Source organism: Rhodococcus sp. IEGM 1379, assembly GCF_030056815.1.
In the GTDB taxonomy this organism is placed as follows: Bacteria; Actinomycetota; Actinomycetes; order Mycobacteriales; family Mycobacteriaceae; genus Rhodococcus_F.
In genome coordinates this window covers 1-57,671 of sequence record NZ_JASHKR010000010.1, presented here as the reverse complement: position 1 = coordinate 57,671, position 57,671 = coordinate 1, and the positions used below count along the sequence as shown (strand labels likewise).

Annotated in this window: 41 protein-coding genes and 1 pseudogene (1 of these 42 running past the window's edge); 21 read left to right on the top strand and 21 right to left on the bottom strand. The window is 61.8% G+C overall.

What is annotated here, in order from left to right:
• The 4 genes in view from QM600_RS08595 to QM600_RS08580 are tightly spaced (each overlapping or abutting the next) and all read left to right on the top strand, a layout consistent with a single transcriptional unit that may run on beyond the window.
• A protein-coding gene (locus QM600_RS08595; protein ID WP_283261042.1) for a non-ribosomal peptide synthetase crosses the window boundary here: on the top strand, positions 1-9,702 show its 3' portion. It extends 2,022 nt beyond the left edge of the window; the window shows 9,702 of its 11,724 coding nt (coding positions 2,023-11,724); its start codon lies beyond the left edge, outside the window; its stop codon occupies positions 9,700-9,702.
• Complete coding sequence (locus tag QM600_RS08590; protein WP_283261041.1) at positions 9,699-10,712, top strand: ABC transporter substrate-binding protein; 1,014 nt, start codon at positions 9,699-9,701, stop codon at positions 10,710-10,712. The genes QM600_RS08595 and QM600_RS08590 overlap by 4 nt, the downstream gene beginning before the upstream one ends.
• Complete coding sequence (gene entS, locus QM600_RS08585) at positions 10,709-12,010, top strand: enterobactin transporter EntS (protein WP_283261040.1); 1,302 nt, start codon at positions 10,709-10,711, stop codon at positions 12,008-12,010. The genes QM600_RS08590 and entS overlap by 4 nt, the downstream gene beginning before the upstream one ends.
• The gene (locus QM600_RS08580) at positions 12,007-12,939 is read left to right on the top strand and encodes a siderophore-interacting protein (RefSeq protein WP_283261039.1); all 933 of its coding nucleotides are present in this window, start codon (positions 12,007-12,009) and stop codon (positions 12,937-12,939) included. The genes entS and QM600_RS08580 overlap by 4 nt, the downstream gene beginning before the upstream one ends.
• 209 nt (positions 12,940-13,148) lie before the next feature.
• On the opposite strand, the pseudogene QM600_RS29800 reads toward QM600_RS08580, so the two are convergent.
• The 7 genes and pseudogenes from QM600_RS29800 to QM600_RS08545 form a co-directional block, all read right to left on the bottom strand.
• Positions 13,149-13,808: pseudogene (locus tag QM600_RS29800) on the bottom strand (exonuclease/endonuclease/phosphatase family protein); the annotation flags it as partial.
• Positions 13,805-14,194 carry a hypothetical protein gene (locus tag QM600_RS08570; protein WP_349307246.1) on the bottom strand — a complete coding sequence of 130 codons (390 nt, stop codon included), beginning with the start codon at positions 14,192-14,194 and terminating at the stop codon, positions 13,805-13,807. The gene QM600_RS08570 and the pseudogene QM600_RS29800, both read right to left, overlap by 4 nt.
• A 70-nt stretch (positions 14,195-14,264) precedes the next feature.
• Positions 14,265-15,533 (bottom strand): amidohydrolase, encoded by a 1,269-nt coding sequence (locus QM600_RS08565; protein ID WP_502942918.1) that lies wholly within the window; start codon positions 15,531-15,533, stop codon positions 14,265-14,267.
• Positions 15,534-15,601: 68 nt separating this feature from the next.
• Positions 15,602-18,976 (bottom strand): serine hydrolase, encoded by a 3,375-nt coding sequence (locus QM600_RS08560; protein ID WP_283261037.1) that lies wholly within the window; start codon positions 18,974-18,976, stop codon positions 15,602-15,604.
• 53 nt (positions 18,977-19,029) lie between these two features.
• Positions 19,030-20,640 carry an ABC transporter substrate-binding protein gene (locus tag QM600_RS08555; protein ID WP_283261036.1) on the bottom strand — a complete coding sequence of 537 codons (1,611 nt, stop codon included), beginning with the start codon at positions 20,638-20,640 and terminating at the stop codon, positions 19,030-19,032.
• A 477-nt stretch (positions 20,641-21,117) separates the two neighbouring features.
• Positions 21,118-22,389, bottom strand: coding sequence for an alanine racemase (locus QM600_RS08550; protein WP_283261035.1), 1,272 nt, complete (start codon positions 22,387-22,389; stop codon positions 21,118-21,120).
• A gap of 71 nt (positions 22,390-22,460) precedes the next feature.
• Positions 22,461-23,936: an amidohydrolase family protein gene (locus QM600_RS08545; protein WP_283261034.1), complete on the bottom strand. Its 1,476-nt coding sequence runs from the start codon at positions 23,934-23,936 to the stop codon at positions 22,461-22,463.
• Positions 23,937-24,124: 188 nt separating this feature from the next.
• Here QM600_RS08545 and QM600_RS08540 point away from each other — a divergent pair, with 188 nt between their 5' ends.
• From QM600_RS08540 to QM600_RS08520, 5 genes are all read left to right on the top strand, one after another.
• Complete coding sequence (locus QM600_RS08540) at positions 24,125-24,970, top strand: M55 family metallopeptidase (protein WP_283261033.1); 846 nt, start codon at positions 24,125-24,127, stop codon at positions 24,968-24,970.
• Between the two features lie 225 nt (positions 24,971-25,195).
• Positions 25,196-26,290, top strand: a complete 1,095-nt coding sequence (locus QM600_RS08535; protein ID WP_283261032.1) for a M20 family metallopeptidase — start codon at positions 25,196-25,198, stop codon at positions 26,288-26,290.
• A gap of 68 nt (positions 26,291-26,358) precedes the next feature.
• On the top strand, positions 26,359-27,231 hold the full coding sequence (locus QM600_RS08530; RefSeq protein ID WP_283261031.1) for a GNAT family N-acetyltransferase: 873 nt from the start codon (positions 26,359-26,361) through the stop codon (positions 27,229-27,231).
• Positions 27,228-28,343: an o-succinylbenzoate synthase gene (gene menC, locus QM600_RS08525; protein WP_283261030.1), complete on the top strand. Its 1,116-nt coding sequence runs from the start codon at positions 27,228-27,230 to the stop codon at positions 28,341-28,343. The genes QM600_RS08530 and menC (QM600_RS08525) overlap by 4 nt, the downstream gene beginning before the upstream one ends.
• Before the next feature lie 47 nt (positions 28,344-28,390).
• On the top strand, positions 28,391-30,010 hold the full coding sequence (locus QM600_RS08520; protein ID WP_283261029.1) for a PucR family transcriptional regulator: 1,620 nt from the start codon (positions 28,391-28,393) through the stop codon (positions 30,008-30,010).
• A 72-nt stretch (positions 30,011-30,082) separates the two neighbouring features.
• On the opposite strand, the gene QM600_RS08515 is transcribed toward QM600_RS08520, so the two are convergent.
• Together QM600_RS08515 and QM600_RS08510 are read right to left on the bottom strand one after the other, a co-directional pair.
• Positions 30,083-30,976 carry a serine hydrolase gene (locus QM600_RS08515; RefSeq protein ID WP_283261028.1) on the bottom strand — a complete coding sequence of 298 codons (894 nt, stop codon included), beginning with the start codon at positions 30,974-30,976 and terminating at the stop codon, positions 30,083-30,085.
• A 135-nt stretch (positions 30,977-31,111) separates the two neighbouring features.
• Positions 31,112-32,011, bottom strand: coding sequence for a LysR family transcriptional regulator (locus tag QM600_RS08510; RefSeq protein WP_283261027.1), 900 nt, complete (start codon positions 32,009-32,011; stop codon positions 31,112-31,114).
• Between the two features lie 204 nt (positions 32,012-32,215).
• Between QM600_RS08510 and QM600_RS08505 the strand changes: the two genes are divergently transcribed.
• The 7 genes from QM600_RS08505 to QM600_RS08475 all read left to right on the top strand — a co-directional run bounded on the left by QM600_RS08505 (position 32,216) and on the right by QM600_RS08475 (position 38,288).
• Entirely contained in the window at positions 32,216-32,431 is a 216-nt protein-coding gene (locus QM600_RS08505; RefSeq protein WP_283261026.1) for a hypothetical protein, read from the top strand.
• Positions 32,428-32,571 (top strand): hypothetical protein, encoded by a 144-nt coding sequence (locus QM600_RS08500; protein WP_283261025.1) that lies wholly within the window; start codon positions 32,428-32,430, stop codon positions 32,569-32,571. Before QM600_RS08505 ends, QM600_RS08500 begins: the two co-directional genes overlap by 4 nt.
• A complete protein-coding gene (locus tag QM600_RS08495) occupies positions 32,568-33,995 on the top strand; it encodes an FAD-binding oxidoreductase (protein WP_283261024.1) in 1,428 nt (475 codons plus the stop codon). Before QM600_RS08500 ends, QM600_RS08495 begins: the two co-directional genes overlap by 4 nt.
• Positions 33,992-34,474 (top strand): RidA family protein, encoded by a 483-nt coding sequence (locus QM600_RS08490; protein ID WP_283261023.1) that lies wholly within the window; start codon positions 33,992-33,994, stop codon positions 34,472-34,474. The genes QM600_RS08495 and QM600_RS08490 overlap by 4 nt, the downstream gene beginning before the upstream one ends.
• A gap of 274 nt (positions 34,475-34,748) precedes the next feature.
• Complete coding sequence (locus tag QM600_RS08485) at positions 34,749-36,143, top strand: serine hydrolase domain-containing protein (protein ID WP_283261022.1); 1,395 nt, start codon at positions 34,749-34,751, stop codon at positions 36,141-36,143.
• Positions 36,144-36,240: 97 nt separating this feature from the next.
• Positions 36,241-37,320, top strand: coding sequence for a dipeptidase (locus QM600_RS08480; RefSeq protein ID WP_283261021.1), 1,080 nt, complete (start codon positions 36,241-36,243; stop codon positions 37,318-37,320).
• A gap of 32 nt (positions 37,321-37,352) precedes the next feature.
• On the top strand, positions 37,353-38,288 hold the full coding sequence (locus QM600_RS08475; protein ID WP_283261020.1) for an alpha/beta fold hydrolase: 936 nt from the start codon (positions 37,353-37,355) through the stop codon (positions 38,286-38,288).
• 75 nt (positions 38,289-38,363) lie between these two features.
• Here QM600_RS08475 and menC (QM600_RS08470) read toward each other — a convergent pair whose 3' ends face one another.
• From menC (QM600_RS08470) to QM600_RS08445, 6 genes are all read right to left on the bottom strand, one after another.
• Positions 38,364-39,497 (bottom strand): o-succinylbenzoate synthase, encoded by a 1,134-nt coding sequence (menC, locus tag QM600_RS08470; protein WP_283261019.1) that lies wholly within the window; start codon positions 39,495-39,497, stop codon positions 38,364-38,366.
• On the bottom strand, positions 39,487-40,308 hold the full coding sequence (locus tag QM600_RS08465; protein WP_283261018.1) for a GNAT family N-acetyltransferase: 822 nt from the start codon (positions 40,306-40,308) through the stop codon (positions 39,487-39,489). Before QM600_RS08465 ends, menC (QM600_RS08470) begins: the two co-directional genes overlap by 11 nt.
• 117 nt (positions 40,309-40,425) lie before the next feature.
• On the bottom strand, positions 40,426-41,217 hold the full coding sequence (locus QM600_RS08460; protein WP_283261017.1) for an ABC transporter ATP-binding protein: 792 nt from the start codon (positions 41,215-41,217) through the stop codon (positions 40,426-40,428).
• On the bottom strand, positions 41,214-43,118 hold the full coding sequence (locus tag QM600_RS08455; protein WP_283261016.1) for a dipeptide/oligopeptide/nickel ABC transporter permease/ATP-binding protein: 1,905 nt from the start codon (positions 43,116-43,118) through the stop codon (positions 41,214-41,216). The genes QM600_RS08460 and QM600_RS08455 overlap by 4 nt, the downstream gene beginning before the upstream one ends.
• A 1-nt stretch (position 43,119) precedes the next feature.
• Complete coding sequence (locus tag QM600_RS08450) at positions 43,120-44,133, bottom strand: ABC transporter permease (RefSeq protein ID WP_283261015.1); 1,014 nt, start codon at positions 44,131-44,133, stop codon at positions 43,120-43,122.
• A gap of 44 nt (positions 44,134-44,177) precedes the next feature.
• On the bottom strand, positions 44,178-45,782 hold the full coding sequence (locus QM600_RS08445) for an ABC transporter substrate-binding protein (protein WP_283261014.1): 1,605 nt from the start codon (positions 45,780-45,782) through the stop codon (positions 44,178-44,180).
• Positions 45,783-46,090: 308 nt separating this feature from the next.
• On the opposite strand from QM600_RS08445, the gene QM600_RS08440 reads away from it, so the two are divergent.
• Both QM600_RS08440 and QM600_RS08435 read left to right on the top strand, forming a co-directional pair.
• On the top strand, positions 46,091-47,497 hold the full coding sequence (locus QM600_RS08440) for a serine hydrolase (RefSeq protein WP_283261013.1): 1,407 nt from the start codon (positions 46,091-46,093) through the stop codon (positions 47,495-47,497).
• A 280-nt stretch (positions 47,498-47,777) separates the two neighbouring features.
• Positions 47,778-49,217, top strand: a complete 1,440-nt coding sequence (locus QM600_RS08435; protein WP_283261012.1) for a serine hydrolase domain-containing protein — start codon at positions 47,778-47,780, stop codon at positions 49,215-49,217.
• A 155-nt stretch (positions 49,218-49,372) separates the two neighbouring features.
• On the opposite strand, the gene QM600_RS29795 is transcribed toward QM600_RS08435, so the two are convergent.
• Positions 49,373-49,570, bottom strand: coding sequence for a serine hydrolase (locus tag QM600_RS29795; RefSeq protein WP_283261011.1), 198 nt, complete (start codon positions 49,568-49,570; stop codon positions 49,373-49,375).
• A 524-nt stretch (positions 49,571-50,094) separates the two neighbouring features.
• On the opposite strand from QM600_RS29795, the gene QM600_RS08425 reads away from it, so the two are divergent.
• The 3 genes from QM600_RS08425 (at position 50,095) to QM600_RS08415 (ending at position 52,322) form a co-directional block, all read left to right on the top strand.
• A complete protein-coding gene (locus QM600_RS08425) occupies positions 50,095-50,331 on the top strand; it encodes an RGCVC family protein (protein WP_283261010.1) in 237 nt (78 codons plus the stop codon).
• 66 nt (positions 50,332-50,397) lie between these two features.
• Entirely contained in the window at positions 50,398-51,021 is a 624-nt protein-coding gene (locus QM600_RS08420) for a TetR/AcrR family transcriptional regulator (protein ID WP_283261009.1), read from the top strand.
• A 44-nt stretch (positions 51,022-51,065) separates the two neighbouring features.
• Positions 51,066-52,322 (top strand): DUF1214 domain-containing protein, encoded by a 1,257-nt coding sequence (locus QM600_RS08415; RefSeq protein WP_283261008.1) that lies wholly within the window; start codon positions 51,066-51,068, stop codon positions 52,320-52,322.
• Between the two features lie 64 nt (positions 52,323-52,386).
• On the opposite strand, the gene QM600_RS08410 is transcribed toward QM600_RS08415, so the two are convergent.
• From QM600_RS08410 to QM600_RS08390, 5 genes are all read right to left on the bottom strand, one after another.
• On the bottom strand, positions 52,387-53,016 hold the full coding sequence (locus QM600_RS08410) for a class I SAM-dependent methyltransferase (RefSeq protein WP_283261007.1): 630 nt from the start codon (positions 53,014-53,016) through the stop codon (positions 52,387-52,389).
• Positions 53,017-53,052: 36 nt separating this feature from the next.
• On the bottom strand, positions 53,053-53,730 hold the full coding sequence (locus QM600_RS08405; protein ID WP_283261006.1) for a lysoplasmalogenase: 678 nt from the start codon (positions 53,728-53,730) through the stop codon (positions 53,053-53,055).
• A gap of 32 nt (positions 53,731-53,762) precedes the next feature.
• Positions 53,763-55,337, bottom strand: coding sequence for an NADH-quinone oxidoreductase subunit NuoN (gene nuoN, locus QM600_RS08400; protein WP_283261005.1), 1,575 nt, complete (start codon positions 55,335-55,337; stop codon positions 53,763-53,765).
• Positions 55,334-56,950: an NADH-quinone oxidoreductase subunit M gene (locus QM600_RS08395; RefSeq protein ID WP_283261004.1), complete on the bottom strand. Its 1,617-nt coding sequence runs from the start codon at positions 56,948-56,950 to the stop codon at positions 55,334-55,336. Before QM600_RS08395 ends, nuoN begins: the two co-directional genes overlap by 4 nt.
• A partial coding sequence (locus QM600_RS08390; protein ID WP_502942914.1) for a proton-conducting transporter membrane subunit occupies positions 56,947-57,671 on the bottom strand: 725 nt, incomplete at its 5' end. The genes QM600_RS08395 and QM600_RS08390, both read right to left, overlap by 4 nt.

Sequence of the window (57,671 nt, the reverse complement as noted above, 5' to 3'; positions counted from 1 at the left end):
CACACAGCCTCCTTTGCCTTCGATGCCTCTCTCGACCAGCTGCTGTGGCTGCTGTGCGGTCACCGAGTTCACGTGTATGACGAGGAACTCCAGAAGGATGCTGCCGCACTGGTTTCCGCGTTCGCACGTGACAGGATCGATGTTGTTGACACAACCCCGTCGATGGCTGCGGCGTTGGTCGACAACGGATTGCTGACCGGGCCACAGCGTCTGGCGCTGTTGGTGGTCGGCGGCGAAGCTGCGCCTCCGGCGCTGTGGGACGCGATCATCGAAGCGGGCGTGCCGGCGCAGAACCTGTACGGGCCTACGGAAACCACGGTCGACGCCATTGCGACGGCCGTCGAGGGCGAGCGACCCCGAATTGGCTACCCACTGGCAGGAACTCGCGCTTACCTCCTGGACAGTGCTCTGAAGCCGGTTGCCGACGGCGAGCGAGGCGAGCTCTATCTGGCCGGACCACAGCTGGCCCGGGGATACCTCGGCCGGGCTGGCGCCACTACCGAACGATTTGTTGCCGACCCCTTCGGAGCTCCGGGCGACCGCATGTACCGCGCGGGCGACGTGGCACGTTGGGTTCCAGGTTGTGGATACGAGTTCATCGGTCGCAGCGACAAGCAGGTGAAAATCCGTGGCCATCGCGTCGAATTGAGCGAGGTCGAAGCAGTTCTCGGGTCTGTGCCGGGCATCGGGGCTGCGGCTGCACTGATTTGGACCGAGGGTGGACGCCCGACCTTGGTCGGTTACGTCGTCCCTGCTGCCGGGGTAACCCTGCAGTCGCAGGAAGAATTGCGCCGCGATCTCGCCAGTCGGGTTCCGGATCATCTGGTTCCGTCTGCACTTGTTGTTCTGGACGAACTTCCGGTGACGGTCAACGGAAAGCTCGACCGTGCGGCGCTGCCGGCGCCGGTCGCCGAATCGGAAGGTCGGGCTGCTTCCACACCACGCGAGCTGATCCTTTGTGATGTTGTTGCCGAGGTTCTGGGACGGGATCGCGTTGGTACCGACGAGGATTTCTTCGGACTCGGCGGGGACAGCATCACCGCCATCAGCATCAGCAGTCGCTTGCGTGTGCGCGGATTGATCATCGCGCCGAAAGAACTTCTTGCTCAGCGTGATCTGGGAACCATCGCGGCGGGGGCGCGTGATGTGGCCGACGAAAAATCATCCACGGTTGCAGTGGTCGACGTGGCTACCGGTTCCGTTGTTGCACCGCCGATCGTTCGCGCTCTGACCGACAAGAATCTCACCGACGATTCCATCGCGGGATATGCCCAATGGACTGCGGTACGTATCGACGAAGTGCTTACCCGGGGCGACGTGCAGTCCGGGGTGCAGGCCATCCTCGATCGACACGACGCCTTGCGGCTATTGCTGCGCCGCGGAACCGGTAGCAGCGCAACCGAGGTGATCGTTCGAGAGTCGGGTGCCGTGCGAGCGGACGGACTCGTCTCAGAAATCTCCGGGTACACGGATGCCGACCAGATCTGTCGTACTGCCGAAGCCGCGGCGGATGAACTTGATCCGCGAGCGGGCAACCTACTCCGGGTCATTGTGGTGCGTACCGAATCAGATCAACCCGATCAGTTGATCGTCGTTGCGCACCATCTGATCGTCGACGGGGTTTCCTGGCGGATCCTGCTTCCCGATCTCCACGAAGCGACCGACGCTGCACGCGAACGCAGGTCGGCCAAGCTGGGTACCGCGGGAAGTTCATGGCGTCGATACGCGGGGCTCCTGGCGGACTTCGGCACTTCGGGCAGCCTGCGATCCGAACTCGATTACTGGACTTCGGCGTCCGCTTCCATCGATGATGCGCCGATCGGCGGGCGTCGTCTCGACCCTGCCATCGACATGGTCGACACCGCGTCGCGCACGACGACTGTTGCGTCCGCCGAAGTGACGGAAGCATTGTTGACGACTCTCCCCGCGGCCTACCGGGCACGGGCCGACGAGATACTGCTCGCCGGCCTGATGTTGGCGCTGCGCTCCTGGCAGCACAGTCGCGGACAGGTGTTGGGTGACTCGCAGAGCGTGACCGTCGAAGGCCACGGCCGCGACCCGCTTACCAGCGAGAGCGACTTCGCCGGAACAATCGGATGGTTCACCAGCGAATTCCCGGTTCGAGTTCCTACCGGTGCAATTTCGACCGCGGCCCAACTCGCCGACGCGCTCAGTGGCGGTTCGGCCGCTGGGCATCTCCTTCGCGGTGTCAAGGAATCCAAGCGAGCAGTTCCCGGTGGCGGGGTCGGCTACGGAGTGCTGCGCTATCTGGATCCCGTTGCTGCACCCGAGCTTTCCGGATCGCACACTCCCGAACTCTTGCTCAACTACCTCGGACGCTTCCCGTCCTTGCCCGGAACCGGATGGCGACTGCCCGAGCACGACGCGTTCTCGGTGGTCGAGCCGGCGACGAAGGTGATGTCGGAAGTGCTGGCGCTCAACGCATTTGTCCGCGAAGACGGTGCGCCCCAGTTGTCTGTCGAATGGACCGCGGCCGGCGGTGTGCTCGACGCCGCGACCATTACGCAGTTGCAGGAACAGTGGGATCAGGCGCTGGCTGCGCTCACTGCCCACGCTGCTCTCTTCTCCGGCGGATTGACGCCGTCGGACTGCTCGGCAGAGTGGGTGGATCAGGACGGCATCAACGAACTCGAGTTGATCCACGGTCCGCTCGCGGATGTTCTTCCGCTGTCACCACTCCAGGAAGGGCTGCTGTTCCACGCAATTCGAGACGGCGCCGCAGATGTATACACCCTGACCGCGCGTTTCGATCTGGGCGGGCCGCTGGACGAAGCGCGGTTGGCTGACGCATTCGAGACCGTGATCGACCGGCATCCGAACTTGCGCGCTGCCTTCCATTACGAGCAGTTCGCCCGCCCGGTACAGGCGATTCCGCGTGCTGCGAAGGTAGCTTGGCGCTCGGTGGACCTGACGTGCGTACCGGCGGCTGCAGCACTTCGTTCGGCGGATCGACTGGAAGACGAGGCCGCAGGGCACGTCTTCGACGTGAGCAGGCCGCCGTTGTTGCGTGCTCTCCTGATTCGTCTGCCCGGCGACGTGCATCGGCTGATTCTCAATGCGCATCACCTGCTCACAGACGGTTGGTCGACTCCGATTGTCTTGCGTGAGTTGATGAACGTCTACCACGACGGCGACGTAACTCTGCAGACGCCGACGCCGTACCGCGATTACCTGGCATGGATTGCCGACCGTGATCGAGACATTCAAGAGGCGGCGTGGAGTGAGCGTTTGCGTGGCCTGACTTCCCCGACACTCGTTGCCAGCGAGAAACCGGCACGCGGCGTGGCAGTGAGTGTTCCGGTGCCGCTGCCGAAGTCTGATGAGAAAGCGCTGATCGACCTCGGACGTATGCGCGGGTTGACCATCAACACACTGGTCCAAGGGGTATGGGCAGCAGTGCTGGCTGAGGTGACAGGGCAGTGGGACGTCGTCTTCGGCGCTACCGTGTCCGGTCGACCTGCCGATCTGTCCGGGGTGGAAGGAATGGTCGGGCTGTTCAGCAACACGATTCCGGCCCGCCTGCACATAACGGCGGACGAGCCACTTCTGGAACAATTCGCCGGGCTGCAGAGCGCACAGTTCGATATTCAAGACGTGGAGCACACGAGTCTGGCCGAGATCGAACGCATAGCCGGCATCGGGCAGTTGTTCGACACCTTGCTGATTTTCGAGAACTTCCCGAACTCCGGTGCGGGTCAGCCTGATTCGCACACACTGCGCGTCAACGGATTTACGAATCATGGTCTCACGCATTACCCGGTGACTCTGATGGCGCCGCCGAGCACGGGTCTGGACCTCGTGCTGTACCACGATCCCGCGGCGGTTTCCGGCATGATGGCCCAGCGCATTGTCGCCAGGCTCGGTCAGATCCTCACCGGGCTACTGACCGCGCCGATGGCGCCTGCGTCCGAGGTTCTGACGGTTGTTCCGGTGGCTCGAACCGTTGCAGCCCTGCCTGCGCCGATTGCTTCTCCGGGTATTGCACCAGCTGACGCGGACCCTGCGGTCCTCGAGGCAGTGTGTCGTTGTGCGGTAACGGTGCTGGAACTTCCCAGCGTGCATCCGGACGAGAATTTCTTTGCGCTCGGCGGGCATTCTTTGACTGCGATGCGATTGGTGGGAAGTCTGCGCAAGCTGGGCATCCGCGTCGTCGTCTCCGATGTCTTCGATACTCCGACACCGCGCGGACTCGCTGCTGCGGCACAGATCGACTACTCGAAGTTCGCGGTCGGGGACGTCGTAACAACGTCTGCCTCCGTCGTGGATGAGTTGGAGTCGGTACGTCTTGCCGCCGCTCCGGGCGATCTCGATCACGAGCAGTACTGGGTCAAGGCTCTCGCAGGCTTGCCGCTCGAACTGGACCTTCCCTACGACCGACCGCGAGGTACGGCGTACCGCGCGCACACATACATCCGGCAATTGAGCATTGGGATCGATCACGAGAGGATACTGATCGCGGCCGTTGCAACCACTCTCAACGCATTCGGTGGCGGCCGCGACATCGCACTCGGCCTCGTCGACAACAACACCGAGAACGTGATTCGGATAAATCTGAACGGCAGGCCTACCTTCGGTGAGATTGTGGCTCGGGTCGGAGATGCAGTTTCGGGAGCGTTGTCGCATGGCGACGTGACGCTCGATCGCATCGCGGACCTCCTGGACCGGCCCCGCGCCAGTTTGTTTGCCGCCCGAGTCGGTCATCTGGCCGACGACCACGTCGACCTCGAATTTGTCTATACCGGAACTGAACTTCGGCTGACGGTCAACGCCGAGTTGTTCGACGCCGTCACCGCGGATGCAATGCTCGACGGCGTGAAGTCGGTGCTTGATGGGGGCGCCGATGTTGTCGTCTCGGACCTTCTCTTTGCGGAGGGTGAACCGCGTTTTGATCCACCACGGCGTGAGGTGGCGCCGGCGGGAATTTCGCTGCTATTTGCACGGCAGGTCGAGCGCATCCCCAACGCAACTGCAGTTGTTTCCGGCAGTTCTACGCTCACCTACCGGGAGCTGTCCGCCCGCGTGGACGAGGTGGCACGAGAACTCGTCGCTGCCGGTGCCGGGCCCGAAAAGGTAGTGGCGGTCGCGTTGGACCGGACGGCGGATCTGGTGGCCGGACTGCTGGCAGTTCTACGCATCGGAGCGGTCTATCTGCCCCTCGATGTCGACTACCCGGCCGAACGCCTCGAGTTCATGATCGAGGACGCGGCACCGGTGTGTGTTCTCACGAGTACTGATGTCGCCGGACAACTTCCGCCCGCTGCGCCGGCGATGGTTCTGGTAGACGGTGAACTCGCTGCGCCGGGCGTTGTGCTTCCCGCACCACGACCCGCTGGTGAACACCTCGCCTACGTTATTCACACCTCAGGGTCGACAGGACGACCCAAGGGCGTGATGGTCTCCACGGCAAACCTCGCGGCATTCACGGACACTGTCATCGAGGACCGCTGGATCAGGCCTGGTGATCGCATTGTTGCTGTGACGACGGTGTCGTTCGACATTGCGGCGTTGGAATTGCTGTGCCCCCTGGCCGCCGGCGCAACTATCGTTCTTGCCGATCGCCGGACGGTCCGAGATCCGGATGCGTTGCTGGAGTTGATTACCGGCAGCGGGGCGACCGTCATGCAGGCAACACCGTCGCTGTGGCGAGTGATGTCAGAACACGAAAATGTGCAACAACTCGGTCAGGTCCGAGCGTTGGTGGGCGGAGAAGCGCTCCCGCAGGATCTGGCTGACAATCTCGTGCAGTTCAGCTCGGCTGTGCGAAACGTCTACGGGCCCACCGAAGCAACCGTGTGGGCGACGTCAGCTGTGCTGGCACTCGGTGCTCGGGTCACAATCGGGCGACCGTGGAGCGATGTTCACGTGCGAGTTCTGGACGACGACCTGCGCGAGGTTCCGGAAGGTGTTGCCGGCGAGCTGTATCTGGGTGGCACCCAGGTTGTGCGCGGATACCTGAACCGGCCGGATCTCACGGTCGCGCGGTTCGTGGCTGATCCGAGTGTGCCGGGCGCACGCCTGTATCGCACGGGTGACCTGGTGCGACGCCGCCTGGGAGTGCTCCACTTCTTGCGCCGCGCAGATGATCAGGTCAAGGTTCGTGGTTTCCGCATCGAACTCGGTGAGGTTGAAGGTGCGCTGAACGCGGTGAGCGGCGTGTCCCGTGCCGCGGCCACCGTCCGGGTGGACGCGGCCGGAACGGGCAGTCTGCACGGATACGTGGTTCCTGGCGGAGGCTCGGTCCTCGATTCGGTGCTGGTCCGCAAGGAAGTTGCCCTTCTCCTGCCCGAGCACATGGTGCCGCAGACGATCACGGTTCTGGACTCACTTCCGTTGACGCTCAACGGAAAGATCGACCGTAAGGCACTGCCGGAATCTGCGCCGGATCAGATTCGCCGTCCGTTGGTGACAGTGGACGCCGATCGTCGGGCAAGTCTCGATTCCCTCAGTCCGGACTGGCAGGACGTCTTGCCTCTGGGACCATTGCAGGAGGGCATGTACTTCCAGTCGGTACTCGACGGGGCAAGTGGTACCGACGCATATCACATGCAGCCACGGTTCGAGTTTTCCGCGGACGCCGCGGTGGATGCGTCCGCATTGCGCGCGGCAGGCGATGCACTGTTGCGTCGCTACCCGAATCTGCGCGCAGGATTCACACACGCCGGCTTCGATGCGCCGGTCCAGTTCGTTCCGCAAGCTGCCGCGATGCCGTTCCGCGAAGTGGATCTCACCGGTGTTGCCACTGATGAACTGGATTCTGTGGTCCAGACTTTGGACGAGGCAGAGTTCGGCACACTCTTCGATTTGAGTGCTCCGCCGCTCATCCGGATGGTCCTGGTGTGGCTACCGGGTGGGGGAGCGCACCTCGTCTTTACACAGCATCACCTGCTGACCGATGGTTGGTCACAGACATTGATGTATTCGGAACTGTTTGCACTGTACGAGTTCGCGCGTTCGCAGGGCACCGATCCGGTTCGCCTGGACACAGCGCTGGATGAACCCGCCGATTTCCGTGACCACCTGCGATGGCTCGCAGAAACAGATCGCGCGGAGGCGTTGTCGGCATGGAAGAATTATCTGGCAGACCTCGAGCAGCCGACGCTCCTGGGCGGTATCGGCTCCGGCGGAAGCGCGCCGCTTCCGGTATTCACCCGAGTTCTGTTGGAACCGAGCACTACCCACGCTGTTCGGGACCTTGCCCGCCGTAGCGGCGTAACACTGTCCACCGTTGTCTCCGCTGCCTGGGGCTTGGCATTGCGCGCGGTGACGGGCCGCGACGACGTCGTTTTCGGTTCGACGGTGTCCGGACGCTCACCTGATGTGGACGGCGCCGATCGGATGGTGGGATTGGCGCTCAACACCATTCCGGTGCGTGTTCAGGTGCGGCCCGGGGAGAGGATTCCGGAACTGCTCGGTCGCCTGTTCCGTGAACAAGGGTCCATGCTCGAACATCACCATCTCGGTCTCGGCGATGTTCAGCGCGCCGCAGGGTTTGCGGCGCTGTTCGACACGCTCTACGTCTTCCGCAATACCCCGCGTGATGAACAGGGACGTCGGAACACGTTCGAGCGCAGCGGAATCGTGGATTTCGATGCAGTGGACGGTACTCACTACGCGCTTACATTGGATGTTGATCCCGCAGTTCGAGAGCACGGAATTGGTGACGCCTCGATGTCGCTCGTACTGGAGAACCGGCCCGATCTGGTTCCCGCCGACGTTGCACGGGACCTGCTGGCCAGAACCGTCGCGATCCTCGAACTGATCGCGAGTTCCGATGTGACGGTTGCCGATACCGCTGTTCCGCTTTCGGGCACCCCCGTCGAGTTCGCGCCGCCTCGTGTCCGGATGCCACTTCCCAGCGAGCCCGGCGGCAGCGTCGACGCGCTACTGCGGGAGCGAGCGCTGGCGACACCGGACGCGACCGCGCTTGTTTTCGGCGACGTCACACTGAGCGCCGCAGAGATGAACACTCGTGTTGATCGGTTGGCACGGATCCTGGCTTGGGCGGGTGCAGGTCCGTCCAGCGTTGTGGCGCTGGCTCTTCCGCGTACTGCAGACCATGTTGTCGCGATCTTTGCCGTCATGCGGACCGGAGCCGCATACCTTCCGCTGGACCTGGCACATCCGCCGGCGCGATTGCGCGAGTTGATCGAGGACAGCAATGCGGCGCTGGCGATCACGACCGATGAGCAGCGTGATGTTGTTACCCCGGAAGGATATCCGTGCGTAGTCATCGACACGCCGGGTGTGTCGGACGTGCTCGACGGGCGAGTCGACGCACCGGTTGTCTCCGAGTCAGCGGTCGGTGGACCGACGACGGCGGATCAACCTGCGTACGTCATCTACACGTCCGGTAGTACCGGCAAACCCAAGGGCGTTGTGGTGGGTCACCGCGGCTTGACCACGATGTATCACAACCACAAGGCCGAAATTTTTACTCCCACCGAGAAGAAGGCCGGACGTCTGCGCATTGCGCATACGGTGTCGTTCTCGTTCGATATGTCCTGGGAAGAACTGTTCTGGCTGCTTGCCGGCCATGAAGTTCACGTGATCGACGAGCAGGCCCGCTTGGATCCGGGGTCGCTGGTCAAGCACTACCGTGACGTCGGCATCGACGTGGTGAACGTGACGCCGTCGTATGCACGGGAATTGATGGCAGCGGGTCTCCTGGACGGTGAACGAACCCCAGCGCTGGTCATGCTCGGCGGAGAAGCCGTGCCCGCGGAATTGTGGTCACGATTGCGCGATCAGGAGGGCGTCGACGGCTACGACTTGTACGGACCGACCGAGTTCACGATCAATGCGATGGGGTCGCCCGTGCAGGGAAGCGCCACGCCGTGCCTCGGCCGACCAGTGCGTAATGCTTATGCGCGAGTGCTTGATTCGGGTCTGCGTGAAGTTCCCGTTGGAGCAGCGGGGGAGTTGTACTTGTCCGGTGACGGCACGGCTCTGGGTTATCTTCACCGAACCGCGCTGACGTCCTCGGTGTTTGTCGCCGATCCGCACGTACTGGGTGGGCGCATGTATCGAACGGGCGACATGGTTCTGCGGCGCCGGGACGGTGAACTCGAATACCGGGGCCGCGCAGATCATCAGGTGAAGATTCGAGGGATTCGAATCGAGTTGGGTGAAGTGGAAGCAGCGCTCACCGCGTGCCCCGGAGTGCTTCGCGCGGCGGCAACGGTTCGCAGCGAGAACGGTACGGCGCCACGTCTGATCGGATATGTGATTCCCGAAGCCGGTTGTGCGCCTGGTGATCTTCGGCCGTACTTGCGCGAACGTGTTCCGGCGCATCTGGTTCCGTCCGATATCGTCACGGTGGACTCGATCCCGTTGACCCCGAACGGAAAACTGGACCGGGCGGCATTGCCGGCGCCCCCGCCGCGCGAGGCGGCACGGGCGCCGCGCACAGACGCCGAAAGGCAACTGTGCCAGGTCTTTGCGCGCGTTCTCGGCGTCGAAACCGTGAACCCGGAGGAGAGCTTCTTTGATCTCGGTGGCGATTCGCTACGGGCGATGCACTTGGTCGGCGAGGTCGAACACGACCTCGCGATCACCGTCGGCGTCGGGATATTGATGGCGCATCCGACAGTTGCCGAACTTGCGACACATCTTGCTTTGTCGCCGCACACAGACCACACAGTGGGAAACACAGTGAGAAACACAATGGGAGATAAAAAATGAAGTCCACACCACCGTTCGCGACACGGAGTAGGCGACGTCCCGCCGCTATCGCGGGACTGATGATCGTCGCACTCATGGCGATGGTCGGGTGCAGCAGTGCGTCGTCGGACGAACCTGCCAAGGCAGATGAGCCCACGACGCGCGTAGTCCAAACTGACAAGGGAGCCGTCACCGTGCCGGCTTCCGCTGAGCGCATCGTGGTGCTCAGCGGCGGACTCGCCGGTTACCTCTACGCTCTCGACGCTCCGGTGGTTGCCACCGATACCCGTGTCCTCGGCGTGACCAACCTCGAGGGTGGATTCCCGCCGGCATGGTCGGATGCAGCCAAGAAACAGGGCACCACGGAACTTCCCGCTGGTGAGCAGCTCAGCGTCGAGGCCGTTGCCGCAGCCAACCCTGACCTGATCATCGGTGGTGGACAGGGTGTTACTTCTGTCCAGGCCGAGGAACTTTACGACAAGCTCACAGCTATTGCACCGACAGTTCTGGTCCCGCGGACCGTCGCGGCTTGGGACAAGCAGCTCGAGATCGTCGCAGACGCAGCGGGCCGTTCCGATCAGGTTCCCGCCCTCATGGCCGCCTACGATGCCAAGGTCAAAGACGTCAAGGGCAAGATCAAGATTCCGGCCGGAAACGTCGTCTACATCCTCTCGCTTGCCAACAACAAGCCGTACCTCGTGCCGCCGACGGCAGCCCTGCCCGCCATGCTCAGCGAGCTCGGGTTTGTTGCCGACGACGTCATGACCAAGGCTGGTAACCCGCAGCTCTTCGGTTCGGGTGACTCGTTCGAGGTCAGCCCGGAACTGCTGTCGCAGGTTGCCGACGCGCCTGTCGCGTTTGTCATTCCGGTGTCCGGACGTCCGATGGCGGAACTTGCTGCAGATCCGCTGTACTCGCAGTTGCCGTCCTTCAAGGCCGGTACGACGTTCGAGCTCCCCGCCACCAGCTACCGTCCTGACTACGACGGCGCAATGGCGACTCTCGACCTGATCGGTCAGACCTTCGGATGACCCGACTCGGTGGGCTGGTGATCGATGTTTCACCATTGCGGACCAGCCGTCCCTTCCGGTACGCCTTTTCCGCACGATTGATCTCGCTGCTCGGGATCGGCCTGCTCGTCGTAGCAGTTCCCGCGCAGACGTACCAGCTCACCAAGTCAACCTTGCAGGTTGCCGGAGTTTCCACCGCGATGGCTGTCGCGATGTTCTTCGGTAGCCTGTTCGGCGGTGTGCTCGCCGATCGATACGATCGGCGACGCACCATCCAATTGGCCCGCAGCGCTGCGGGTCTCGGATTTATCATTCTCGGATGCAATGCGCTACTGACGCATCCGTCGATGTGGGTCATCTACGTCGCAGCGGCGATCGACGGATTGGCCGGCGGTATCAGTAGTTCGGCGCTGATGGCATTGATGCCGACGTTGTTGCCGCGCAACAAGATGGCGGCAGCCGGCGCACTGGTGGCGCTGACCACCGATATCGGGACGATGATCGCGCCGGCTGTCGCCGGCGTGATCATCGCTGCCGGAGGCATTCCTTTTACGTACTTCGTAGCCGCAGCGGCCACGGCCGGAACTGTCACGTTGTTCCAGGCAGTCGGCCCGGCCCCGGCGCCGGGAACTGATCATGAGAGCCCAATTCGAGCTCTTGTATCAGGGGTGAAGTTTGCGGGCAGCCATACCGTCATTCGGGGGATCCTGATCAGCGGACTGTTGGTCATGTTCGTCAGTGGGCCGATGGTGCTACTTCCGGCTTTTGTCGATCAGGTGCTCGGCGGCGGGCCCACGATGCTGGGTCTGCTCTACGCAGCGCCTGCGGTGGGCGCTGTTATCGGGTCGTTGACCAGTGGATGGACCGGACGTGTTCACCGCAACGGTGCGGCCATGCTGATTTCGGTCGCCTTCATGCCGGTCGGGCTTATAGTTCTCGGGGCGTCGGGTGCTGCGGTTCTCGCATTCCTGGGTCTCGCAGGCTTCGGGCTCGGACGAGCGCTCAACGATATTCTGAGATTTGCGGTACTCCAACAGAACACACCCGACGAACTTCGCGGCCGAGTGTCGAGTCTGTGGATGGTGCAAGCCGTCACAGGTACTGCCATCGGGTCGATGGCAGCCGGATTCCTCGGGCAGTGGCTGGAACCGGGAACTGCACTGTTGGCCTTGGGTATTGCCGGTTCGGCTCTGGGGTTGGTGCTTCTCGGGACGCTCGGTTCGGTACGGCGGGCAACGTCGGAAGTTGTCGAAGTGGATCTTCGTGAAAGTCCGGAGCCGGTAGGCACGGCACAGCAGGAAAAGGAAGGCAGTTCATGAACCGAGGAGATCACCTCGCGACCATCGCCGAAGTTCGGGCCGGCGCCAGCGGCGTAAAAGTGCCGTACCCCATCGGTATTCGCGAACTCGAAGTTGTTCGCAGTGCCATGGTCGGTTCCGGGTTGCTGCGCCTGACGTTGGTTGGCCCTGAATTGGCGGGCTTCGAATCGCACGCCCCCGACGAGCACGTACGGCTGGTGTACCCGGATGCCGACGGCACCGTACGTTTGCCGCAGCGTGATGGCAACGGTCTGAAGTGGCCTCGCCCACTTCCCATTTCACGTGAATACACCGTACGGAGGTACGACGCCGACCTGGGGGAGTTGGACCTCGACTTCGCGCTCCACTCCGGCGGGTTCGCCTCTGACTGGGCCATTGCGGCAACTCCCGGAACCCGGGTTCACGTGGCGGGTCCGCCTGGTGGCGTCGTCGTTCCGTGGACGTACGACCGCTACCTACTGGCCGGCGACATCACCGCGTTGCCTGCTATTGCTCGTTGGTTGGAGATGCTTCCGGAAGCCTCCGTGGGATGGGCGTTTATCGAGGTCACCGATGCGTCGCAGCAGATCGAACTGGCCGCTCCCGAGGGCGTCGAGGTTCGGTGGTTGCACCGCGGCGACGTTCCGGCTGGGCATTCCGACCTGCTCGAGCGTGCAGTTCGAACGGTGTCCGTGCCGGAAGGCGAGCGCATCTACGCCTGGGTGTCGGGTGAGGCCACGAGCCTCAAGTCGATCCGACGGTTCGTACGCGACGAGCTCGGATTGAGCGCCGGTGACCACTTGATCACCGGCTACTGGAAGCGAGGAGTTGCTGACTTCGACGAGGACGACGACGAGCCCATTCCTTCCGCCCCGATTGGCCCAGTGTCGTTGCCGGACACACAGGTTCCGGTGCAAGACCAGGCGAAGTCGACCGCAATCGGGAAATGATCGGACAGGGGCATGCTGTCCTCGGTGGCGAATTCGGTGTGGGCGTTGCGATATCCGGTCGCCCCGAGGGTGACGTGATCGCCACTACGGTAGAAGACTTTGTCCACGGTTTCGCAGTCGACGGTCGGTGCGGTCTCGTCGCAAAGTAGTGCGGGCTCGCCCTTCGCTGGGGGCTGGCCGTCCCTGACCAGATCCACCCACACATCACGCAGGCCGTTTGCCGCGGCGAATTCGGCGATGGAGTCCCCGGATCGGGTGTACCGACTATTGGTGTCTCCCATGACGACGACGGCGTTGCCGGCGGGCCGCGCGGCGATGAAGCGGGTGAGTTGGTCCAGGTTGTTTGCGCGGGCCGTCATGTCCGGGGAGTCGGATCCGGCGTCGGTGTGCAGGTTGTAGACGTCGATGATCACATCGTCTGCCGGGTGGATCCGGGTGAACGTGAAGCCCTTGGGCGTCAAGCAGTCACCGCTGCCGATCCAGCAAGCCTCCCAGCTCACTCGCGTCGGACCCTCGAGCGGGAGCATGGACAAGGTATTCAGGCCGCTGCCGAACCCGGCCCCGCCGCTGGTCGGTGTTCGGTACGGGTGCCCGGCGGCAGCGTAGAGAAAGGCGTGGTAATTGAAATCCTCTTGCACGTTCACCACGTCGTAGGGCCCCAGCCTCGCCCCGATGGTGGTGGTGCTCGACGGCCGGTCTGTTTTTGCGCTCGACAGTACTGCCGGCAGGCCGGCGATGTTGTATGTCAGTGCACGGAAGGTGCCCGACTCGGCGGCTGTGTCCGCGGCAATCGCGTCGTGCGGCGCAGGGACGGCGGCATCCGCGGATGTGGGAACACCCACGAGTGACCACAGGAGCAGCACCGTCATCCACCGGAGTCGCTGTCCACTCCGAGAGGTTGCCTGGCGCCATGCTGGAGTCCGGGTCGTCGTGTCTGTGAGCACGCACCCAAAATAGCTCGTCGAAACATATCTCGAGCCGTATTCGTCATCATGGTGAAACGTGCTTCCAGCGTCGGCTTTTTACGTTGAAGCGTTGCAACGTCTGAAGTAGGCGGTGCGTCGCAGAAGCTTCCGTAGAAGTGGGGCCCGCGGAGGTCACAGGCTCCTATCGAAGCTGCGGCGACATTGACGGTGACGGTGAGCGTCAGATCAGGATTGACACCGTGAGCAGCTTCGAGAATGAACGTATAAGTACCTGCAGCGGTCGGTGTTCCGGACAACACATCGTCTGTGAAGATCATACCCGTCGGCAACTTCGTCGGGTCCTTCGATAGGCAGCCGTCGAAGGTCCCTACTTCGGGACCGCCGCCACGACATGCACATTCACGATCCCAGCCATTCTCGCGCCGCCACAATTAAAGCTTCGATCCCTCGGTCGAGTGTCGGGTCGATCACCGGGGCGAAGTGCGGCGAGTGATTCGACGCGATCTCCTGCTCGGCGGTTCCGGCAGCCACTGCGGCCGCAAACTCGCGCGCGTCCGTACCGCCCAGTATCCAGTACACGAGCGGGGCCCCGGCCGCGGTGGCGAGCTCGCCGACATCCTCGCTGCCACTCACCTGTCCCGGGTCGTAGACCGCATCGGAGCCGAATGCCGCTCGAAAGGCGCTATTGGTGCGTTCGGTGGCGGCGGGTTCGTTCACGGTCACCGGGATAGATTCCGCGAATTCGATGAGGGGTTCACGTTCGGCGCCGGATGCGACTGCTTCGGCTCGGACGATGCGGTCGATCGCCGAGAGTATGCGCGTGCGCACCGTCTGTGAGTACGCACGGACGCTCAAACCCAGCGTCGCGGTGGCCGCGATGATGTTGTTCTTGTTGCCCGCGTGGATTTGTCCGACCGTGACGACGGCGGTTTCCTGGGGCGCGATCTCCCGCGCTACGACGCTCTGGAGGCGCAGCACGATTGCGGCGGCGATTACTACGGGGTCGATGGTCGTCTCCGGTCGGGAGCCGTGCCCGCCGCGCCCGAAGACGGTGATGTCGATACTGTCCTCGGAGGCGAACGCGGCACCCGGGCGGACGCCGACACAGCCGGCCGGGGCAGGGCCGACGTGCTGCCCGAGAACTACATCCGGGCGGGGGACGCGGTCGTAGAGGCCGTCGGCGATCATCGCGCGGGCTCCGGCGCCTACCTCTTCGGCCGGTTGGAACAGTGCGATCAGTGTTCCGTTCCACTGTGAGCGGGTCGCGGCGAGGTGTTCGGCCGCACCGATCAGGCAGGTTACGTGGACGTCGTGGCCGCAGGCATGCATCACCGGCACTTCGGCTCCGTCGGGGCCGATGCCGGTGGCTGTGCTTGCGTAGTCGAGGCCGGTCTCTTCTTTCACGGGCAGTGCGTCCATGTCCGCACGTAGCAGCACGGTCGGGCCGTGGCCGTTGCGCAGCACACCGACCACCCCGGTACGTCCCACACCGCTGAGTACGTCGAATCCCGCCGCTCGTAGGTGATCGGCGGCGATGCCGGCGGTGCGTGTTTCGGCGAAGGACAGTTCGGGGTTTCGGTGCAGATCCTGGTAGAGCGCGCGAATGTTCGTGGGCAGGGTGTTGTCGGCGGCGGCAGTCATCCAATTATCTTGCAACTGTTCTTGCATCTTTAATTCCTTGAGTTCGGTGGCGTTCGGTGTTGCGGCGTTCGTGTACCGCAATGTGGGTGTATCGGTCATCGGCGGGCATCTACCCGTGGTAGGAACCGGAATCCGACGTACACGCCGCCGCGATGCGGCCGCACCGTCGTCCAACCGGCGGCGCCGGGCTGGCGGGTGGTCCAGGTGCCTGGTATCTGCGACGGTACGAGAGTGACTACCGATTCGGTCTTCTTGGGGGCCGAATCATCTTCCTCTGGATTCGGGGCGACCTCGCCGAGATCGGTGATCACGGCTTCGTCCGCCGATTCGCCACGACGGAACTCGATTGCGATTCCGCCCGAACTGTACTTGCCCAGAACCGAATCCGGAATCGACTCCGCGCTCGAGGGGTGCGGGGCAAGGGCCTGCGGGGGTTTGAGTCCTACCAATTCCGTTGCGGCCTCGGTGAAGAGATCACGATATAGTCCGTCAGCTTTGCCACCGGTGGTCAGCAGTGCGATGGCGACATTGTGGCGGGGGAAGACACGCAGATATGCGTGCTGTCCGATGGTGCTGCCATCGTGCCCGAAAGTCTCTTCACCCGAACAGTTTTCGTGGAACCATCCCAAACCCCAGCCGGACTTGTCTGGGAACAGCTCACTGAGATCGATTTCGGGTGTACGCATCGCGACGGCCGATTCTTCCGACACGATCCGCACGCCGTCGACGCTCCGGCCCTCGAGGAGTCCGAGTTCGGCGAAGGTGAGCAGATCCCCGATGCTGGCTGTGATGCAGCCGGCCGGCCCCATCGAGCGGGTGATCGGCCAGACGGGCATCACAACCGAGTTCGCGGTATGGCCCGCTGCCGCAGAGTATCTCGGAATATCACCGGTCAGGGTGACCGTGTGCTCGAGACCTAGCGGATCGATGATCCGCTCCTTGAGGATATCGTCCCAGATGCCGCCGCGGAGAACCTCGACGATGCGAGCTGCGAGGACAAACGCGGAGTTCGAATACGCGAAACCGTCCTCGAATGGATGAACCTGACGGAATTCGCGGAGGCCCCCTACGTAGCGTTCGACGACGTCGTCGCCACGGCCCTTGTCGATGAAGCGATCGCCGTCGATTCCGTTGCGGTGGTTCAGAAGAGCATGAACCGTGACGCGTGCGGCCGTTTCCTCGTCTTCCAGTGCGAAGTCCGGCAGGATCGACCGGACCGTGGCATCGAGATCGAGCAGGCCATCGTCGACCAGCTGCACGACGAGCATGGTCGTCCACACCTTGGTGATGGATCCGATCTGGAACAGCGATTCGGTGGAGACCTTCACCTCGGTGTTCGCATTGACCACGCCGGAAGCCACCGTCGTTCGAGTGATCTCCCGCCCCTCGGAATCGAGTGTGAGGATACCGAATTGAGCGCCGGTGACACCGTAGCGTTCACTCAGTACGTCCAGTGAGCGCTTCCAGACGTCGGCTCCGGCAGACGCGTTGGCCAGGCCGGCCGTCGGCAGCTCCGCGGCGGTGTAGCGCTCTACCCATTCAATCAGCCGCGTGCTGTAATCGATTCGGTGTGCGATCGAACCGTTGGCCAGGAAACCGTGGCTTGCGCCGGGGTACGCCACCAGTCGGGCGGGCACATGCTGCTGGCGCAGTGCTGCGAACCAGGCCTCGGCCTGACCGAGCGGGCACCGTTCGTCGGACTTGCCGTGCAAGATCAGCGTCGGAGTCACCACGTTCTTCACAGCGGCGATGGGAGAAACAGTCAGGAGCTTGGCCGCGTTTTCGCGGACCGTCGTGCCGGTGGCGAGTGATGCCAGGTGCGGACCGAAATCGCCGACTCCGGCCAAGGCGCCGAAATCGCAGATCAGCCCGCCGGCTACGGCTGCGGCGAAACGATCGGTCTGTGAGGTGAGGTGGCAGGTGCTGTAGCCGCCATAGCTGTATCCGGCGATGGCGAGGCGGTCGGCGTCGGCAAGACCTTCTGCGATCAGCGCATCGAGCGGCTCGAGGAAGTCGGCTTGATCCGAAGTTCCCCAGGCGCCCTTGAGGGCGTACATGAAGTCCTCGCCGTATCCGTCCGATCCGCGGGGGTTGAGGGTGAGAATGCGCCAACCCTGTGCTGCGAGAACCTGGTGGGCGGGGTGATATGCGTCGGCAACTCCAGTCCAGGCGTTGTGGGGACCGCCGTGGATGTCGAGCAGAAGTGGTGAAGCGCCGTCGGTTTCGGGGGAGGACAGCAGCCAACCGTGTACGGTGCGGCCGTCGGAGATCGGGAATTCGCGTTCCTCGGCGGCAAACAATGTCACCTCGGGGAGCGCTTCTGCCGTGAGGTTCGTCAGCGTGGTGACGGCACCGCTGTCGAGGTCGACGAGTGCGACCTCACCGAATGACTGCTGCGTGGTGACGATGACGGAGGCCACGCGAGCGTTACTGGCAACGGAGAGCGCAGAGACAACTTCGTTGGGGTTGGCAACGAGGGGTCGAGTAGTGCCGGTTTCGATGTCGATCGCGTGCAGATGCGTCCATCCGCGATCGCGGAGACAGAAGACGATTTCGTCGCGGGTGTTCGAAAGTGCTGGTGTGCCACCGGGGTAGCCCGGTGCACCGGGCATGACGTTGCGATCGAGATGAGCGGTCAGAGTGACGTCGACAGGTGTCTCGGTTGAGTCGGGAACGGACAGTCGGATCAGGTCTGCGGATCCGACGCGGATCTCGGCTGTGCCGATCGCGATGACCGAATCGCCGCTCGGGTGCCACAATGTGGAGCCTTGCACGCCGGTGGCGTGACCGAGTCGCTGCGGTGGGACTGCCGGGTCGTCGACGAGGATTCGGTAGGCACTGAACGTGAGGGTCAGATCGCTGTCCGGCTCCAGATTTGCCGTGAAGGAAAGAGCCTGGCCGTCGGGAGACCAAGACGGTACGTCTGTGTTCCAGTCGCCGTCGGTGAGACGTCGAACTGCCTTCGACTCGAGATCGACGATGTGCAGGTGACGCCGGTACGTGCCGAGCCAACCGGCACCGTCCACCTTGTATCCGAGTCGGTCGGTGACGATGGGAGCGTTCGGATCGGTGGAGTCCGAGCGTGAGACCACTGCGGCGAATGCAATCGCGCTTCCATCGGGGTTCCAGACCGGTGTACCTGCGCCGAGGGGGAGTGATACTGCGGTGGTGAGGGTATCGGCCTCGCCACCGCTTATCTGGATGAGATGGAGCTGCGCGGAATCGCCGACCTTCCGAAGGAAGGCGATCGAGGTGCCGTCCGGCGAGAACCGGGGAGCGGAATCAGCGGGTCCCGAAGTGAGTCGACGGGGTTCGTTTTCGCGAGAGACCACCCACAGCGATGTCGTCGCCATTCCCACAACTGTTTCCGAGCGGACGAAGACGACGAGGGTGCCGTCGGGTGAAATTGCGGTTTCAGAGGGCGTGACCACGCGATGCAGGTCGTCGAGAAAAAATGGACGGGTGCTCATGTAGTTCCTTCGAATCGGAGAGTATTTTCAGACGTAAAGCTTTGTCTTCCGGACTATTTCAGAACACGGATGCCTGGCCCCGCCAGGGCGCCGCCAATCGGCGCGTACAAGGCCGTTGCGCCATTGAAGAACATGTAGCTCGGCGACGTGGATACCGGAATGACGTCAGAAGACGTGAACAGCGCCTGTTCCGCTTCCTTCCATACCGTGCAGGATTCCCGGCCGGGAAGAACCGAGGCCTTCGCGACCAGTTCGGTGTACTTCGGATTGTCGATCGATGCGAAGTTGACACCTGCCGGCGGAGTTGGGCCGGAGAAGTACGGAACGAAGATGCTGGGGGTGTCGCTCTGGACGGTCAGTCCGATCGAGATCGACCACGAGGTCAGATCCTTCGCCGCGAACGTGTTGGAGATGTTGAAGTTGTTGTCGCCGCCGCGCAACTCCACCTTCGCCCCGAGTTCTTGCCACTGCTTCATTGCGTATTCGGCTGCGGCAGAGGTGGTATCGCGGAAGTTGGCGAAGATGACGGTCAGTTGCAGACCTTGACCGTCCTTGGTCAGAACACCGTCCGATCCGGGCTTCCAGCCGGCGTCGCCGAGAGTCTTCTTCGCTGCAGCCATGTCGAACTTCGGAACTGCACCGGCGACGCTGTCGAAGTCACACGCCCTCGGATCGACCACTGCCAATGCCGTAGCTCGTGAACCCTTGCTGCCGGTGTTGATGTCCGTGTAATCGTCGAGATCGATTGCCTGCACGAGTGCTGTGCGCACCGCCTCGTCCTTGGTGGGGACTGCCGCATTGTGGTTGAAGATGAACTGCCCGCTCAAGGTATTGGACGTCATCGATTCCAGGCCGGCAGCCTCCACGCGTTCGATATCCGCACCGGCGACCGGCGCCGCGTTGACAGTTCCTGTGACGACCAGGTTCGCTGTCGTCGCGGCGTCGGTCACTACCTTGATCGTGACGGTCTTGGGTACTCCGAGCGTGTCGGAGGTCGTTTCACCGTTCGGTCCCCAGTTGTATCCGTCGCGGCGCTCGAGCGTGACGTGGTCGTTGGCCACTACGTCGGTGACCTTGAACAGGCCGGTTCCATTGCTGCCGTTGCGGACACTCGACGGGTCGTCGAGCGCTGCCTTACAGGCGAGTTTGAGCGCTCCGATGCGCTCGAGGAGGAATGGTGCTGGCTCTGCGGTCTTGACCGTGAGCTCGTCCCCGTCAGCAGTAGCTACTGCTGATTCGGGGACGGACGCTCCCAGCCATGGCGAGCCGTTCTTCTTGTCGACGACCCAGTTGATGTTGTCCGCCGCAGTCTGAGCGGTGAAGGTCGTGCCGTCCTCGCACGCGATCCCCTTCTTGAGGGTGAAACTCAGCGAAGTTCCGTTGTCGCTCCATTTTTCGGCCAGATACTCGCCTGCTGCACGAGTCTTGGGGTTGATTGCCAACAGGGAGTCGTTGGTATAGCTGTTGATCGCTTGCGTGGAGTTCAGGTTGGTGATCAGGGGGTGAAGGTTGCCTGGGTCAGTGTTCACGATCGTAGTGAAAGCGCCGTCCTTGGCGTAGTCGCCGGAAGGCTTGCCACCAGAATCAGCCGTGCTTCCACACGAGGTGATAGTGAGAATGCCGATCGTGACCAGTGCTGCGGTGGGAGCTGAGCGAACTTTCATCTGATGCACCTTTTGATCGAAGGAAGTCGTTGATCAATGTTGTGCGAGAGACGTGGCCCAGGTCTCGTTGAAATGGCTCACAGTGAGCGCCCGAATCTGTCCGATCGTCACTATCAGTGGTCGAGGCGCCGACCGATAAACTTGCCTCGGAGCCGCCCGCCGCGTGAAGCCTCCGGAGCACCGCCTTCGGATCCGACTCTCGATAGAACCGCACTGCGCGCTCACGCAGCTCCGGCGAATACCTCCCACGATGATGTCCTTCGTGGGTCTCCACGATCAATCCTGATTCGGAAATATCCGGGGAAACGGGGAAGTTCAGGTTCAGCTGGTAAGTCTTGTCCGAAGTGTTCACAGCGATGGACGAATGAGCGTGATCGAGATGACGGCAGCCAGGGCGGGAACCGGACCGAGGGCGGTTGTCGATTGCAGGTTGCGCAGGCGAGCTGCCATGTGAAGCGTGGGACGACTTGCCGTTGGTCAGAAGAATGTGTGAACCAATCCAACGGCGCGATAATCCTCATCGACCTCGGGAATCAGGGACCACTTGTCGAAAGTGGTGCACGGGTGAGAGATTCCGCAGCCCAGCAGATCACCGACCCGCACGTCGAATCCTGCCGGCACATCGATGTACGCGTGCTGGTCGTTGAGGGCAGTGATCGTTAGTTCCCGCGATGGATGATTGGAGCCGTCTCGCCGTCGCCACAAAACTTTGGGGAAGCCCGCGTCAGAGCCAACGTCACGACGACCGAAGCCCAGGATCGCCCGGCCTGGCTCCGGGAGGGAGAGCACAACACCCCAGACCTCAGCGGCTGCCCGTAACGTTATCGGACCATCCGCCCAGGGGGAGGTATCGGCGTAAAGGCCGTGGTCGTGGGTGATGTAGCAGCCACTGCGCAGTACGACGCGCACGCCGTTGTCTGCTGCCCAACTACCGGCGAACTCGCGGACTACCAGATCGTGAAATGCGCTGCCGCCGAAGGTAACCAGTGGGAGCGGGGCTTTCGTGGAGTTGTTCTCGAACAGGTTCTCCGCGAGGCAGAGTTCTGTGAACACTCGTGCGGTTGCGAGATACGAATCAACAGAGATGCGACGGTCAGCCACCGAAGCGCCCGGCATCATGCCCTCGAAACCTTCGACTCCGGTGAGGACGAGCGACGGTGCCTGTGACGCCGCGCGGGCAACGTCGAGGGCTTGGTCGAGAGTGCGCGCGCCGGCGCGACCGCTGCCGTAGCCGAGTTCGACGAGTACTCGAATTCTGCTGCTCGGTGAGACTTTCGCGATCAACCGCTCCATGAGCTGGATGCTCTCGATCGAGTCGACCAAGGTGGCGACGAAGAATCCGGGATCTGCGGACTGCACATCGCAAATCCATCGAATTCCCGCTGGGTCGAGTACTTGGCTCGCGATGACGATGGTGTCGACGCCGAACTCGCGGAGAATTCGAGCCTGCGCGACAGTTGCCGCGGTCATTCCCCACGCGCCGGCGGCGAGTTGTCGACGAACCAACTCCGGACTCATCGTGGTCTTGGCGTGAGGTGCCAGGTCTACATCGTGGTCGGCACAGAACTGTGCCATGACGTCCAGATTGTGTGAGATCGCTTCATGATTGAGCGTCATCACTGGGAGCGGGAGGCCGCCGTCGAGAGCGGAGATCCCCAGCGCTTCGAGGTCGGAACTGAGCAGACCTTGGAGGTCGGCTCCGAAGGCTTTGTGCTGCCAACCGATTGGTGGGTTCGTATTGTCGGTCATACCGTCGATTGTGCCTTTGACTGCTGGTGAAGTGTTCATGAGTGGGAGACTTTCTGTCAGTGCTTGTGCGGTCACGAGCGGCGAATTGGTCGACCTGGCAGTGCATCCTCGACGAGGATGCCTCCATCTACGACGGGTACTCCGCCGACCAGTACCCGGCTGATTCCACTGGAAGGCCGAGTGCCGTCAACGTAAGTGGCGTTGTCGGTAATTCTCTCAGGGTCGAAAACGACAATGTCGGCGTCGCTACCGGGGCTGATGCGACCCTTGGACGACATTGCGGGTACTGACTCCTCCAGAATCTGTGCGGGGATCAATGAGCAGCGAGCGATGACGTCCGACAGCGACAGTAGTTGGCGCTCGCGGTACAGCGTGCGGATTGCCCGTGCGTAGGTACCTGCGCCGCGAGGATGGCCGAGTGCAGTCGGGGGTAGTGGCCATTGCAGTGCATCGGCCGGGGTGCGTCCGGGCCAGGTCAGTGGCATCGCGTCGCTGGCTATTGCAGCACGATCGAAAGTCATTGCCCGTTCGAGGATCTCGCGTGTGGGAGTGTCGTTCTCGTCGAGGAATTCGACAAGAACCAAGGCGCCGGGGTCGGTGGCACGGAGATGCTCCAACTGCTTGCGGTTCTCGATGCGTTCCCCAGTGGGAACGAAGGTGAGCGATCGCGTCGTCAGATTCATCAGGTGCAGCTTGTCCGGATCGAGAAAGGCAGCTCCGACTGCAGTCGACCCGGAACCGTACGGATACGCCTCGGTGGTGACACGTGAGCCTGCTTCCTGAACCTGCGCCACCACCGCCAGAGCATGGTCGACGTGCGACCCCGAGGTGCTGCTGACATGGCAGTAGTGCATGTGCGCTCCGGTTTCGGCTGCAGCACGGACGATTTCGACGGCACCGTCCACCGGGCTCGACGGATCCATCGAAATGAGCGGGCGCGCATGGGTATAGGTAGGAACACCGGCTCGGGCTGCGAGATCCGCCACTTGCAGGTATTCCATAGGGTCGGACTTCGGGGCGTACCCGACCACGACTCCGATGCCGAGAGCGCCTGCGGCAAGATCATTTTCAAGGAGTTCAAGAATGTGTGCACGTTGGGACGCAGTGGGCTCGCCCTGCCAGCTCGGCGCACCGAGATGGTGTAGGAGAGTTCTGATGTCGCCGTCGGGATCGGCACCCGAGAGTTCGATCATCCGTGCGTGTGCCCATGATGTCGCGTAGCCGTAGTTGATCGGGCGTCCTTCGGAAGATGCTCGCGCGTAAGCCTTTGCGACAGGAATGACGCCGGCTTCCAGTTCGAGGGCCGTCGTGACGCCGTCCATCGCCTGCAGCCGTTGCTCGGCGATTTCCTGTCCGTGGCTGTGCATATCGATGAATCCGGGGCAGATCACCTGACCCTTCACATCGATCGTCCGGCGGGCTTCGATCGCGTCGTGGCCCCAAGCGGAAACTGTGCCGTCGGTGATCGCGATGTTACGAACCTCGTCGGTGCCCGATGCCGGATCGACCACGCGGCCGCCGGTGAACACGATGTCGTGGACCTGCATAAGCGTTGCACTCCTGTCGTCGGTCGATAGTGTCCCGATGGTTTCACGGGTGCAGTTCCGAATTCTGGTGTGAACTTCCCAAATGGAGGCGTGCTCACCGTTCGGCAGAACAAGAATCTGACGCGCAGGAGTGTGAAGGTGAGGTGGATCGACCAACACGGCTGGTTCAGATTCGATGGAGGGCACGAATGCACGTCTATATTTCGGTGGACATGGAGGGTATCGCGGGTATCGCGACTCTCGATCAGACGGTTCGCGGTGGTGGCGGGTATCCGCGGGCGCAGGCGCTCATGACCGCCGAGACCAATGCTGCAATTGCCGGCGCGTTCGACAGCGGCGCGACGAGCGTCCTGGTCAACGACAGTCATGGAACGATGGACAACCTGATTCATGCTGATCTGGATCCTCGGGCTCGGGTGATTTTCGGTTCTCCGAAGTTGCAATGCATGGCCGAGGGTTTGACGTCGGATCACGACATTGCACTTTTTGTGGGCTATCACGCGCCTGCGGGTGGACCCGGCGTCCTGGCTCACACGTTCTCGAGTTTGTTCGCTGACGTTCGACTCGACGGTAAGTCTGTGTCCGAGACCGACATCAACACTTTGTACGCAGCGACGCAGGGTGTTCCGGTAGGTCTGGTGACCGGCGACGACATCATTTGCGGCCTGGTGGATGCAGCTTCGCCGACGACGGAGACCGTGGAGGTTAAGAAGGCGCATGGATGGTCGGCCGCAAACTCGCTGCCTCCGTCGCTCGCGTGCGAATACATCAGGGCAGGAGCGGAACGTGCGGTGCGCAAGGCCGACACGCTGAAGCCAGTAGCGCTCCGCGACGAATGGACGCTCGAGATCGTTCACCCCACGACTACGGCTGCCGAGCTCGCGGAGGCTGTTCCCGGTTCGAGGAGAACCGCGGACCGTACTATCGCGCACACACTGGGCAGTGTCGACGACATACTCGGTTTGATCACGGTCAACTCACGATTGGCCTCAGTCGGGGTCAACACGATTGTGACGGTTGCCAATCGAACCTAGTTTCGGCGTTCGCTACGAACGCACGAATGCCGCCAGTGCACCTTGCCGGCGGCATTCGTCGTCTAGCGGAGCAAAACAGTCCCGGACGACCTAACGCCAGTTTGTGAATTGGTGGCGGACGACGAATTCGAGTCGGAAGGACGGTAGTCCTGGACAAGATCAGCAGGGGTCGGTTCGGCCAAGCTTGACGGAAGTAGTCGACGACGGTGACAGGAGTACCTGAGAGTGGACAAGAAGACAATGGTGGCGGACCTGGCGGCTCTGGTAACCGCCGAGTCGCCCAGTTCCGATCTCAGAGCAGTCGACGCCTGCGCGGACGTGGTGGCCGAAATCGGCGAGCGCCATCTCGGGAGCGCACCGGAACGCATTCGCATCGGCGGACGTCAGCACTTACGCTGGTCGTTCGGCGAAGAGCCGAAGGTAATGCTCCTGGGGCATTTCGACACAGTGTGGCCGCTCGGAACACTCGCAGAACTGCCGTGGTCGGTCACCGACAACATCGCCACCGGACCCGGAGTCTTCGACATGAAGGCAGGCATCGTCCAGCTCTTTCATGCGCTCGCATCTCTCCCGTCGCTCGACGGGGTGGTCGTGCTCCTCAATTCCGACGAGGAGATCGGCTCCCCGGCCTCGCGCGCACTGATCGAGGAGCAAGCGCGTCAGGTCGACGCGGTACTGGTCCTCGAAGCCGCTGCCGACGGCGCGGTAAAGACAGCGCGCAAGGGCATGTCGCTGTACTGCGTCGACATCGAGGGACGCGCTGCGCACGCGGGACTGGAACCGGAGCGAGGCGTGAATGCTGTCGTGGAACTCGCGCATCAGATTCAGGCGGTAGTGGAACTCGCGGATCCTGTGGCGGGAACATCGGTGGTCCCCTCGGTGATCAGCGGCGGAACCACAACCAATACCGTTGCAGCGCAAGCGCAACTGTGGTGTGACGTGCGAGTGTGGTCGGCGACGGAACAGGAACGCATCGATCATTCGATCCGCGCGCTGACACCGGTACTGGCCGGAAGCCGAATTTCGGTCACCGGGGGACCCAATCGCGGGCCACTCGAGGCAGCGTCATCGGAGAAGCTGTACTTTCTCGCTCACCAGGTCAGCAGCGAGAGCGGACTGGGGATGCTGCGCGACTGCGCTGTCGGCGGGGCCTCGGACGGGAACTTCACCGCTGCAGTCGGAACCCCGACGTTGGACGGCCTCGGCGCCGTCGGGGGTGGAGCGCATGCAACTACAGAACACGTAGAGATAGATCAGATGATCCCGCGTGCCACGTTGCTGGCCGGTCTGGTGACCCGAATCTTGGAGGGAGGACTGTGACGATGACGTCGCCGAAGGATTTCCGACGTAAGACTATTCAACCATTCGGAGCCGTTTCGCCTTTACCGATGCGTCAAGCGATCGGCCAAGCCGATCAGGCCGCTCTGCTTGCGTGTGTGACTATCGAACCCGTCACCGGGCATGCCGAGTTGGAACAGGTATTCGGCCTGTTCGAGAAGGTATGGCAGCCTGAGAGCGGACATCCGCCCGTGCACCGCGACATGATGAAAGCTCTCTCGCACTCCGGTAACTACGTCGCGGGCGCTTTTCGTGGTGGAGACCTGATCGGTGGCTCGGTCGCATTCTTCGAGGAACCACAGCACCGTTCGTTGCACTCTCACATCACGGGGATCCTCCCGACAGTGCAGAACGGACACATCGGCCTGGCGTTGAAACTGTTCCAGCGAGCGTGGGCACTGGAACGGGGAATTCTTCACGTGCGGTGGACTTTTGATCCGCTCGTCGCGCGCAATGCCTATTTCAACGTCTCGAAACTCGGGGCGTTCCCGATCCAGTATCTACCGCATTTCTACGCGCCGATGAACGACAGTCTCAATGGGGGCGCCGACAGCGACCGGTTGCTGATCGACTGGGAAATCGGTAGTAGCAAGGTCTCCGACGTCGTCGCCGGTTCGGGCGAGATTCCGACTCCCGAATCTTTGGGGGCAAGCGAACTACTGTCCATCTCGGAAGCCGGCCTGCCCGTGTCGAAGTCGACCAAGAATCGATTTGTCACCGTGGCTACGCCGAATGACGTGTACGCACTACGCAAGTCAGACCCAGCGGCGGCAAACGATTGGAGACTGGCTGTCCGTGAAGCTCTCGGCGGCGTACTCGCCGAGAGCGGGGTGGTTGTCGCCGTCACCCGGACAGGGAAGTACGTCCTCGATCGTGCGCCGGGAACAACATTCGTCAAGACAACAGGGGAGGTTGCGTCGTGAAGATTGAGGGAATCGAATTACGCAGGGCAGCAATGCCGTTGAAGGCTCCGTTTCGAACCTCGTTCGGCACGGAGACGGCCAAGGACGTGCTGTTCGTCAAGGTCGTGACCTCGGAGTCGGAGGGCTGGGGCGAGTGTGTCGCGATGTCCGAGCCTCGCTACTGCTCCGAATACCCGGACGGCGCCGCCGAAGTCCTTCGCAAGTTCCTGATTCCGTCTCTGCGCGAGCTCACCGATCCCGACGTGCACGCACTGAGCGCGGCGATAGGAGAGTTCGCCGGACACCCCATGGCCAAGGCCGCACTGGAAACCGCGTTTCTCGACGCCGAGCTGCGCGCCGGCGGGACGAGCCTGTCGTCGTATCTCGGCGCAGTCGTCGATCGAGTACCTGCCGGTGTCTCGGTGGGTATCAAGAATTCGATCGACGAACTTCTCGAGGAGGTAGGCGGTTTCCTTGACGCCGGATACCTGCGCATCAAACTGAAGATCGAGCCAGGCTGGGACATCGAGCCGGTTCGCGCGGTCCGCGAGCGGTTCGGTGATGACGTGCTTCTCCAAGTTGACGCGAATACGGCGTACACCTTGGCTGACGCGCGTCATCTTCAGCGGCTCGACGACTTCGACCTCCTGCTGATCGAGCAGCCGCTTTCCGAAGAGGAACTTCGCGGACATGCTCGGTTGGCCGAGATGATGCGGACGCCAGTCTGCCTCGACGAGTCCATCACCTCCGCCAAGGTCACTGCCGACGCGCTTGCTATCGGTGCGTGCAGCGTGGTGAACATCAAACCGGGACGTGTCGGCGGTTATCTCGAATCGCGTCGTATCCACGACGTCTGCCAGGCCAACGGAATCGCCGTCTGGTGCGGAGGAATGCTCGAGACCGGCATCGGCAGGGCCGCGAACGTGGCTCTTGCCGCACTTCCGGGATTTGTCCTGCCAGGCGATACGTCGGCTTCCGATCGTTACTTCGCCGAAGACATCACCGAGCCGTTCGTACTCGACAACGGTTATGTGAAGGTTCCGGACGGCCCCGGTATCGGCGTCGAACCGATCCCTGAACTGCTTGATTCAATTACCACTTCCGTCGAATGGATCGGCATGGATCGGCTTTGACGAATCACTATGACAGACTTCGTTCACAGGACGAAGGAGTGATAGACGTGAGCACCGTGCGACCTCGCATCAGTTTGGTGCGGCTTCTCGAAGACGTGGGAACTACGGTGCTGAACCCGGTTGTCGGTGATCCGCAGTCGATGGACGAGGTTGCGTCGGTAGTCATTCACGATCCCGATGACGATTCGCCGTCCACATCAGACTCGATGGTATTGCTTGTCGGGATCAGTGGCGGTGAACGTATCGCGGAATCCGTCGTCGATCTGGCCGAGCGTGGTGTAGCGGTGGTGGTCGCGCGTGTCAGCTCTGACCTGAGCTCGGCGGACCGGGAGGCCATCGAATCCTCGGGTGTCGTCGTGTTGGCGCTGGCCAGAGGAGTCTCGTGGGTTCAGCTGACAAGCCTGCTTCATTCGGTGTTGGCAGCTCGTAACGAAGTCGGCCACATCCATTCTCGCGGAGGTGGCCCGGCAGGGGATCTGTTTGCGTTCGCCAACGCCGTCAGCGCACTCCTGGACGCGCCGATCACGATCGAAGACAGAAGCTCACGGGTCATTGCGTTCTCCGGCCGGCAGGAGGAAGGCGACGGTCCGCGTATCGCGACCGTTCTGGAACGGCAGGTCCCTGACCAGTACATTCGAGTGCTCGAAGAGGCGGGGGTATTCGACCGGCTCTATCGCAGCGACGATCCAGTGTGGGTGCCTGCCGAGGTCATCGGTACCAAAATGGGACGTATCGCAGTGTCCATTCGAGCCGGCGACGAGTTCCTCGGCTCCATGTGGGTGGCACTCGCCGCGCCGCTGTCAGAGGACCGAACGCGCGCGTTGCGCGATTCGACCGGGATGATCGCGTTGCAGATGTTGCGGTTGCGCGGCGGCGCCGACGCCGAGCGGCGACTGCGCGCCGACCTGATCGCGACCCTACTCGACGGAGGATCCGGTGCGGTCGACGCGATGAATCGGCTTGGCCTCGGCGCCAGTCCCGCACTCGTAATGGCCTTGGGCCGAAGGTCTTTCGAGGGATCCTCGAAACCGGATGACGCCGCCCAGGTCGTGCGATTGACTGACGCTCTGGCGATGCACCTCGGCGCGGTCCACTCGCAGTCGGCGGCTGCCGTGGTCAACGGAACCGGCTACGCGGTGCTGTCCGTTCGCGGGAATACCCCGGCAGAAGCCGAGCTGCAGGCGTTTCGTGTGGCCTCGGATTTCCTGGACCGCACCGGAGCGTCAGGCGACACCATCATCGGGATCGGCCGGGTCGTGACCAGGCCGGCTCAGTTGAGCAGATCGAAGCGCGATGCCGAGCACGCACTCGAAGTGTTGTTGGCGGGACGAGCGTCGGGCAGTGTCGCCACCTTCAGCAGTGTCCACGTTGACGCCATTCTGTTGGAGATCGCGTCGGAGGTCGCAGCCGAAGGGTTTTCGGACCTCGGGCCGATCGAGGCGATCGCCCGTCACGACACTGCTCATGCGACCTCGTTCGTCGACACCCTCGACGCGTGGCTCAATGCCTTCGGCGATGTCGGTGACGCGGCAGCCTCATTGCATGTGCATCCCAACACATTTCGCTACCGGCTCAGTAAGTTGAAGGGCATGGCGGCATTGGATCTCGACGATCCGAACGTGCGCTTCCGTCTTATGGTGCATCTTCGTCTGCGCGGTCCGCGCTAGCTTTCGAGCCGAAAAGTACGGGTCGTGCTGATCTCTCAGCGCGACCCGCATTTTTTGTCAGCTACTAACGTGTCAGCCCTTGCGGAGTGCTTCGATTGCGATGCGGCCGACGGTTCCGATCGAGGCGTCGATCTTCGGGGCACGGTGGGTGAGCTCGTGGGACTTGGTGAAGACGCCAACGGCGTAACGCTTGCCGTCCGGGTACGTCACGACACCGGCTTCGTTTCGTACCAGCCCCAGGGTTCCGGTCTTGGCGGCGACAGTGACCTCGTCGGGGAAACCGGAGGACAGCCGGTGCGGCCACACCTGCTTGCTCATGATCGTTCGGACCTCTTCGCAGGCCGAAGCCGGCCCGGCTTCGTCCCGCCAGATTGCAGCCAGCAACATGGTGATCTCACGAGGAGTGCTGGAGTTGGAGCGGGCCGGATCCATGACGGAAATTGTCCGGAGAACTTCGATGGGGGGCATTTCCAGCAAGGTGCCCTTGTCGACTCCGAGATCTTCGTAGACCGTCTTGAACAGGCCGCGGCAGTCGCGAACCAAGTTGGTCTTCTCCAAACCGAGCCCACGCAGCGTCGCGACGATGTTCTCGACTCCGAGACGGTTGTACAAGAAATCGGTGGCGGCGTTGTCGCTGAAGCTCATCATGAGTAGAGCGAGATCTCGCCAACTGGCGGTGACGTCGTCGGCGCAGCCGCCGATACCGATGCCGCCGGAGCGGAACTCGGCGGTGACAGTGGCGTGCTCAGTCGGATCCAGCGTGCCTGCTGCCACGGCGCGGGCATATTCGAGCACGACGGGAATCTTGAAAACGGATGCGAGGATGACACCTTCGTCAGCGCCGTAGCCGAACTCTTCGCCGGAATCGATGTCGCGTGCGTGTACGAATGCATCGGTCTTCGCCTCGGTCAATACAGCAGCGATCTCCTGCTGCGCGCTCTCAACGTACGTGGCAGTTTCGGTCATTCGAGGGGCCCTTTCGTCGGTTTCCGTTGATCTGAGGATAGTGAGTTCGCGAGGGCTGGTCTTGTATGAATCGACGAAGGTTGGTGCCTGGTTCTGTGGTGGCCTACGGACTGACTGCCATCGAATGAGAATGTGTCATCTCACCAGAAGTGACGGGTCGACCACTTCGTCCACTACTTCGAGGAAAAGCCGGAGCGCGAGGTTCGGATTGTCTGTTCGGAACGCGAGTCCGACCGTCAGATACATTGGGGGACAATTGATCTCGCACATCTGTACCCCAGGAACCCGATAGGTCGCGGCACGGCCGGCGGGCATCGGCGCTACCCCGACGCCGGCCGCTACTGCGTGCAGTACCTGCTCGTCATCGGCCTCGCGGCGGACCACGTTCGGTGCCCGTGTGGGCCAGAACATCTCGACGATGGCGTCGTACATGCCAGGGCCGTTCGCCCGGGGCCAGAACACCACCGGCTCGTTGGCAATCTGCGCCAAGTCGACTACCTCGAGTGTGGAGAATGGGTGCCCGGACGGTACCGCGAGCAGGAGTCGCTCGCGATCCAGAATCCGAACGGTCAGCTTCGACTGGTCGACAGGTGGCCGCACCACCGCGATGTCCACGGCCCCATCGGTAGCAAGCGCCGTGTTCCGGGCAGTGTAGCCGCGGTGTTCAGTGATCGCGACCTTCGGATACCGTGCGCGAAACTCGTTGACGGCCAACGCAACTGCCCCGCCTGCCCATGACCGTGTGTGGGCGATGCGCAGTTCGCCCTCGGACCCGAGCGCTGAGGCTCGGATCCGTTCGATGGCCCGGTCGGCTGATTCGAGCAGGAATTTGGCTTCACGAACTGCGACGATTCCGGGCTCTGTCAGGCTGATCCGGGGCCCTCGCCGATCGAAGAGCACTACGCCGATCTCACGTTCGAGCACTTTGATCTGCTGGCTCAGCGCAGATTGTGCAACATGCAACTCGGCGGCCGCACGCGTGAAGTTCAGGTGGTCCGCGACTGCCACCAGGTATCGCGCCCGCTGCAGGTTCACGCTGCAACTATAAGTGAAGACGATCGAATCAGCGGAAATGTGACTTGGACTGCGTGCGTGCGCCGAGGCATGCTCAAGGCTGATCCCTACGGTCGGTTGATCGATCATCCTCAAAAACATGCTCATCAGCGGACAGTGCCTGCTGGCCCCGTCGGCGCTGATGTACCTGCTGATCATGTCCATCGAGACACATTAGGAAATATCATGAACTACGACTTCGCGATTGCCGGGGGAACGGTCATCGACGGAACCGGATCTCCACGACGAACCGCGGACGTGGCCATCGTCGGGGATCGGATCGCGGAGATCGGTCCGTGGCCGTTCCTGGACACCGAGACCGTCGACGCAGCCCTTGATGTGCTTGCTGCACATCAAGGTTCGGTGAGCATCGTCAACTACGCGCTGAGCGAGGATGGGTGACCGACCGTGGCATTCTCGCGCCTTCCGCGGCTGCCGACGTGGCGATCCTCGATCCCGACACCATCGAGGACACGTCTACCTTCGACGCACCCTGGCAGCTCGCCCGTGGCGGGCGACTCCTAGAGAGGAACACACCGTGACCACGCGCACCACGACGCTTGTCGACGAACTCGCCCGCATCGTCGGGCCGGCAAACGTCTTGACAGATCGCGACACGGTCGCGGGATATGTGACCGACTGGACAGGGCACTGGCGCGGCGCCACCACCGCTGTGGTCAGGCCTGCCGATACTCGACAGGTCTCCGCGGTCTTGGCCTGTTGTCATCGCGCCGGCGTCGCTGTCGTGCCGCAGGGCGGCAACACCGGTCTTGTCGGTGGGTCGGTTCCGATGCGAGGTGAGGTGGTGCTCAGCACGACCCGCCTCGCCGCCATCGAGGAGATCGACCCGGTCGGTCGCACGCTGGCGGCCGGCGCAGGCGTCACCGTCGCGCAGGCGCAGCAGGCGGTCCGCGAACACGGGTTGGATCTCGGTGTCGACCTGGCCTCGCGTGATTCTGCGACGCTCGGAGGGATCGTCTCCACTAACGCGGGCGGCGTGCGAATGATCAAGTACGGCAACACTCGATCACGGCTGCTCGGCGTCGAAGCGGTTCTCTCCGACGGTCGGGTGCTCACAAGATGGAAGGCCTTGACCAAGGACAATGTCGGCTACGACCTGCCGGGTCTGCTGACCGGCGCCGAGGGCACTCTCGCTGTCGTCACCCGAGTCCTGATGCGTCTGGTGATTCCGGCCGCTCGGACACAGGTTGTGATGATCGGTGTCGACTCGGTGGGTGCAGGCCTGGAGTTGATCCACAGGCTCGAGCGCGCGGGACTAACCCTCGAAGCTGCCGAGCTGATGACTCGCGCTGGTATCGGTCTGGTCCGGAAGCATCGGCAGTTGCGGCTGCCGCTCGACGCGGATGCGCCGTTCTACGTACTCGTCGAGGTCTCCGGGCCTACGGACGCGCAGTCGCTCCTGCTCGGAGTGCTCGCGGACGCCAACGGCATGTTGCTCGACGCCGTCGTCGAGACTGGGCCGGCAACAAAGCTTTGGCAGTACCGTGAGAGCCACACCGAATCGGTCAGTGCCGAATCATCCACCCCGCCAGTGAAGTTGGACATCGCGACACCGCTGCGAGAAGTAGAACCCTTCCTCGAAGCCTTGACCGCAGGACTTGCCATCGATTTCCCCAGCATCTACCCGATCTGCTTCGGGCACATCGCCGACGGCAACATTCATGTCAATCTGCTCGACGTCGCGGGCGACCAACGAGATGCCGTCACCGACTTCGTGCTTCGCTTGGTTACCCGACATGACGGCAGCATCAGTGCCGAGCACGGAGTGGGCCGTGCGAAGGCTCGCTGGATCACACTCGGTCGGAGCGACGTGGACCTCGACCTGATGGCCTCGATCCGTACCGCGCTCGATCCGACAGGCATGCTCAATCCGCACATCCTCCCGGGATCATCTGACTCCGAGGGTAATTCAGCGAAACAGCTCGAACGAAAGGTAGCCCGATGACCGGCACAACGACCTGGACCGACCGTATGCGAGATCTCCGCCTGACCTTGCCGCCGGTCGCGACACCTGCGGGCGCGTACGTGCCGGCTGTGCAGACCGGGACCCTGGTTTTTACATCGGGGCAGCTACCACTAGTGGACGGCGTCAGCACCTGTACCGGCAAGCTGGGGGAGAACGTTTCGGTCGAGGACGCCGTCGCGGCGGCGCGACTGTGTGCACTCAACGGCCTCGCTGCGGTCGACATGCTCGTCGGCCTCGATCGGGTCGTCCGTGTCGTCAAGGTCGTCGGATTTGTCGCGTCCGGCGCTGGGTTCACACTGCAACCGCAGGTCATCAACGGAGCGTCCGACCTGCTCAGTGAAGTTTTCGGTGATGCCGGTCAGCACGCACGTTCCGCGGTCGGGCTGGCCGAACTGCCTCGAGGTTGCGCCGTCGAGGTCGAGTTCGTCTTCGAAATTGACGTCGACGGACTCTCATAGCTGGTTGCACGACGGCGGGCTCGGCAGGGTGTCTTCGAGTGTCGCTGACATCAGGCTCGTCGAATCGAACCATTTTCGGGTGCAAGTTCAGTGCAATCGACCAGGACGTAATTGCAACCACGCTGAGATCATCGACTGATGGTATTACCTTCCGCCAGGTCTCACTCCCTGGCGAGTGAGACCTGGCGTAGCCGGACCGATTCTGCGAGACGTCTTGCATCACAAGGTGGATCGCATCCACGCCATTGACTTCGTGATCGAAGGAGTTCGACCAGTGACCGAATTGCCCAAAGACCTACTTGTCGCGCCGAAATGGCAGGCACGCCTCGACGAACTGGCTGAGAAGCATTCGGTGCCGGGCGCCCAGGTGGGTGTGATCGCCCTGGGCGAAGACGGAACTGCGGATATCCGCGTGATCACCACCGGACTGACCAGCTTGACCACCCGCGTCGACGTCGATGCCGACACACTGTTCCAGTACGGATCGGCAAGCAAGATCTGGACGACAACTCTGATCATGCAGCTCGTCGACGAGGGCAAGCTGACGCTGGACACCCTCGTGGTGGAAGTTCTTCCGGAGTTCACGATCGCGGACCTGTCGAATACGAAGGAAATCACGATCCGCCAGTTGCTGACGCACACCAGCGGCATCGACGGAGACCTGTTCAACGACACCGGCGACGGTGACGACTGCGTCGAGAAGTACGTCGACGAACTTGCAACGGCGATCAGCGTCACCAAGCCTGGCGGGCACCTCAGCTACAGCAACGCCGGTTTCGCAGTGGCCGGCCGCGTCGTCGAGGTCCTTCGTGAGATGACGTGGGACGAGGCGTTGGCCGAATACCTCTGGAAGCCAATCGGATTGACGCACATCATCACCAAGGCCAAGGACGCCCCGCTGTTCCGCACCGCCGTCGGCCACGTGGCCAACCCCGATCGGACGTCACCAGAGACGGTGATTCCGACGAAGCAGTGGATGCTCCCACGCGGTATCGGACCGGCGGGCATCATCATTGGTTCCGTCAGCTCTCTGCTGACGTTCGGTGCTGCACACATGCGTGACGGCCTGGCGTTGACGGGCGAGCGCATCCTGTCCGAAGAATCCGCGCGCCTCATGCGCGCCCCGCAATTCGACCTGACAGCGGTGTCGAGCGTCGACCAGGCCTGGGGTCTGGGCTGGATTCTGTCTGACTGGGGCGGAGTCACGTCCGCGCAGCACGGCGGTGCGACGATCGGCCAGATCACCCGATTCCACACGTTCCCCGAGCTCGGCCTGGCCATGGCGGTCGTCACGAATTCGCGTGGCGGTGGAGCCCTCGCTCACGACATCGAGAAAGAGATCGCCCAGGAGTTCGGTCTCATTCTGCCCGAGCCGAAGTCCGAATCGGATGCTGCCGACATAGATTTGTCGCCCATTCTCGGAACGTATGAATCGACAACCGTGCGAATCGAACTCACGCGTGCCGACGACGATGGATTCCACATCCAGAACTTCGCCAAGGTTGAAATCGACGGTGAGCCCCCGTCGCCGCCGACCAAGGTCGTACCGTTGTCTGCTTCCCGGTTTGCGATCAGCAATGAGAGTGCCTCGGGTGAGATGGCTCATCTCACGATCGATGGTGAGGAATATCTTTACATGACAAGACTTTTCAAGAAGATCTCGGAATAGCTGCGGCGAGATGATTCTCTCCGTTCACTGAATCTCGGGCAGGTTGAGGGCGATGAGGGCCCTCGACCTGCCCCCACTACTTTCTCGAGGAAAAATCATGCTGAAACCGCTCGCTCCCTTTCCGGATGTAAATCACCCGGCAGCCCTGGATGCTTATGGCCTCGCGCCGGTCATCGACGGTCACAACGATCTTGCGTGGACGGCTCGCGAGACCGCGGGCTACTCAGTGGAAAATCTCGAGAAGGATTCCGACTTCCAAACCGATATCGAGAAACTCGGGCGTGGGGGTGTCGGTGCGCAGTTTTGGTCGGTCTATGCCCCGTGCGACATGACCGAGGCCGAGGCGGTTCAGTACACACTCGAACAGATCGACTACGTGTATCGGATGATCGAGCGGTATCCGGATACATTCGAATTCGCGCGAACCGGTGACGACGTGCGTCGTATCTGGAGCGAGGGCCGCATCGCGTCCTTGCTCGGTGCGGAGGGTGGTCACAGCATCGGCAGTTCTCTGGGCGTCTTGAGAATGATGGCGCGCCTTGGCCTTCGGTACATGACTCTCACGCACAACGGCAACACCGGTTGGGCAGACTCCGCGACGGATACGCGAGTACACGGCGGTCTCACCGACTTCGGCCGGGAGATCGTGCGCGAAATGAACCGGTTGGGTGTGCTCGTAGATCTGTCGCACGTCTCGACGGAGACGATGCGCGACGCCATCGAGACGTCGTCGGCGCCGGTGATCTTCAGTCATTCATCCTGTTCGGAGTTGTGTGGCCACCCACGCAACGTTCCCGACGAGGTCATGCGACTTCTCGTGGCCAACGGCGGGGTCATCATGATCGCGTTTGTGCCCATGTTCCTTTCTGTCGAGTACAACGATTGGTTCAAGGGCGGACGGGTCGGCCCTCGGCCGGCGATGACGGTGGACCATCTCGCCGATCACGTCGAGCATGCCCGGGACGTCGCGGGCATCGACCACATCGGACTCGGTAGCGACTACGACGGATTCGACGACTTTCCGGACGGTATGCAGGACGTATCTGGTTTCGCGGTGTTGATCGACCGACTGGCCGAACGTGGTTGGTGTGCGGAAGACTTGGCAAAGCTCATGGGCAACAACGTGTTGCGTGTGCTCGACGAGACCAGCGTGGCCTCGATATCGAGCCTTTCCTAGATGTATCGACGACCGAGAAGATGAGGATGAAAATGAAGAAGATTCGAACTGTTGCACTGAAAGCTCTTGCTTCGGTATCCGTTGTTTTGGTTGTCCTGGTTTCCATTGCGTTCGTGATCAACATCGGTTCCAGCAAGGCGAGCGTCCCGACCGGGGAAGCGGGCAATCAGTTCGTGTCCGTCGACGGAAAGAACATGAGCGTCTCGATCCGCGGCAATGGCGATCAGACCGTCGTGCTGCTACCCGGGTTCGGAACGTCCTCACCGATTCTCGACTTCAAACCGCTGATCGACGAACTGGCGCCTGACTATCGGGTCGTTACGATCGAGCCCTTCGGCTACGGATACAGCGACGCAACGGACAAGGGCCGGACGACCGAGAACATCGTCGAAGAGATACATGCGACTGTGGAGTCTCTGGGGATCGATCAGTACATCCTCATGGGTCACTCCGTCACCGGAATCTATGCGCTGGACTACACCGAGAAGTACCGCGACGAAGTCACCGCTTTCGTGGGAATCGACAGCAGTGTCCCGGGGCAGCCGAACATGGACACGAAGTTTCCGATCGGAGTATTCAGAGTTGCAAAGCAATTGGGCTTCTCCGACGTTCTGGCCAAGCTCGCGGGTAACGACGAAACAGATGCGTACCTCGATGACGCGGAGAAGGAAGAAATGAGCCGTCTGGTCGCGAAGAACAACTTCAGCGACACGTACCTCAACGAGATGGACCATCTCTCCAGCAACTTCGCTGCGTCGATCGGCAAGACGTTCCCCGTCGATCTTCCGATTCTGTTGTTTGCTGTACAGAATTCGAAGGTCGAGGGTTGGACAGCGCTGCACGAAGGGCAGGCAGCATCCGTCGATCATGGTGAGTTGGTGCTGCTCGAGGGGGACCACTACCTGCACCACACCAAATCGAAGGAGATCGTCGAACACTTCACGACGTTCATGGACGAACTGAACTAGGCTCACCCACCGACACGAACTGAAACAGCCACCTCCACTGGATGACAGTTGAGGTGGCTGTTTCAGTTGTGGAACTTAGAGAATCTCGGTTCCGACGGTGAAGCGCTCCATGACGTCCTCGCGCGGCGTCACGCCGAAACCGGGGCCCTGCGGCACCGCGATGTGGCCGTCTTCGATGACGAACGGCTCGGTGATGTCTTCCTTGTAGAAGCGGTCCGAGGCCGAGATGTCGCCGGGCAGTGTGAATCCGTCCAGGGCAGCGAGAGCGGTGTTGGCTGCGCGGCCGATACCGGTCTCGAGCATTCCCCCGCACCACACCGCAATACCGTGTGCGGAGGCGAGATCATGGATGCGCTTGGCTTCCAGGTATCCGCCGACACGACTCGGCTTGATGTTGATTACCGAAGCGGCGCCGAGCGTGATCGCGTCGGCGGCATCCTTGGCCGACTCGACTGACTCGTCGAGGCAGATCGGAGTCGACAGGGTCTGCGCGAGCTTGGCGTGCTGCACCAGATCGTCCTCAGCAAGCGGCTGCTCGATGAGCAGCAGCGCGAATTCGTCCAGCCGGCGCAGTAATTGGGTATCGACGAGGGTGTACGCGGCATTCGCGTCGACCTGCAGCGGCACGTCGTAGCCGAATTCCTTGCGCACGGCTTCGACGGGAGCGATGTCCCAGCCCGGCTTGATCTTCAGCTTGATTCGCACGTAACCCTGCGAAAGATAATTGCCGACGGTCTCAAGCAACTGCGGAATGCTGTCCTGAATGCCGACGGACACACCGGACGGGACGCGGGTGCGGGTCGCGCCGAGGTAACGGGCGAATGACTGTCCGCGAGCACGCAGTTCGGCGTCGAGGATCGCCATTTCGATGGATGACTTGGACATCTGGTGACCGATGATGCCGTGGAGCACGCTACCGACCGTCTCGGCGGACAGTGGCTGGTTCGTCTGCGACTTACGAAGAGTGGGAACGAGGTACTCGCGCAGCATCGTTCGTGCCCCGGCCGTGTACTCCGAGTTGTAGTAAGGATCGCTCAGCGAACCGCACTCGCCCCATCCGACAGTTTCGACCGGACCGTTGGGGCCCTCCGTCGTGCCGGTCACTTTCAGGACGAGGGTGTTGCGTTCGAGTTGGGTGCTGAAGGACGTGGTGAAGGGGGAGACGAGAGGGATGCGCAGTTCGCGCAATTCGACGGACTCAATATGCATGGACTTGCTCTTCTCCGGTAATCTCGCAGATTTTAGTGAACGTGTAATAGCCGCTGGGGTCGAATCCGGTCGATTGCCATACTTTCGAGGCAATGAGTGGCTCGAGGTGCTCGCGAAGTGCGTGTCGCCAGGCGAAAGCAGAGGCGCGGTCGATTGTTCTCAGATGCTCTATGTCCCGGGGTATTCCCACTGCGATGTCGGTGCAGTCAGACGGGATCGGGACCATCCGAGGCATACCGTCTTCGGCGGGTTGGAGTATTTTGAATCTATCATCCAGGGCCACAGTGGAACTCGGAGACACTTCGGCGTTGAGGTCCCAACTCACCAGCATACGATCGCTGGCATCGCCGGCATTGATACCGTCTGCCATCGATCCGTAGAAATCCGGATTGTATTCGGCAGGTTCAGCACCGAGGCGCTGGATGTTGAAGTAGGCATTTCGTGCGACGAGTGGGTCGAAAGTCCAACGGATCGTTCTGACGCCGCGCTCGATGCACCAGTCTCGCTGGTGATGCTTGAGTTCACGGCCGATTCCCTTGCCGGCGTGCCCCGGGAGAACTCCGGCAATGTGTGAGTGCAGAACTTCGCCGAGAGGTTCGACGAAGAATCCGACGCACCCGCCGATCATTTCGCCGTCGGAAAAGGCTCCCACTACGTAGTGACCACCGTGATGAAGCGCAACGAGCATCGCCGTGCCGAAATGCGCCGGTCCGGGACTAGTCGCCCAGATCTCGTCGAAAACTGCAGAGAGATCGGCTATTTCGCGGGTATCGACCAGTTCTCGAAACTCAACCGCACTACCTCTCGACACGAATGTCCCCTTCAGTCGTGATCGAACGAATAACGCCCGCAACCGATGTCGGACTCGGAGCGATTGCGGACACGAGAGTATGCTCGCCGAACGGCGAATCGAGGGTTGTCAGCTTTGTCATCGGAACATCGGCTCTCCGAATTGCGGAATCGCGGACAACAGCTTGGCCGTGTACGCCTCACGAGGAGAATCGATCACGTCGAGAATCGTCCCGTGCTCGATGATCTCGCCGCCGAGCATGACTGCGACGTGGTCACAGACGTAGCGGATCACCGCGAGATTGTGACTGACGAACAGAACCGTCAGACCCAGCTGTTTCTGTAGATCCACCAGGAGATTCAGGACTGCGCCCTGCACGGACACGTCCAGTGCAGAGGTGATCTCGTCGGCGAGCAACACGGACGGCGCAGCGGCGAGTGCCCGGGCCAGCGCGACGCGCTGACGCTGACCGCCGGACAGCGAACCTGGGTAGTCGTGGGCCTTCTCGGTGGGGAGTTGGACCGTGGCGAGTAACCGGGCCACCTCGGTGTCTCGCGCCGAACGGCTGCGCTTGGTCTTGTCGCGGCGTTCGGTGGAGCGCAGCGCCTCGGCCAGTGACTGGCCGATGGTCATGCGAGGGTCCAGGCAGGAGTACGGATCCTGGAACACCATTTGGATGGTATGGCGCAGACGGGCGGTGGCACCTCGAGCGTGAGCCACGTCGACACCGTCGAGGAGAATCTGCCCGGAACTCGGCTCAGCCAGACCGACCGTTGCTCGTGCCAGAGTGGACTTTCCGGAGCCTGATTCACCGACCAGACCGACTATCGATCCCGACGGGATGTGGAGGTTGATGTTCTTGACGGCATGGAATCGTTTGGTTCCGTTTCCGAGATGGACGTTGACGTCGCGAAATTCCAGCCCGCTCATCGGATCTCCTCTGCAGCTGCAACCAGCTCTTCCAACTCGGCATCTACGGTGCTCGGCATAGTGCCGAGGCTCTCGACCTGCCAGACTTCGTCGACGGTGGCGAGCGGCTTGTCGCGGTCGGTGGTCATGGTGGGGACCGCGGCGATCAGCGCGCGGGTGTACGGGTGCTGTGAGCGGCCGGCGACCAGATCGTTCACGGCGATGTCCTCGACGATGTTTCCGGCGAACATGACCAGGACGCGCGTGCACATTCCGGTGATGACGGCCATGTCGTGCGAGATGAGAAGGATTGCGGCACCGGTCTCTTCGCGAACCTCGTGCAGCAGTCCCAGAACCTCACGCTGGACGGTGACGTCGAGTGCGGTGGTGGGTTCGTCCGCGATGATCAGTGCAGGCTTGCCCATCAGACCCATGGCGATCATGGCACGCTGACGCATACCGCCGGAGAACTCGTGTGGGTACTGCTTCGCACGGTGAGGAGCGTCGGGGATCTTCACTGCGGTGAGACGGTCGACGGCAGCCTTCTTTGCTTCCGCCTTGCTCATTCCCTCGTGCAGCCAGCCGATCTCGGCGACCTGGTACCCGACCTTGAGGGACGGGTTCATCGAGGACATGGGGTCCTGGAACACCATGGACATGCGCGTTCCGAGTTGGCGGGCGATCTTGCGTGCGGCAGAACCTTCCGGCCGCTTTCCGTCCTTCATCAGGACCGTGCCGTCGAATTCGATCAGGCCTGCGTCGACGACCGTCGGGTGATCGGTCAGCTGCGAGATCGCCATGCAGCTGAGTGACTTTCCGGAACCGGATTCGCCGACGATACCGACAGTTTCACCGCGGTGGACAGTGAAGCTGATGTTGTCGACAGGTCGACGCCAGACGTTGCCCGCCGGAACTGCGACGGACATGTTGCGGACGGTGAGAACAGCGTTGTCGTCCACCGGAGTCGATTGCGTAGCACCCTCGGACAGAGCCGACTTAGGCTCGCTCGTGGCCTTGTTGATCGGGTTCCATTTGGGGAGCTTGCTGCTGATGGGGCTGCGAACACCCGCGCCGCGGGCGATGGCCTCGCCGACCAACGTGAAGGTCAGGCCGGAGAGTACGACGGCGATGCCGGGTGCCAGTGCGGTGGCGGGGTTGACGAAGATCTTCGACAGACCTTCGTTGAGCATGCGACCCCAGTCGAAGGCCGGCGGCTGGATGCCCAGGCCGAGGAACGACAGGCCGGCGAAGACGACGAGTCCGCTGCCGACGGAGATGCTGGCGTTGACGATGAGTGGTTCGCGGATGTTGGGAAGGATGTGCCGGAACAGCAAGCCGGGCTTGGTGACTCCGAGGATGCGTGCAGCGTCGATGAAGTCGCGGCCGTTCACCGAAGAGGACAGTGCGTAGGTCAGTCGGGCGAACGGTGAGGCCATGGCGAGACCGATCGCTATTACGGCACTGCCGGAGCCCTGTCCGAGCACGACGAGCAGGAAGATCGCCAGGAGCAATCCGGGGAAGGCGATGGCGAAGTTGAGGAAGGCCACGACGAACCGACCGATCCGGCGGGGAGCGAGCAGCGGGAGTGTTCCGAGGAACAGGCCCAACGCGACACCGAGGCCCACGGCGCTCAGTGCCATGAGGACGGACAACCGTGCCGCGGTCATGGTGCGGGCGAAGACATCTCGTCCACCGGCATCGGTGCCGAAGATGTGTTCGGAACTCGGACCCTGGGAGAGCGCCTTGGGGTTGCCGACGACAGCGGCGTCGCCCCAGATGATCGGTCCGAAGATCACCAGTGCGATCAGGGCTGTCAGAAAGGTGAGAGCCAGCATTCCCAGGGGAGTGCGGAAAGTCTGGACCGGCCAGTGCCGACGAGGAGGCGTCGTGGCGGCCGTTTCGACCGTAGGTGAGGTGCTCAACTCAGTTCTCCCGGATGGTGGATCGTGGGTCGATCAGAGCGAGCACCACGTCGACGATGAAATTGATGAGGAGGACGATGCTGCCGTAGATCACGACCAGTGTCTGGGCGAGTGGATAGTCCTTCTCGGTGATGGCCTTGACCAAGGCCAATCCCATTCCCGGCCAAGCGAAAATGCTTTCGATGAGCACGGTTCCGGCGATGAGGCCACCCAACAGGAGACCGGCCAGCGTCAGCGTGGAGGTCAGGAGGTTGGGCATTGCGTGACGAAAGTACATGCGCGCCGCGGACATCCGCTTGGCGCGTGCCGTTCGGATGTAGTCCATGTCGAGCACGCTGAGAGCCTCGGCGCGCACGATGCGCGACATGGAAGCAATGGTGCCGATGGACATGGCGGCAACCGGGAGGATGTAGCTTTCCGGTCCACCTCGTCCAGCGACCGGAAGGATCGGGAACGTGACGGCGAACAGGTAGACCAATGCCGTACCGAACATGAACTCCGGAATGACAGCGATGGTGCCCGACGTTGCGGTGTAACCGATCTCGACTCCGCGCCTACGGCCACCTCGGGTCAGCGCCGCGAAGATGAGCCCGATCGGGATACCGATGACCAGCACGGTGATGACCGTGAGGAAGGCCAGTTCGAGCGTGGCGGGCAACCGGGACTCGATCACCTCGAGGACCGGAGTCCTCAAGGTGATCGAGTCACCCGGATTGCCACTGAGCAGACCACCGATGAAGCGGAAGTACTGCTGGTACAGCGGAAGGTCGTAACCGAGTTGCGACCTCGTCGACTCGACAAGCTCGACCGGGGCGTTCAGTCCCAGTGCCAACCGGACGGGATCGCCCGGAATCAGCTGGAGCATCAGGAAGGCCGCCGTCACCAGCGCCCAGAGAGAGACCACGAACGTGCCTAGGCGGCGCAGAAGGTACGCAGGCCAGCTGTCGGACTCGAATAACTTCTTTCGAGCCGACGGTGCCGCTTGTGGTGTCGCGGCTTCAATTGTTTGACTCATGGGCTGTCTTTCCGAGGGGCTGGATGCTGGGACGGTGGAACTGCCTACTTGTAGACGCGCAGTGCGGGTCCGGTGTAGGTCTTACCGAATGCGAGTCCGGACTTGGAGAAGTAGGTGTTGTTGACCGAATTCGCGAACGGCACCGCGTCGACCGACTTGACGATCTCGGACTCGGCAGCTGCCCAGGCATCACATGCTGCGTCGCCGGTCAGGGTGGAGGCCTTGGTTGCGCCTGCCTCGTACGCGGCATTGCTGAGCGACGAAAAGTTTTTGCCCGCCGGCGGAACCGGTCCGGCGAAGAAGCCGGTGAACGCGCTGGGCACGGTGTTGTTGATCTGAATCCAGCCGATGTCCCAGGCGGAGTTGTCCTTGCCGCTGGCCATGACGTCGATGACCTTGTTGGAATCGCCACCGGTCACCTCGACCACTGCGCCGAGGGCATTCCAGGCTGTCTGTGCCATCTCGACTGCTGCGTTGCGCGAGTCGTCGACACCGTCGTAGTACATGCGGAGCTTGAGGGCAATGCCGTCCTTGCTGCGCTTGCCGTCGGAGCCGGCAATCCAGCCTGCGGCGTTCAGGGTTGCCTTCGCAGCATCGAGGTCGAATGTCGGAAGGTTGCCTTCCACCGAGTTGTAGATGCAGGCGCGGGGTTCGAGGGCGACGAAGCTGGTCGCACGGACTCCCTGACCGGCGGTGAGAACCTGGGTGATGTCGTCGAGATCGACAGCCTGGACCAGAGCCTTACGCACGGCGGGGTCGCTGGTCGGGTTACCGGCCAGGTGGTTGAAGTACATCTGACCGGCCGGAACTGGACGCTCGACGACGGTCAGATCGGCGGAGTCGACACGGGCCTTGTCCGGGCCGGAGATCGCCACGGCGTTGATTTCGCCGTTCAGCAGCTGGTTGGCTGCGGTGCTCACGTTCGGAATCATGGACGCGATGACCGTCTTGGGGATGCCCGGTGTTTCCGAGGTGGTGTCGTCCGGGCCCCAGTTGTAGCCGTCGCGGCGCTCGAACGTGTAGTGGTCGTTGGGAACGACCTCGGTGACCTTGAACATGCCGGTGCCGAGCGAAGCCTTGTTTGCGGCGGTCGGATCCTTCAAGGCGCCGTCGCAGACGATGGGCAGCCGGGCGAGGTTGAGCAGCAGGAACGGGCTGGCAGCCGGGGTGGAGACAGTGACCGTACGGGTCGCGAGGTCTGCTGTGGCCGATGCTGTCGACGGAACGGTGGTGCCGCGCATCTGCGAGCCGTTGGCGGGGTCCGCGACGAAGTTGACGTTGTCGGCGATGGTCTGGGCGGTCAGGGTGGACCCGTCCGTGCAGGTCACCCCGTCACGAATGGTGAAGGTCGCCGACGTGGGCGTCTCTTCCCACTTTTCCGCGAGCCACGGTCCGATGACGCTGGTCTCGGGGTCCTGAAAGACCAGGTAGTCGTACGCCAGCTTGGAGATCTCCGCCGTTGCCGTCGACGCTGCCATGATCGGGTTGAGTGCGCCAGGGTCGGCCTGAAGTCCGAACCGGAACGTACCGTCCGTGACGGGATCGCCACCACCGGAGCCGCCTGCATTGGTGCTTCCGGAGCCACACGCAGACAACACGAGGGCGAGCCCGGCTGCTGCCGCAAGTGTGGGATAGGACCGGTGTTTCATAGTGCCTCCGTGAAAGAGCGTGGGGCCGAGCGAATCGGTTGGACGCAGGTTGACTTACTGACTGCTAAATCTTCACGATCGGCGTGACGTATGTCTCGGCCGATTCTCAAGAAAATCAAGCCACTTTTCGTCCAGTCCCACCAAACCCGAATCGTCATCAGCCCGCGGCCGCTGACCTGTCGCGTTTGTTGGTCAAGACGTGCCTGTCGTTGGCGGTACTCGAGGTTTACACGATTCAGTACTTCAGGCTGAGTGCCTCGGTACCTCAGGCCGATGTGCAGAGATGCGACTGCTGATGAGGTGGATCTATGAATTTCGACAACACACGAAGGAAGGGTCGCCCCCTTGCACTGGTGGCCATTGTCTCCGCAGCAGTAGTCGCGCTGGCCGCGTGCAGTTCCGGATCTGATATCGCGAATGACTCGGAAAGCAGCACGAGCGTCTCGACCACCGAGGCGCTCGCGGCAGTCACGGTCCCTGACAGCGCCGTCGGAAAACAGATCGCCTGGCTTCTGAATGCGGTCAACATGAGCACATCTCTGACCCCGGAGGAGACCTCCGCGCACTTCGGCCCCAACGCACCCGTCGTTCTCACGCCCGCGGACTTCGACTCGATGCGAGCCGGAAAGCCTTGTACCACAGTCGATTACAAGGGTGGAGTCACCGACGGCACCGTTTCCATCACCAGTACCACCGGCGGTCACCTCGACATGAACGTCGTCGTCGACGGCAACGGCCTGATCGCGGGCATGGCGATCACACCGACCCCGGAGCCTCATGTTCCGGCAGCGTCGTGGCAGGAACTCGCGACAGCCGTCAAAGCCCTACCCGCACCGACCAATCTGACCGTCATCGAGGTCACCGGAGGAAAGAACGCCGAAGTCTTCAGCGTCGGGGATACCTCACCCCAGCCCACAGGGTCAACGATCAAGCTGTACGTTCTCGGCGCGGTCGCGACGGCTGTCAAGAACGGGACACTCTCGTGGGATCAGAAGCTCACCATCACCGACGACCTCAAGTCGATGCCCGGCGGGACCATGCAAGACCTGCCATCGGGAACCGAAGTGACCGTCCGGGAAACTGCCGGAAAGATGATCTCGATCAGCGACAACACCGCGACCGACATGCTGATCGCCGCGCTCGGGCATGAACAGGTTGAATCCACGTTTGTAGCAATGGGTATGGCGGATCCCTCGCGGAACATCCCGCTCAAGCCGACCCGAGCTCTTTTTCAACTCGGCTGCGGAGGTGAAGGCGCACAACGGATCTCATGGCGCGACGGGACCCCGGACGAGCGACGGGTGATACTCGCAGCGCTATCGACCGGCCTAGTCGACATCCCGCCGACGGCATTCACGTCGCCGGCATGGCCGTTCTATATCGACTGGTTTGCCACCCCCGCGGACCTGCGCGCGGCGCTGGTCTCGTTGCAAGAGATGGCGAAGCCCGAGAGCGGCGCCCCGATTCGGGATATCCTGGCCGAGGACCCTGCGCTCAGTGACGAATCTGCGAAATGGTTCACCTACGGCGGATTCAAGGGTGGCAGCTCCATCGGAGTTCTTGCCGGCACCTGGTATCTGGAGCACGACGATCGCGCCTGGGTGGTTACCATGCAAACCCATGGTGAAGACGCCGCGCTTGTCGCCGACCCGAAGCTGTATTTCGATCCCACGGACGACGCGATGCTCCTCATCCAGAAGGACAACTCCAACTAGACAATAAATCGCGAAAGACCTGTCCCGACAAGAGCATCCCCGGTCAGGCTTTTATCATCCGGATTCTGCGTCGGATCACCGGCTTCGGGTTGACGATTCGGATTTGGTGCGACGGGACGAAAAGTGGCTTGATTTTCTTGAGGATCGTCCGAGACATGCGTCAGGTCGGTCGTGAAGATGGAGTTGTCGGTAGCTCAACCGCGTCCTGGATAAGCTTTACGACAACGATTTACACATTGGCGATTTGCACGAAGTAGTTCCTCCGATTCGAAGGGCATACATGAGCGACCGACCACTGGTCCACGACGACCTTCACCCCAGATTCACACCAACCGAAGAAACAGCAACACAGAACGCCGGCGAAATCGAGGAATCAAAGATGCAAGAACAGTTGCAGGAACTCGTCGACCAGTGGAGGTTCGAGGCGAACATCCCCGGCGTCTCGGTCGGCATCGTGCACGGTGACACGGACATCGTCGTCACCAGCGGTATCGAGAGCGTCGTCACCCAACTTCCGGTCACCGACAAGACTATGTTCATGATCGGCTCCACTACAAAGGTTTTCGCCGCGACTGCTGCCATGGCACTTGTCGAGGACGGCTTGCTCAACCTTGACACCCCGGTGGTCGAATACGTACCCGAGCTCGCCTTCGCCGATGAAGAAGCTACCCGCACAGTCACCATGCGACACCTCCTTACCCACACCGGTGGATTTACCGGCGACGCCAGCCTCTCGGCAGGCTGGGGCGAAGACGCATTGGGACGCTCGGTTTCGCGACTGAACGAGCTGCGACAAGAATTCCCGGTCGGTGAGGTCTTCTCCTACAGCAATTCCGGTTTCGTTCTCGCCGGACACGTCGTGGCCAAGATTAGCGGGCTGACTTTCGAAGAGTTGGTCAAACAGCGAGTCCTGGAACCTCTCGAAATGATGGATTCAGCCTTCCTGCCCTGGGACGTGATGACTCATCGGTTTGCACTCGGTCACTACATTCGCGACGATGTCCCGTTCGTTTCCAACGAAACCGGACTCGACCGCGGCATGACGCCCTGCGGCGGAATGTGGTCCTCGGTGCGGGATCAACTCGTCTGGGCACGCTACGCACTCTCGGGCGAACACCCCGGAGGGGGTCAGCCGCTCGAAGAGCCCACACGGTTGCTGATGCAGGCACCGCAGCGGCCGGCGGCAATGATGTTCGAAGAGGTCGGTCTGGGATGGCTGCTGACCAGATACGGCACCACACAGGTCGTCAGGCACGGCGGAAACGTGAGCAATCTCCAGGTCTCCGAGTTCATGACAGTTCCTGAGAAGAACTTTGCCGTCACAGTTCTGACCAATGCGCTCGGTGGAGGAATCGGCAAGAAGGTTGTCGATTGGTGCATGAGCAACATCGCGGAACTGCCCGCGCCCGTTTCGCTCGACCTGGTCGAACTCACCCCCGCTGCGGTCGACGCGGTCGTGGGCAAGTATCAAGCCGGCTCCCTGACGATGACGGTCGCCCTTGGTGACGAGGGAATCGGCGTCCGGATGGGTAGTGCACAAGACCTCGGCGAGTACGAGGACATCGTGTGGCCGCCGGCGATCCCGATAGCCTTCGTCACTGACAGCAACTTCGCTGCTCGTGCGGATACCACGCGAGCGTTGGGACGCTTCGTCACCGACGACACCGGACGCGCTGTGATGCTGGAATTCGGTGGCCGGACAGCCAAGCGAGTGGCTTAGTCCTCCCGGGACGACGGCGGAGCCTCCGATCGATCCGTACTGTGCACCAGTGGGGACTTCACGAGCAATGGTGGGAGTAGCTGCCGACATGGCGTCGAGGTTCCGGGTGCGAGAATCTAGGCCGGTTCCGCACGAGTTGCGGAACCGGCCTGTGGCTATGTTTTTGTGACGCTACCGATCCGGTGGTAGAAGTTGGTGTCCATCGGGGCCCCAGTGGTCGTGTCGGTGACTCCCGCAGCTTTGACGTATGACCCGTCCGGTCCCCAAATGCCTACCACCGCAACGGGAATTCCCGTCGAGTTCACTGCCGCGTCGACAATCGCATCGAGCGCGGCGGTTGTGGCGGAGTCCATGATTTTGTCAGTTGGGGCCGTGTCCGTGGATTTGTCTGTGCTGCAACTGATTACTGCTCCGGCAATCATAGCGCTGCACAGGCCGACCAGCATGATGGCTCTTGCTCCGGTTCTCATCGGGTCAACCCCGCCTGCCTCGGGGAGTTTGCACATCGACCGCGGACCGGCGGTGCCAGTCCTCAGGTACCGGTGAAACCGCTACGGGGGGACTAGTGAACCGTTCATGCGCCTCGATCAGTGTTTAGCGTCCGCCGCCGAAGAGGGTCGAGAGATCGATGGCCAAGGCGGCGCCGCGGAACGGAACCGGCGGACAGGCTCCTCCGAGGACCCCGTTGTTGCTGGTGCAACGGGTCCAGCGGTGGCATGACGGTGGGTGGGGTCGGGTATCGGCGGATCCGATTGTTTCGGCGGAAGCGGGTAGCGTGGAGGATGTCGAGGGCAATTCGAACATGCGCCGTCAAGCCATGTCGTCCTCGGCGCCCAAATCGGTCTGAAGTCGAACGGCCGAGAATTGGAGAACCGCCATGGCTTCGAACCCCACTGATGTGTCGAATTCTGCCGACGTTTCTCAGTCGGCTACCCCACAACAGGAAGCGGGACCGACCGACTCGACGCCGTCCTGCCCGGCCTGTGGGCACAGTCTGGATTCCCACGATCCGCTCGGAATTCGATTCTGCGCCGTGACCTCGGATCGGAACCTTGACCGAAAGTGCATCTGCCCTGATGAACATGCGAGCCAGCAGCACTACACCCGGTACTGAGCTGCATCCGGTACCAAATTAACGCACTGCATTGACAATTTAATGCAGTGCGTTATACCGTCGTGCATGGCATCTGCAGACCCCAAAAGTGCAATGGTCGATGTCGCGGAGCGACTACTGGGCACCCAGGGCGTCGACGCGCTGTCGATGCGAGATGTAGCAAACATTGCGGGCCAACGTAATACGTCCGCAGTCCAGTACCACTTCGGTGGACGCGATCAACTGCTGGTCGAAGTGTTTCGTCGCCGCGTGGTGGCAATCGCAGAGGCTCGACGCGCTTTCTTGGCGGCACTCGACGCGGACGGCCGTGGTCGCGAATTGCGAGCACTCGTCGAGGCGTCAATCGTTCCCTTTGCCGCCTCGGTCAGCGGATCTGCCGATGGCGCGAACTATGCCGAATTCATTGTGAGACTCCTTCCTACGGTTGACTATTTCGGTGCAGATCTTGATTCTCCCGGCAATGTGAACCGTGAAATCCATCAACGGTTGGTGGATTCATTGACACATTTGTCCGAGGATCAGGCCGCCGAGCGAACTTCGATGATGTTCAACATGGCATTCTCCGCGATCGCCATGCACATGAAACGTACTGCGCTCGGAATCGGCACTGCTACAGGAACTTTCGATGACTATGTCGAACACGTTCTGGTGGTGGCCGTCACCGCGTTGTCGGCCCCGCAATCACTCTGACTACTAACGCATTCGAAACTACCGACAAACAGAAATGAGCAAAGATGGACGCTCCTTCTCGTCCTGAATCCGAAAATGCTGCCCTGGATGCAGCCTGGGCAAAGATGTGTGACGACCTACGGTCTGCCGGCGACCTCGTCACGCGTGACCCGGTATCCGTCGACCCCACGATGCGTTCGGCGGGATACCGATACCTGCTTAATCTTCTCAATGCGGGCCTGGAACAGATGGTGTTCAGTGCGGACCCGGAATATCCGGAAGTTGGTCACCTCCAAGACAATACGAAGCGATATGCGACAGAGTCGCCGGACTGCCTGTTCGGTCACGCAACTCTCGATGCGACCGGGACATATCGACTGACAGGCACCGGTGGGTGCGCGCGGTATCTGGGGCTCACGCTGTACGACTCCGTCAATCTCTATGAGAACCTCGACCGCGCCGCGCTGGAGCGAAGAGATTTCGCGGCCGCGTTCAAGGCTGCGACGGCCGGCACCCTCGGGGCGATCTCGAATCCGGGTGGAATCACCTTGGGAGCGGACGGCAATTTCGAGGTGATCATCAGCGCCGAGCGCCAGGACGGGAACTGGCTACCGATGGATCCTGCTGCGACGAAGCTGATGATCCGGCAGTACTTCTATGACTGGGAGAATGAAGGACCCCATCATATTTCCATTGAGCGACTTGACTTCTCGGGGACTGGGCCGGTATCGGACCCGGTTGTGATCGCCAGTCAGGTGACGAGAGTCGGTGAATTCGTCGACGGATTCTCGGATTACTGGGCAGCCATGTATGCAGCTCGCGCGGGCGACCGCAACATACTTCGCACCCAGCCGGTGGTCAGCGACAATTACGCCTCCGACACCGGTTACATCGCGTATGGCGGAGGTAGTTTCGAGATCGACGAGGACGAAGCAGTCATCATCGAGGTGTCGCCGCCCGCCTGCCATTTCTGGAACATCCATCTTGGCGACTACTGGGGGCAGTCACTGGATTACACGTTCCGCCAGACCTCGTTGAACGGACACCAGGCAGTGCTGGATGGTGGCGTCTTTCGGGCCGTCGTCGCACACCGCGATCCGGGCGTGGCCAACTGGCTCGACACAGCCGGGAACCGGTTCACCCGATGCGTGTACCGGTGGTGGCTTGCCGACACTGACGATCTGCCGACACCGACTGTGCGAGTGGTGAAGTTCGCGGACCTGGCGGAGGAACTGGCCGGTGTCGAACGGATATCGGCAGACGACAGGAAGTCGGTGCTCGATCGTCGGCGCCGGGCCGTATTGGCACGCTACCAGCGCTAGCTCATCGAAAGTCTGTCTCCGAAAGACGTCCCCGCGGGGACGTCTTTCGGTGCATCGACGAGGTTCAGTGCTTGCGAGAAAAAACCGCGACCAGGAACCCGGAATTGTCAGTGAACGGGCGCAAATCCCACGTCTCGAGTAAGAGATCCACGGCAAGTCCGCTGGCCTCGGCATCGGCAAGGAACTCCGAGAATTCGTAATCTCGCCCGGCTCCGAACCCGATGACTACACGGCCGGTGGGGGCGAGATGACGGGCGAACCTGGCCAGGACGCTCTGCCGGGTCGAGGGTGCCAGGAAGGTCACCACATTGCCGGCACAGACGATGACGTCGAAATCGGCTGCAATTTCGCGGGCGGGCAGATCCAACTCGGCAAGGTCACCGACGAGCCACGTCGGCCCGGGATGGTCTTCCTCGGCGGCGGCAATCAGCACCGGATCGACGTCGACGCCGACAACGTCGTGACCGGCTTCGTGCAGGTAGCCGCCCAATCTGCCCGGTCCGCAGCCTGCATCGAGAACTCGTCCCCCGCGGCCCAGCATCGCGTCGATCAGTCGAGCCTCACCGACGATGTCTTTGCCTTCCGCCACCATTGACCTGAATCGCTCCACATATCGTGTGGAATGCGTCGAGTCGACGGCCACAATTTCTTCCCACTGGCTGGGGGTGCGCTCATGGGGTGTGGGTGTAGTCATCTTGGGATGGTACCGAGAGATCACGTATCGGCGGCCTCAGCCCGTTGATGTCTGGCGTTCACGGCTGAGGATGCCGATTGTCAGGAGCAGCAGGGCGAGGACGTAGGTGGTCATGATCCAGATATCGGCCGGCTCAGGCCGCCACTTGTCCGCCTGTCCCAATAGGATCATCGCGTCAGATGCGAGGAACAGTGCCCCGCCCACGCCGGCAATCTTGTTGTAAGTCAATGAGGTTGCTGCTGTGCCGACAAGAATCGCGGCATAGATCGGGACGGGGATCGTGAGATCGCCCAGGCCGGACCAGGTGTAGCAAACGAGAGCGATGGCCGCAGCGGTATAGGCGATGAGAACCCACGGGTTGCGGCGGACTTCCGCCAGCGCGCCGCGGGAGATGAAGAATCGGATGAAGCAGATATGGCCGATGGCGAAGGCCGCCATGCCGACGATGAATGTGCCGTCCCAGATGAGGAACAGGTCGCCGAAGGCGCAGGCAATGAGTGCTGCGGCGACAATACGCGGGCCTCGATCAGCTATGACCCACGCTGCCAGTAGTGGTGCAAGCATGACCTTGGTGATGCCGTCCCACGGTGACGCGTCCGCAGCATTGAGGATCAGGTGCGCGACGGCGACAGTGGCAAAGGCAATGAACCACGGGCTTCGCATAGTGTCGAATATCCGGTTGCTGCGGTTATCGAGACTCATGTCCTTTGTCATTGTCTGAGAGTATCGGGCATGAGCGTCGGCACTCAGCGAATGAACTCCGCGGCGCGCTCGGCCACGTCGAGTGCAGGCTGGGGGAGGATGCCGAGAATGAGAGTGACACCAGCGCCGAGGCCGATGACACTACTGGTGAGGGCGCTCGGAACAACAACGGTGGGTGCGTCGTCCACCGGATCGGTGAAGAACATCAACACGATGACACGAACGTAGAAGTACGCGGCAATCGCGCTACACAGGACTCCGACAATGACGAGAGGAACAGCGCCGCCCTCCGCGGCAGCGCGGAACACCGCGAACTTCCCGATAAACCCACTGGTCAAAGGGATTCCGGCGAAGGCCAGAAGGAACAGTGCAAACACAGCCGCGATAAGTGGTGAGCGCCTACCCAATCCGGCCCAGCGAGAAAGTTCGGCAACTTCTCCGTCGGCGTCCCGGACAAGGCTGACGACGGCGAAGGCGCCCACGGTACTGAAACCGTAGGCGAGGAGATAGAACATCGTCGCAGACAGACCGGCATCGGAATCGGCGACAACGCCAGTCAGGATGAATCCGGTATGTGCGATGGCCGAGTAGGCGAGCATTCGCTTCATATCGGTCTGGGTGACGGCGACAATCGAACCGACAATCATCGTGAGGATCGCGACGCCCCACATCAGCGGGCGCCAATTCACATACTCGTTGGGCAGCGCCACGTAGAAGATTCGCAGGATTGCCCCGAACGCGGCGATCTTGGTGGCCGTGGCCATGAAACTGGTGATCGGGGTGGGTGCACCCTGATAGACGTCCGGGATCCACGAATGAAACGGCACGGCACCGACTTTGAACAGCAGGCCCACCGCGACGAGAGCCGTACCGAGCCACAGGAAGGAGTCGTTCTCCGTGCCGATGCGGGCGGCGTCGGCAATCCCGGCGAGATCGACCGTGCCCGCATAGCCGTAGAGCATGGCAATTCCAAAGACGAAGAACGCCGACGAAAATGCCCCGAGCAGAAAGTATTTCATCGCAGCTTCCTGCGACAGGAGACGGCGTCGACGCGCCAGTCCGCACAGCAGATACAGCGGCAGTGAAAACACTTCGAGCGCGACAAACATCGTCAGGAGGTCGTTGGAAGCAGGAAACAGGAGCATCCCACCTACCGCGAACAGGGTGAGTGGGAAAACCTCGGTCTGAGCGATCCCGGCCTTGGTGGCTTCCTGCTCGGCAACACTTCCCGGGACACTCGACGCTTGCGGTGTGAAGCTCCCGAGAGTGTCGTGGCTCGGCGATTCGGGGAGGGTGTTTCCCGATCCGCGTTCAGCAACAAGCAGTACTGCGGCAATCGAGACCAGCAGAATTGTGCCCTGCAAGAACAAGGTTGGGCCGTCAATGGCAACAGAACCCATCATGGCCACGGACTTTGTTCCCGCCAGCAGGACAACGGCAACAAATGCTGCTGCCAATCCGCCGATGCCCAGAACCAGTTGGACCGGATAGCGCAGGCTACGTGGTGCAAATGCTTCGACCAACACTCCCGCTACGGCTACCCCGAACACGATCAACATGGGCGCGACCAGACCGTATTCGATACTTGGTGAGTGGTTAAGGGCATCGAAGGAACTCATTTGTGGGTACCTCCGTCGGCGTCAGCGATCAGCGGTGTCGGCGCCTGATCGACGGACGTGTGACTAACTGCAGGGGTGATGATGTCGAGAGCAGGCTTGGGGTAGATGCCAAGCAAGAGGAGTAGCGCGAGCAACGGTGCCACGACGATGATTTCGCGGCGCACCAGATCTCGAATCTTGTCGGACCCTTCCTTCTCGGGTCCACCCATCACGCGCTGGTAGAGCCACAGAATGTAGATCGCGGACAAGACCAGTGCAACAGTCGCAATGATTGCGGCTACGTGATACCGCGAGTACGTGCCGATCAAAACCAGGAATTCACTGATGAACGGTGCAAGTCCCGGTAGGGACAGCGTTGCGAGTCCGGCAACCAGGAAGGTGCCGGCAAGAACCGGGGCGACTTTCTGGACGCCCCCGTACGCCGCGATTGCTCGTGTACCTCGCTGCGAGACAAGGAATCCCGCAATCAAGAACAGTGCCGCCGTCGAGATTCCGTGATTGACCATGTAGAGCGTCGACCCGGCCTGGCTTTGGCTGGTCATCGCGAAGATCCCGAGAATGATGAACCCGAAGTGCGAAATCGACGTGTAGGCGATGAGTCGCATGATGTCGGTCTGCCCGATAGCCAGGATTGCGCCGTAGACAATTCCCACGACCGCGAGGGCGATGATCCACGGAGCGAAAGTTGCGGACGACTCGGGGAACAGTTGCAGGCAGTAGCGAATCATCGCGAAGGTGCCCACCTTGTCCACGACGGCCATCATCAAAACCGCGGTCGACGGCGTGGATTCCACCGCCGAATCAGGCAACCAACTGTGCAGTGGCCAGAGCGGCGCCTTGACGGCAAACGCGAACATGAATCCGAGGAACAACGTGTTGAGAACTCCCGGTCCGACACCCAGATCGCCGTTTGCTGCCACAGTCGCGATCGCCCGGAAATCGAAAGTGCCTGCGCTGAAAGGGCTTTCTGCACGGGCCGTGACAACGTAGAGCCCGATGACAGCCGCGAGCATGACCAAGCCGCCGAGCAGGTTGTAAAGCAGGAACTTCACCGCTGCGCGCGATCGGTTGGCTCCACCGAAACCGCCGATGAGGAAGTACATCGGGATCAGCATTGCCTCGAAGAAGATGTAGAAGAGCAGGACGTCGAGCGCGCTGAACGAGACCAGAACCATCGACTCGACAACCAGGATCAGCGCGAAGTACGTATGCGGCAGGCGTCGTGGCGCGGCATCCGGAGTATCGAGCGGAACCGCGGGAACATCGTGCCAACCGGCAACCAAGAGCAGTGGAACCAGGACTGCGGTCAGGAGCACCAAAACCAGTGCAATGCCGTCCAAACCGAGTGTGTAGCTGGTTCCGAAGGCCGGAATCCAACTGTGCCTCTCGACAAACTGGAATTGTTCTCCGCCGCGGTCGTATTTGCTTCCGAGAACAACGGCGATCACGAGTACGGCCAACGACATTGCGAGCGCGACGTATTTGGCGAGTTGATGCGACCGGGCCGGCAGTGCGACGACTACAGCGGCACCCACGAGGGGGAGCAACCACAAGGCAGTCAGGGCGGGAAAACCGCTGTTCGCAACGGTCTCGGCCGCCACAAGTTGGGTCACCACAGTGTCACCGCCATCATCGTCGCGACTACCAGTGTTGCCCCGACAAACATCACCAGGGCGTACGAACGAACAAAGCCGGTTTGCAGCCTGCGGACAAGAGTCGACAGCCCGGTGACGACAACGGCGAAGCTGTTCACTATGCCATCGATGCCCTTGGTGTCGACCACTTCCAAAGCCTGAGTGAGTTGTTGGCCGGGCTTCATGAATACCGCTTCGTTGAAGGCGTCACCGTACAGGTCGCGGCGTGCCGCGACGGTCAGTGGTGAAACGGAAGTGGGGGCTTCTCGGGGGATTTCCCGGGTGGCGTACTCGCGGTAGGCAACTCCGACGCCGGCCGCAACCACGATGAGCGCCAGCGCAGTGATGCTCCACGCCGGTATCGGTGGTTCGACGTGATGAGATCCGACAACGGGCTCGAGCCAGTTCTGCAAGCTGGATCCGACGGTCAGCAGAATTCCCCCGACAACGGAGCCCACCGCGAGCAGGATCATCGGCGACGTCATCACAGCGGGGGACTCGTGGGGTTCCTGGTTCTCCCATCGAGGCTTTCCGAAGAAGGTCATCAGCATCACGCGCGTCATGTAGAACGCGGTGAGTCCGGCCCCCAGCAGGGTGACGATGCCGAGAACGATGCCCTTGAGGCCGCCTTCACCGATGGCAACTTCGATGATCTTGTCCTTGGAGAAGAACCCGGCAAACGGCGGAACACCGATGATGG

Bases quoted from the DNA above. Each gene is read 5' to 3' on its own strand.
- QM600_RS29795 (WP_283261011.1), bottom strand. From the start codon at position 49,570: ATGGACTCCGCCACAACCGCCGCGCTCGATGCGATTGTCGACGCGGCA.
- QM600_RS08415 (WP_283261008.1), top strand. From the start codon at position 51,066: ATGGACGCTCCTTCTCGTCCTGAATCCGAAAATGCTGCCCTGGATGCA.
- QM600_RS08580 (WP_283261039.1), top strand. From the start codon at position 12,007: ATGAACCGAGGAGATCACCTCGCGACCATCGCCGAAGTTCGGGCCGGC.
- QM600_RS08405 (WP_283261006.1), bottom strand. From the start codon at position 53,730: ATGACAAAGGACATGAGTCTCGATAACCGCAGCAACCGGATATTCGAC.
- QM600_RS08505 (WP_283261026.1), top strand. From the start codon at position 32,216: ATGAACTACGACTTCGCGATTGCCGGGGGAACGGTCATCGACGGAACC.
- QM600_RS08420 (WP_283261009.1), top strand. From the start codon at position 50,398: ATGGCATCTGCAGACCCCAAAAGTGCAATGGTCGATGTCGCGGAGCGA.
- nuoN (WP_283261005.1), bottom strand. From the start codon at position 55,337: ATGAGTTCCTTCGATGCCCTTAACCACTCACCAAGTATCGAATACGGT.
- entS (WP_283261040.1), top strand. From the start codon at position 10,709: ATGACCCGACTCGGTGGGCTGGTGATCGATGTTTCACCATTGCGGACC.
- QM600_RS08450 (WP_283261015.1), bottom strand. From the start codon at position 44,133: ATGAGTCAAACAATTGAAGCCGCGACACCACAAGCGGCACCGTCGGCT.
- QM600_RS08435 (WP_283261012.1), top strand. From the start codon at position 47,778: ATGAGCGACCGACCACTGGTCCACGACGACCTTCACCCCAGATTCACA.
- QM600_RS08440 (WP_283261013.1), top strand. From the start codon at position 46,091: ATGAATTTCGACAACACACGAAGGAAGGGTCGCCCCCTTGCACTGGTG.
- menC (WP_283261019.1), bottom strand. From the start codon at position 39,497: ATGCATATTGAGTCCGTCGAATTGCGCGAACTGCGCATCCCTCTCGTC.
- QM600_RS08480 (WP_283261021.1), top strand. From the start codon at position 36,241: ATGCTGAAACCGCTCGCTCCCTTTCCGGATGTAAATCACCCGGCAGCC.
- QM600_RS08445 (WP_283261014.1), bottom strand. From the start codon at position 45,782: ATGAAACACCGGTCCTATCCCACACTTGCGGCAGCAGCCGGGCTCGCC.
- QM600_RS08565 (WP_502942918.1), bottom strand. From the start codon at position 15,533: ATGCAAGAACAGTTGCAAGATAATTGGATGACTGCCGCCGCCGACAAC.
- QM600_RS08590 (WP_283261041.1), top strand. From the start codon at position 9,699: ATGAAGTCCACACCACCGTTCGCGACACGGAGTAGGCGACGTCCCGCC.
- QM600_RS08545 (WP_283261034.1), bottom strand. From the start codon at position 23,936: ATGCAGGTCCACGACATCGTGTTCACCGGCGGCCGCGTGGTCGATCCG.
- QM600_RS08410 (WP_283261007.1), bottom strand. From the start codon at position 53,016: ATGACTACACCCACACCCCATGAGCGCACCCCCAGCCAGTGGGAAGAA.
- QM600_RS08560 (WP_283261037.1), bottom strand. From the start codon at position 18,976: ATGAGCACCCGTCCATTTTTTCTCGACGACCTGCATCGCGTGGTCACG.
- QM600_RS08540 (WP_283261033.1), top strand. From the start codon at position 24,125: ATGCACGTCTATATTTCGGTGGACATGGAGGGTATCGCGGGTATCGCG.
- QM600_RS08425 (WP_283261010.1), top strand. From the start codon at position 50,095: ATGGCTTCGAACCCCACTGATGTGTCGAATTCTGCCGACGTTTCTCAG.
- QM600_RS08460 (WP_283261017.1), bottom strand. From the start codon at position 41,217: ATGAGCGGGCTGGAATTTCGCGACGTCAACGTCCATCTCGGAAACGGA.
- QM600_RS08555 (WP_283261036.1), bottom strand. From the start codon at position 20,640: ATGAAAGTTCGCTCAGCTCCCACCGCAGCACTGGTCACGATCGGCATT.
- QM600_RS08530 (WP_283261031.1), top strand. From the start codon at position 26,359: ATGCGTCAAGCGATCGGCCAAGCCGATCAGGCCGCTCTGCTTGCGTGT.
- QM600_RS08490 (WP_283261023.1), top strand. From the start codon at position 33,992: ATGACCGGCACAACGACCTGGACCGACCGTATGCGAGATCTCCGCCTG.
- QM600_RS08475 (WP_283261020.1), top strand. From the start codon at position 37,353: ATGAAGAAGATTCGAACTGTTGCACTGAAAGCTCTTGCTTCGGTATCC.
- QM600_RS08515 (WP_283261028.1), bottom strand. From the start codon at position 30,976: ATGACCGAAACTGCCACGTACGTTGAGAGCGCGCAGCAGGAGATCGCT.
- QM600_RS08550 (WP_283261035.1), bottom strand. From the start codon at position 22,389: ATGACCGACAATACGAACCCACCAATCGGTTGGCAGCACAAAGCCTTC.